Origin of the sequence: Streptococcus sp. 2022WUSS135 (assembly GCF_044427045.1) — a bacterium.
Classification (GTDB): Bacteria; Bacillota; Bacilli; order Lactobacillales; family Streptococcaceae; genus Streptococcus; species Streptococcus hashimotonensis.
Genome location: NZ_JAOTGL010000001.1, coordinates 172,756 through 229,085 on the forward strand (window position 1 = coordinate 172,756; position 56,330 = coordinate 229,085).

Here is a 56,330-nt window from a genome sequence, read left to right on the forward strand (position 1 = left end):
CGCATTTGTTGACCAATGCAGATGGAACGCCATTTGACTATCCATACTACATTCATGATTCTTACGATTCATCTGATGCAGTCAACAAGTTTGACTGGACCAAAGCGACAGATGAGGCGCTCTATCCAGAGAATACCCGTACTCAGGCCTTTACAAAAGGATTGATTGCCTTGCGCAAATCTACAGATGCCTTCCGTTTGGGAACAAAAGAAGAAGTTGAACAGAAAGTTAGCTTGATTTCAATTCCAGGTCAAAATGGTATTGCCAAAAATGATGTGGTCATTGCCTATCAAACCATTGCAAGCAATGGGGACCACTATGCTGTCTTTGTCAACGCAGACAGCAAGGAGCGCAGTTTTGTTCTTTCTGATAGTTACAAAGAATTGCTGAAGGGTCAAGTGCTGGTCGATGGTAAGCGGGCTGGAATAGCAGCGCTGACTGATTTGGTAGGTGTGACATTGACAGATGATGCAGTTGTACTTGCACCTTTGACTGCAACGGTGATTCGTTTGCCTTACATCACTACGGCAGTTCCAGATACAGCGCCTACTGCTGAAGAAAAACCAAGTCTAGACTTTACTACCAAGGAACGTACAGAAGAAAAAATTCTTCCTATTGTAGAGGAAATTCGCTATGATGCAAGTCTCTCTACCGATCAATCTCATGTCCTTCAAGAAGGCAAAACTGGTAAGAAAGTTCTGGTTTATCAGGATGTCTTGATTGATGGTAAGGTAGTTGCTACTAATTTGTTATCAGAAACAGTTGTTGATAGTGAAACACGTATTGTTGTGAAAGGCAGTATGGAGGCTAAGAAAGAGGCTGAAAAACCGAGTCTTTCTACTACTGCTCAAGCATCTGGACAAGCGACAAGTGCTGCAAGCAAGGTGAGTCTGCCGATTACGGGTGACCGACAAAGCGATTTGGCACTTCTAGGTCTCGGACTTGCTGGACTTGGATTGACAGTTGCTGCGCAAGGAAGAAAGAAAAAATCGGAAGAATAATAATATTTGGCTCTCCAGTGGAGCACTACTCAAAACCTTGTGAATCTCTTATAAATACAAGGGTTGAGAGTATCACTTCCCTCTAGAAGAGGTTGGTTTTAAACCAACCTCTTCTTTCATGTTTTTTTGAAGTTCTTCTAATTTTTTAGGTAAAATAACGTCTATTTATTGATTATTGGAATAAATGGGCTGGTGAACGATAGGGAGAAATTCTGATTAAATCAGCCATTAAAGTTCGGAAATAGTCCAATAGTGAACACAAGCCTGTGTTTTATTTGGTCTTTTTGTTTCCGCTTACATAAATTATAATTAAACCATAAAAATCATTTCAAAAAGGAGAATGAAAAATGGATTTCCTTCAAACCCCATTAAACTGGTTCTCACAGAATATCCTGCAGAATCCAGCCTTCTTCGTAGGTCTTTTAGTATTGGTGGGCTATGCTCTCCTAAAGAAAAAACCTCATGATGTTTTTGCAGGGTTTATCAAAGCGACAGTTGGCTATATGATTTTGAACGTAGCAGCCGGTGGTTTAGTAACAACCTTTCGTCCGATTTTGGCGGCTTTGAACTATAAGTTCCAAATTGATGCGGCAGTTATTGACCCTTACTTCGGTCTTGCAGCAGCAAATGGGAAAATTGCTGAGGAGTTCCCTGATTTCGTATCAGCAGCCACTACAGCACTATTGATTGGTTTCGGTGTCAACATCCTCTTGGTGGCACTACGTAAGGTTACCAAAGTACGTACTCTGTTCATCACTGGACACATCATGGTACAACAAGCAGCAACAGTCTCATTGATGGTGCTCTTCCTCATCCCAGCTCTTCGTAACCAATTCGGTACAGCAGCGATTGGTATCATCTGTGGTATTTACTGGGCAGTCAGCTCAAATATGACAGTTGAACCAACCCAACGATTGACAGGTGGCGGTGGATTTGCCATCGGTCATCAACAACAATTCGCTATCTGGTTTGTCGATAAGATTGCACCAAAACTTGGTAAAAAAGAAGAAAATTTGGATAACTTGAAGTTGCCTAGCTTCCTCAACATCTTCCACGATACAGTTGTTGCTTCAGCAACCTTGATGCTTGTGTTCTTCGGTGTGATTTTGTTCATCTTGGGTCCAGAAATCATGGCAAATCCAGAAGTTATCACTTCAGGTGCTCCATACAACCCAGCTAAACAAGATTTCTTCATGTATGTTTTACAAACAGCCTTCACCTTCTCAGTATATCTTTTCATTTTGATGCAAGGCGTCCGCATGTTCGTAGCAGAATTGACGAATGCCTTCCAAGGTATCTCAAGCAAATTGCTTCCAGGTTCATTCCCAGCGGTGGACGTTGCAGCTTCTTACGGCTTTGGTTCATCTAACGCAGTTCTTTCAGGTTTTGCCTTCGGTTTAATCGGTCAGTTGATTACAATCGTTCTCTTGATTGTCTTCAAGAGTCCAATCCTCATCATCACTGGTTTCGTACCTGTATTCTTTGATAACGCAGCGATTGCAGTGTACGCTGATAAACGTGGTGGTTGGAAAGCCGCAGCCATCCTTTCCTTCATCTCAGGTATCCTTCAAGTTGCTCTTGGTGCAGTCTGCGTTGGCTTGCTTGAATTGAGCGGTGGTTACCACGGAAACATTGACTTTGAAGTGCCATGGTTACCATTTGGACTTGCATTTAAGTACCTCGGTATTGCTGGTTATGTTCTTGTCTGCCTCTTCTTATTGGCTATTCCGCAACTTCAATTTGCGAAAGCAAAAGATAAGGAAGCATACTATCGTGGCGAGGCACAAGCAGAATAGTATCCTTGGTCTGTAAAATCAGAACATAATGTATTAAAAATAAAATAGGAGTGAAATTATGGTTAAAGTTTTAACAGCCTGTGGAAATGGCATGGGCTCATCTATGGTCATCAAGATGAAGGTAGAAAACGCCCTTCGTCAACTCGGCGTAACAGATTTTCAATCAGCTTCCTGCTCAGTTGGTGAAGCAAAAGGTTTGGCGGCAGGATATGATATTGTCGTAGCCTCTAACCACTTGATTTCTGAGTTGGAAGGTCGCACGAAAGGTCACTTGGTTGGTCTTGACAACCTCATGGACGACAACGAAATCAAAACAAAATTACAAGCAGTGCTATAAATAGCCGTTAGGGGTAGGGAGTTTCCCTCCCCCTTTCATATAGCGTGTAGAAGGGAAAAACTATGAATTTACAAAAATCATTTACAGAAAATAATTCCATTCGCTTGGGATTGACAGCGGAAACCTGGCAGGAGGCTGTTCACAAGGCTGTTGAACCGCTGATTGACAGTGGTGCTGCGACAGAAGAATACTATGATGCCATCATTGCATCGACAGAAGAATATGGTCCCTACTATGTGCTCATGCCTGGTATGGCTATGCCTCACGCCCAAGCAGGTGTTGGCGTCTTGAAGGATTCCTTTGCTTTGATTACCTTGACAAAACCAGTCGTCTTCTCAGATGGGAAAGAAGTGTCTGTTCTGCTCACTCTTGCAGCTACCGATCCAAAGATTCATACATCTGTAGCTATTCCACAAATTATTGCCCTCTTTGAATTGGAAAATTCCATTGAGCGTTTGATTGCTTGTCAAACTCCTGAGGAAGTCTTGGCAATGGTGGAAGAGTCCAAAACCAGTCCTTACCTAGAAGGTTTAGATTTAGAAAGTTAGGAGAAAAAACATGAAACATATTCCAAATTTACAAGTTGCCCTTGACCATTCAGACTTGCAGGGAGCGATTAAAGCAGCTGTCTCCGTTGGTCATGAAGTGGATGTTATCGAGGCGGGTACCGTTTGTTTGCTTCAAGTTGGTAGCGAGTTGGTAGAAGTGCTTCGCAGCCTCTTCCCAGACAAAATTATCGTTGCAGATACCAAGTGTGCGGATGCGGGTGGTACGGTTGCCAAAAACAATGCCGTTCGTGGTGCGGACTGGATGACTTGTATCTGTTCTGCAACTATTCCAACTATGGAAGCTGCTTTGAAGGCTATCAAGGAAGTACGTGGTGACAAGGGTGAAATCCAAATCGAACTCTATGGTGACTGGACTTATGAACAGGCTCAACTCTGGTTGGACGCAGGTATTTCTCAAGCGATTTACCACCAATCACGCGACGCCCTCCTTGCTGGCGAAACTTGGGGCGAAAAAGACCTCAATAAAGTGAAAAAATTGGTTGACATGGGCTTCCGTGTTTCTGTAACTGGTGGTTTGGACGTTGATACCCTTAAACTCTTTGAGGGAGTAGATGTCTTCACCTTTATCGCAGGTCGCGGTATTACAGAAGCGGCGGATCCAGCAGCTGCGGCGCGTGAATTTAAAGACGAAATCCGTCGTATCTGGGGGTAAGGCCTATGGCACGACCAATCGGAATATATGAAAAGGCAACGCCCAAACACTTCACATGGAAGGAACGTTTGGAGTTTGCCAAAGAATTAGGTTTCGACTTTGTGGAAATGTCGGTGGATGAGAGCGATGCACGTTTGGCTCGTTTGGAGTGGACCAAGGAAGAGCGTTTGGAGCTGGTCAAATCCATCTATGAAACAGGTGTCCGCATTCCGACTATTTGCTTCTCTGGTCACCGTCGCTACCCGCTAGGTTCCAATGATCCTGCTCTTGAAGCTAAGTCTTTGGAAACCATGAAACAGTGTATCGAACTGGCTCAGGACCTTGGCGTTCGTGTCATCCAGTTGGCTGGCTACGACGTTTACTATGAAGAAAAATCGCCTGAAACTAGAGAGCGTTTTATAAAAAATCTCCGTCAGGCTTGCGACTGGGCAGAACAGGCTCAGGTCATGTTGGCTATTGAGATTATGGATGATCCATTTATCAACTCCATTGAAAAATACCTAGCCGTTGAAAAAGAAATCGACTCGCCTTATCTCTTTGTCTATCCAGATACTGGAAATGTGTCTGCTTGGCACAATGACATTTACAGCGAATTTTACCTGGGACACCGTTCCATCGCAGCTCTTCACTTGAAAGATACCTATGCGGTAACCGAGAACTCCAAGGGGCAATTCCGTGATGTTCCATTCGGTCAGGGCTGTGTGGACTGGGACAATATGTTTGCAGTATTGAAAAAGACCAATTACCAAGGTCCATTCTTGATTGAGATGTGGTCTGAAAACTGCGAAACGGTTGAGGAAACACGAGCAGCTATCAAGGAGGCACAAGATTTCCTCTATCCATTGATTGAGAAAGCGGGGTTGAACTAATGCCAAAAGATTTACAGGAAATGCGTCAACGGGTTTATGAAGCCAACGTCGCCCTACCTGCTCATGGGCTCGTCAAATTTACCTGGGGCAACGTATCAGAAGTCTGCCGTGAACTTGGTCGCATCGTCATCAAGCCTTCTGGTGTGGACTATGAAAAATTGTCCCCAGCAAACATGGTCGTTACGGACTTGGATGGAAATGTAGTGGAAGGTGATCTTAATCCTTCATCTGATTTGGCGACCCACGTTGCCCTCTACAAGGCTTGGCCGAATGTCCATGCTGTTGTACATACCCATTCGACAGAAGCAGTGGGTTGGGCTCAGGCTGGTCGTGACATTCCATTCTATGGGACAACTCATGCGGACTATTTCTACGGTCCGGTACCGTGTGCCCGTTCTTTGACAGCTGAGGAAGTAAACTCTGCCTATGAAAAAGAAACAGGTGCAGTTATCATCGAGGAATTCGAGCGTCGTGGTATCGACCCAGTTGCCGTTCCAGGAATTGTTGTCCGCAATCATGGACCATTTACCTGGGGCAAGGATCCTGCTCAGGCAGTTTACCATAGCGTTGTCCTTGAGGAAGTGGCTCGGATGAACCGCTACACCGAACAAATCAATCCACGGGTGGAGCCAGCACCAAGCTATATCATGGACAAGCACTACCTCCGTAAACATGGTCCCAATGCCTACTATGGACAAAAGGGTGATGAACATTAAGTTCTTGTGTGAAAAAACAGTAGGGAAAAGTAGCAGACTCCCCAAAAAGGAGAACTGCTTTTTCCCTTTTGATGAGGAGAAAGATGAGGAAATTTTTACAGGATAGTCTGACAGAAACAGCCTACTATTTAGAATTGATTTTATCTGCCATACTTGGCTTAGCCCTTTTAGCCTTATCAACGCTTCTCTTTGCAGACCTGCTCAGCTCATTAGCTGGTGATATTCAAGCGGATACGTTTATTCAAAATTTTCTGAGTCGTGCAATGACCTTGGCGGTCGGAGTCGAATTTATCAAAATGCTTTGCAAACAGTCACCTAGCACCGTGATTGAGGTACTCCTGGTTGCCATTGCTCGCCAACTGATTGTAGAGCATGGTTCTAGTAGTGATTACTTGATTGGAATCATTTCGGTCGCCATCCTATTTGCAGTTAGAAAATACCTCTTCACTCAGTTTGATGATTCCAATAATATTATCATGCGTGCCAGCCAGAAAGTAAAAGTGGCTAATATCATCGCACGAGTAAAAATTCCAAGTGAAGGTAGCGAGACTTTGAGAGATTTTGTGACACGAAAACTCAATGAAGAGGAGAAAACCATTGCTATTGGTGCCTGTGTATATTTGAAAAATGTTGCCCTTCGGATAGATAACATGCACGGAGAACTGGTTACCCGAGTAGAAATTATTAAAAGCATCTATTAATTCTAACTAAAGATATTTATGCAACATAAAACAAGTAATAATCAGATGAATTTTAATAATTATTAGAATATCTAATATAATTATGTTAAGATAGTAACGGGACGGGGGAAAGAGGAGGAGAATCTTGTTATTAGATAAGAGTAGTTGCGCTCTACTGAGGTACCTGATTGGTCTGCAGGAACCTGAGACAATCATGGCTATTTCCAAGGGCTTGCAACAATCACGTCGAAAAATCTATTATCATCTAGAAAAAATCAATGATGCCCTACCAACAACTGTAGAGAGTATCGAAAGTTTACCTCGCATCGGTATTCGACTTACCGAAGCGCAAAAACTAGCCTGTCGAGATCTTCTCGATTCCATTGATTCGTACACCTATGTCATGAGCATGCCTGAGCGCATTCAGCTGATGTTGGTATATATCTGTATCACACCAGAAAGAGTGACCATTGAACGGCTAATGGAGTTGACAGAAGTCTCTCGTAATACGGTCTTAAATGATTTGAATGAAATTCGAACCCAGTTGGCTCAAGAACAATACAAGATGACCCTCTATGTATCTAAGAGTCAGGGCTATAGTCTGGTTTGTCACCCTTTAAATAAAATCCAATATGTCCACTCGCTTCTCTATACCATCTTCTTGGACGCCAATAAAGGTTTTTTGCAGGTTCTAGAAGATAAGTTATTTGAGTTGGTAGGGTGTCAGTTGCTCTTCTCCGAAGAAATGGCACAATTTTTACAGGGACAAGTATCGCAGCTAGAAAAGAAACTGGGCAAGAAAATCAATCGTTACGAGATCGAGTTTATGCTCAAAGTATTGCCTTTCTTGCTCCTTAGCTATCGCAATATGGAGCTGGATGACTTGGAAGAACGAGCCATTCTCAAAGAATTTGAACAAGTTCGAGAGCGTATCGAGTACCGAGTTGCTCAGGAATTGAAAGATGCCTTGTTGCAAACCTTTGATTTGAAATTGGATGAAATAGAAATCTCCTTGATTGCCATTCTACTTCTATCCTATCGAAAGGATAGCGATGTTCATGTATTCAGCCAAGATTTCATTGACTTGAAGCGTGTGGTAGAGCGATTTATTCATCATTTTGAGATACATTCACCATTTGAATTGGAAAATCCAGATGAATTAGCCAAACATCTCTTGGCACATTGCAAGGCTCTGTTGTTCAGAAAAACCTACGGCATCCTATCTAAAAATCCAATGGTCCAACAAATCCAAGATAAATACGGCACCCTGTTTGCTATGACACGGGTTTCTGGAAAGATTTTGGAGGAGGAGTGGCAGATTGAGTTATCCGATGGAGATATTGCCTATTTGACGATTCATCTAGGAGGTGCTATTCGACGTAGTGGGACGCGCAAGGCACAGACACAGATTGTCTATTTAATCTGTGATGAAGGGGTGTCAGTCCAACGCTTACTTTATAAACAATGCCAGCATCATTTGCCAGATAAGAAGATTGGCGCCGTCTTTACCACTGAACAATTCAAGAGTGTCGAAGACTTACTAGAGGTTGATTTCTTGATTACAACCAGCGATGGGTTGGAAACGGATTTCCCTTTGGTTCAGGTTCACCCCATTTTAGATTTTGATGATGTGCTAAACATGACTCATTTTGCAAAATATCGTAGTTTGGCAGATGAAAAACAAGTTTTTGCAGTAGAACTAGACAAGCTTTTGTCGGGATATATCGCAGACGGAAGGACCGCTCGAGAACTCAAACAACGGCTACAAAAACTGATTACCAATGAATTATTAACCAATTTATCCAGTCAAGATATTGAAACAGATCTGTATTAGGGTAAAGTCCAAGTGTGAACACAAGCCTGTGTTTTATTTGGTCTTTTTTTTGTTGCCTTTGGAGCATATACTAGAAGCATAGAAACGTACCTTATAGGAGGAATGGAAAATGGCTAAAGTTCAAGATATTACAAGAGAATCCTGGATTCTTTCAACCTTCCCAGAATGGGGAACTTGGCTCAATGAAGAAATTGAAGAAGAAGTAGTGCCAGAAGGCAACTTTGCTATGTGGTGGCTTGGAAACTGTGGTGTCTGGATTAAAACACCAGGTGGTGCGAACGTGGTCATGGACCTTTGGTCATCACGTGGAAAATCCACTAAAAAAGTGAAAGATATGGTTTGGGGACACCAGATGGCTAACATGGCAGGTGTGCGCAAATTGCAACCAAACTTGCGTGTGCAGCCAATGGTTATCGACCCATTTGCCATCAATGAATTGGACTATTACCTAGTATCGCACGTCCACAGTGACCACATGGACATCAGCACAGCCGCTGCCATCATCAACAATCCAAAGTTGGACCATGTCAAATTTGTAGGACCAGTTGAAAGTGGCGACATCTGGGAAAAATGGGGTGTGCCTGCTGACCGTATTATCCGCATCGCACCAGGTGATAGCTTTGAATTCAAAGACATCAAGGTCCACGCTGTAGAATCCTTCGACCGTACTTGCTTGGTGACACTTCCCATCGAAGGTTATGACGAAAATGGTGGTAAATTAGCAGGACTTCCTGTGACAGATGAACTCATGGCTCGCAAGGCAGTCAACTATGTCTTTGAAACACCTGGCGGAACCATCTACCACGGTGCAGACTCCCACTTCTCAAACTACTTTGCAAAACACGGTCGCGACTTCAACATCGACGTTGCTATCAACAACTACGGTGATAACCCAATCGGTATCCAAGACAAGATGACCTCAATCGACCTTCTCCGTATGGCAGAAAACTTGCGTGCTAAGGTAATCATCCCTGTTCACTATGACATCTGGTCTAACTTCATGGCGTCAACAGATGAAATCTTGCAGCTCTGGAAAATGCGTAAGGAACGCTTGCAATATGATTTCCATCCATTCATCTGGGAAGTTGGTGGCAAGTATACTTATCCGATGGACAAGGACCGTATTGAATATCACCACCCACGTGGCTTTGATGATTGCTTCTTAGAAGACTCAAATATTCAATTTAAGGCTTTGTTATAAGATTTAGAACTCTCTTGCTCCATAGAGACGAGGAGAGGTACTATAAACTCTGATAAAGTATGAAATGTGCGAATTACTACTGTTCACTCCAAGGGCGGGACGAAAGTCCTGCCTCTTTTCTACGGATAATTTGCTTCTTACTTCATTTCAAACAGACATAGAAAACGCTTTATGGTATAATAAATTCATGACTTTAAAAAAGGAGAAAAACATGTCAAATCTTTCAGTCAATGCGATTCGTTTCCTTGGTATTGATGCCATCGAAAAATCAAAATCAGGTCACCCAGGTGTCGTCATGGGTGCGGCTCCAATGGCTTATAGCCTTTTTACTAAAGAACTCCGTATCAATCCAGCTCAGCCAAACTGGGTGAACCGTGACCGCTTTATCTTATCAGCAGGTCATGGGTCAATGCTCCTCTACGGACTTCTTCATTTGTCAGGATTTGAAGATGTCACTATGGATGAAATCAAGAACTTCCGTCAATGGGGTTCAAAAACACCAGGTCACCCAGAATTTGGTCACACAGCAGGTGTAGATGCAACAACAGGTCCTCTTGGACAAGGTATCTCAACTGCGACAGGTTTTGCGCAAGCAGAGCGTTTCCTTGCAGCTAAGTACAACCGTGATGGTTTCCCAATCTTTGACCACTATACTTACGTAATCTGTGGTGATGGCGACTTGATGGAAGGTGTTTCTGCAGAAGCGGCTTCTTACGCAGGTCTTCAAAAATTAGAAAAACTCATCGTTCTTTACGATTCAAATGACATCAACTTGGATGGCGAAACAAAAGACTCCTTCACAGAAGATGTACGTGCCCGTTACAATGCTTATGGCTGGCATACAGACCTCGTAACAGACGGTACAGATGTAGATGCCATCTTTGCTGCTATTGAAAAGGCAAAAGCAGCTGGTAAGCCATCTCTTATCGAAATCAAGACTGTTATCGGTCATGGTTCACCAAACAAACAAGGTACAAATGCCGTTCACGGTGCTCCACTTGGTGCAGAAGAAACAGAAGCAACTCGTAAGGCGCTTGATTGGAACTATGGTCCATTTGAAATTCCAGCTGAAGTCTATGCAGACTTCAAGGCAAACGTAGCAGACCGCGGTGCAGCAGCCTACGATGCTTGGGTGAAATTAGTTGAAGACTACAAAGTAGCTCATCCAGAATTAGCAGCTGAAGTAACAGCTATCTTGGAAGGCCGTGACGTAGTTGAAATCAAGCCAGAAGACTTCCCAGTTTACGAAAATGGCTTCTCACAAGCAACTCGTAACTCATCACAAGATGCCCTCAACGCAGCGGCTAAAGTTTTGCCAACCTTCCTTGGAGGTTCAGCTGACTTGGCTCACTCAAACATGACCTATATCAAGGAAGATGGTTTGCAAGATTCAGTAAATCCACTCAACCGCAATATCCAGTTTGGTGTGCGTGAATTTGCTATGGGTACTATCCTGAACGGTATGGCAGCCCACGGTGGACTTCGTGTCTATGGTGGTACCTTCTTCGTCTTCTCAGACTATGTGAAAGCAGCAGTTCGTTTGTCAGCCCTTCAAGGTCTTCCTGTGACTTATGTCTTCACTCATGACTCAATCGCAGTCGGTGAAGATGGTCCAACTCACGAGCCGATTGAGCACTTGGCAGGACTTCGTGCTATGCCAAACCTCAACGTTTTCCGTCCAGCAGATGCGCGTGAAACACAGGCAGCTTGGTACTTGTCATTGACCAGCAAGTCTACACCATCAGCCCTTGTTCTCACTCGTCAAAACTTGACAGTTGAAGAAGGAACAGACTTTGACAAGGTTGCAAAAGGGGCTTATGTTGTATATGAAGCAGCAGGCTTTGATACTATCCTTCTTGCATCTGGTTCAGAAGTGAACTTGGCTGTTAAAGCTGCCAAAGAACTAGAAGCAGCAGGCACTAAGGTTCGTGTGGTTTCTGTGCCATCAACTGAACTCTTCGATGCCCAAGATGCTGCCTACAAGGAAGAAATCCTCCCAAATGCTATCCGTCGTCGCTTGGCAATTGAAATGGGTGCAACTCAAAGTTGGTACAAGTATGTCGGTCTTGACGGTAAAGTCCTTGGTATCGACACATTCGGTGCCTCAGCTCCAGCTCAAACAGTTATTGACAACTACGGCTTCACAGTAGAAAATGTTGTGAAATTAGTTGGTGAATTGTAATAGAAAATGTCAGAGACAGCCTTTCGAGGCTGTTTTTGAATTTTTTTAAAAATTTTCTTGACAACATAGACAATAAATGATATATTAACATTTGTAAATATCAATATTGCTCCCCCTACCTTCTCGAATGAGGAGGTATTTTTATATTTTTAAGTTAGAGGTATTTTTATATTTTTAAGTTAATAGAGGGGCAGAGTTTTGAAAGAAATGTGTGACAAGGAAGAAGTAGTGTTAGATTAGTTTTGATAGCAGAGAAATAAAGAAGTGATTTTGAACTGTTATCAGGGCTGTGCTATAATAGATTTATGAACTATACACATGAAGAAAAAGAGTATTTTATGACTCAAGCATTGCAGGAAGCTAGAAAATCGCTAGAAAAGGATGAGATTCCAATTGGTTGTGTGATTGTCAAGGATGGTCAGATTATTGGCAGAGGGCATAATGCGCGTGAGGAACTCAATCAGGCAATCATGCACGCTGAGATTATGGCAATCCAAGAGGCTAACAATGTTGAGGGGAATTGGCGCTTGCTTGATTCGACCCTTTTTGTGACGATTGAACCTTGTGTGATGTGTAGCGGAGCTATTGGCCTAGCACGCATTCCGCAGGTCATCTATGGAGCAACCAACAAAAAGTTTGGAGCTGCAGGGAGCCTCTATGACATTCTGACAGATGAGCGGCTCAACCATCGTGTCAAGGTAGAAACAGGTATTTTAGAAGCGGAATGTGCCAATATCATGCAAGATTTTTTTAGACAACGCAGAGAAAGTCAGAAGGCTGCTAAACTTATCATGAAAGCCCAAGAGGACCATGCAGACAATCCATCTTGTTAGGTCCCCACTTGCACTCTGACCAAATTGTGTTATAATAATAAACGGAGCAACATTCGTGCGTGAAGCGGGTCAGGGGAGGAATCCAGCAGCCCTAAGCGAGGTCGAGTGTGTGCTCTTTTTGCGTATAATCTAAAAATCCTTTGAAATCAAGCTTTCAGAGGTTTTTCTTATCTTATTTTTAGAAATGAGGGGCAAGATAGGGGCAACTTAAGAAAACTTTTTGGATGCTCTGCTATTCTACTGAGGAATAAGGAGGAAAGCCTATGTTTTTATTTGCCTTTCCAGGTATGGGAAAAACAACACTTGCTAAGAAATATACAGATGTTGTGGACTTAGAAATGTCCGACATTAAGTACGATAATAGCAGTGTTCGTCATTTAACGAAAGAGGAGCGAAAATCCATCAAACGTCCACTGAAGGATAAACGCTATAAAACAATCTATGTCAATAAGGCCTACACTCTTCATAGACAAGGGAAGACAGTCCTAGTAGCGCTGAATTTTCTGATGAGAATGTTGCTGGCCATGTCTATACGCGGTGGTGTGCCATTTCATATCTATATTCCCCACCCTTCTCTCAAAGAAGAATACCGCCAACGTTATATTTCAAGAGGCAACAACAACCGGTTCATCTTTGAAGTCATGTTCATTTGGTATCCTGCCCTCATTCCGCTTTACCTACTATCTAAGATTTTCCCGAAATGGATTACAGTAACCCAGTCGGGAGAGACTTTGGAGGATTATTACAAACGCGAAAATTTCGTTAGATTTTCACAAAAATTAAGATTTATACAACATATTTCATGAAAATAAATGAAAATTGATAAATTTCTTGAAAAAAATATGATAAAGCGTTATCATATTATGGTACATAAATGGAGGAAAAACATGACACATATTACATTTGATTATTCAAAAGTCTTGGGCCAATTCGTTGGAGCTCAGGAAGTAGAATACATGCAACCACAAGTTACCCTTGCAGACCAAATGCTCCGTCAAGGAACAGGTCCTGGTAACGACTTTATTGGCTGGTTGGATTTGCCAGAAAACTACGACAAAGAAGAGTTTGCTCGTATCAAGGAAGCAGCAGCTAAAATCCAAAATGAAAGTGAAGTTTTGGTGGTTATCGGTATCGGTGGTTCTTACCTTGGTGCTAAAGCAGCTATTGATTTCTTGAGCAATGCCTTTGTAAACTTGCAAACACGTGAAGAGCGCAAAGCTCCGCAAATCCTTTACGCTGGAAACTCAATCTCATCAAGCTACCTTGCAGACCTGGTAGACTACGTGGCAGACAAGGATTTCTCAGTTAACGTGATTTCTAAATCAGGTACAACAACTGAGCCTGCCATTGCTTTCCGCGTCTTCAAAGAATTGCTTGTGAAGAAATACGGTCAAGAAGAAGCTAACAAGCGTATCTATGCGACAACTGACAAGGCAAAAGGTGCTGTTAAGGTTGAAGCGGACGCAAATGGTTGGGAAACCTTTGTTGTTCCAGATGACGTCGGTGGCCGTTTCTCAGTCTTGACTGCAGTTGGTCTTTTGCCAATCGCGGCAGCTGGTGCGGATATTGATGCCCTTATGGAAGGTGCAAATGCTGCTCGCAAGACCTATACATCTGATAAAATTGCTGAAAATGAAGCATACCAATATGCAGCTGTTCGCAACATCCTTTACAGAAAAGGCTATGTAACAGAAATCTTGGCTAACTACGAGCCATCACTGCAATACTTCAGCGAGTGGTGGAAACAATTGGCAGGTGAGTCAGAAGGTAAGGACCAAAAAGGTATCAACCCAACATCTGCTAACTTCTCAACAGACTTGCACTCTCTTGGACAATTCATCCAAGAAGGAAACCGCAACATCTTTGAGACAGTGGTTCGTGTTGACAAACCAAGAAAAAATATCTTGATTCCTGACATGGCAGAGGACCTTGACGGTCTTGGCTACTTGCAAGGTAAGGACGTTGACTTTGTAAACAAAAAAGCAACGGACGGCGTACTTCTTGCCCACACAGATGGTGGCGTACCAAACATGTTTGTGACCCTTCCACAACAAGATGAGTTCACACTTGGTTACACCTTCTACTTCTTCGAGTTGGCGATTGCTATCTCTGGTTACCTCAATGCGATTAACCCATTTGACCAACCAGGTGTAGAAGCCTACAAGAAAAATATGTTCGCTCTTCTTGGTAAGCCAGGATTTGAAGAACTCGGTGCAGAATTGAACGCACGTTTGTAAGAAAACCAAACTGATCGGAAACGGTCAGTTTTTCTTTGCTTATTAAATATGGTAGAATAGAGTCTATGAAAAGAGAGTTTTTTGTAGTTGGAGATGTTCATGGTAAATTTGAACTGCTACTCGATATTTTGAAGAAATGGGATGAAGAGCGACAACAGCTGATTTTTCTTGGGGATTTAATTGACCGTGGAGAAAATTCAAAGGCTTGTCTAGAGTTGGTTTGGCAATTAGTCCGAGAAAAAGGTTCGATCTGTCTGACTGGGAATCATGAACGAATGTTTTTGGCTTGGCTGCGTGACCCCTTGGATCGCTACGATCACTATCGTCGAAATGGTGGAGATACGACTATCAATTCCTTACTGGGGCGTCCCTTGGATGCACCGGTAGATGGCCTGGTGGATGCCAATGCAGTGATGGAACAATATGAGGACCTGATTGATTTTGTCAAATCTTGCCCCTATCATATGGAGACCGAACACTATATTTTTGTTCATGCAGGAGTTGATTTGACCTTACCAGATTGGCGTGAAACCAATAATCATGATAAGGTTTGGTTACGCACCCCTTTCCATGAGGCTGAAAATACCACAGGAAAAATAATTGTCTTTGGACATACACCTGTGTATAACCTCTTTCAAACTCAACTTCGCATTAGTCAAATCTGGACCAGTCCAGATGGGAAAATGGGAATTGACGGAGGAGCTGTTTACGGCGGAGTTCTCCATGGTCTAGTCTTGAATCAACAGGGATTGGTTAGAGATTATGCAGTGGGCTGTATGGAGTCGACCCAGTAGCTTACTGTAAAAATTTACAAAATTGCATGGTAATACATACTAGGGATATTAACAATTTTTAGGAGATGAATATGCTAATTTGTTCGGTATAAAATTTCTAGTCAATCTGGCAGATTACTATTGCAAGCTTATTAAGCTTTATCCGAGTGTTTAGTCAGGAATGGTATGAAATATCCCATCAAAACCTAGCGATTCTTATAATGATTCTGCATTTGAGAGGGCTACTGGCTGTATATTCTAAAAAGATAAATTGTTTTCTAGATATACTTGACTTTCATACTTAAAAATAATATTATCTAGTAGTAATAAACAAAAGGAGTTTTATAATGAAAAAGAAATGGTTGCTGATTTTCTCAGCTCTTCTAACAGTTACTACTTTGGTGGCTTGCTCTAATAGTAAGGAAGAAACAACGTCAAAAAGCTCTTCAACGGAACAAACATCCACAACGAAATCCTCTACTAAAGAGTCTACATCTGAATCCTCGACTGTTACTTTAAAAGAGTCAACAGTGACTTATCTGGCAGATGCAGAGATTGATGCGATTCAGACTATCGGAGAATATAAAACATCATTGAACTCATTGATGGACTCTTATGTTGCTGACTTTGATGGGCTAATTGTTCAGTTACCAGAAGAAGCACAGACTACTTTAAAACCATATCGTGAGCAAATTGTAACGATGCTTGAACAACAAAAATCAGCACTGGATTCACAATTTGCGACATTAGGGGATGACTCGACAGTGATTCCAGAAGAAGCACGAGCTACTGTTTTGGATAGTTTAAAAACAGTTCGTGATCAACTAAAACAAACGATGACAACTGTGCATGAACAGGCACAAACATTATTAAATGAATAACAGAGAAAGATTTGGCTCCTGCTCAATGTTATTAGGTTAGTTAACTTAATAACATTGGGAACTGAGGGCCTCTTTTTCATTTTTTTGCATTTCTTCCCAAATTTTCAGAAAATTTTGATATAATAGTAAAAATATTATTTTTAGATTGGAAAATATTATGACTGCACAAAAAATGACTGCACAAGAAATCATTGCCTTTATTGGTAATGCTGTGAAAAAAACGACTGTTAAGGTGACCTTTGAAGGTGAATTGGCTGGGCCTGTTCCTGCTGAAGTGACAAAGCTTGGCAATGTCCTCTTCGGTGACTGGAAAGACGTCGAGCCCCTTTTGGCAAACTTGACTGAAAATGTAGACTACGTGGTTGAGCAAGACGGCCGCAATTCGGCTGTGCCTTTGCTGGACAAGCGTAATATCAATGCCCGTATTGAGCCAGGTGCCATTATCCGCGATCAAGTGACAATCGGTGATAATGCCGTTATCATGATGGGTGCAGTAATCAACATCGGTGCAGAAATCGGTCCAGGTACCATGATTGACATGGGTGCTATTCTCGGTGGCCGTGCAACGGTTGGTAAGAACAGCCACATCGGTGCAGGTGCGGTCCTTGCTGGTGTCATCGAGCCAGCTTCTGCAGAGCCAGTTCGTGTTGGTGACAATGTTTTGGTCGGTGCCAATGCTGTTGTCATCGAAGGCGTGCAAATCGGTAGTGGCTCTGTTGTCGCAGCGGGTGCCATTGTGACCCAAGATGTGCCTGAAAACGTTGTGGTTGCAGGTGTACCAGCCCGCATCATCAAGGAAATCGATGAGCAAACCCAACAAAAAACAGCCTTGGAAGAGGCATTACGGACACTCTAAGAGGTAGTTATGCTAGATTTAATTGCAACACGGCGGGCCCTCCACCAGATTCCAGAGTTGGGTATGGAGGAGTTCAAGACACATGCCTTTCTTATGGAAACTATTGAGAACTTGCTGGAAGATTGCTCTTTTGCCCAAGTCCGTACATGGAAGACAGGTATCCTGGTCTATCTGACAGGTTCTGCTCCTGAAAAGACCATTGGCTGGCGGGCAGATATTGACGGCCTGCCTATTGTGGAGGAAACGGGCCTGGACTTCAAGTCCCTCCACCCAGACCGTATGCACGCCTGCGGACATGATTTCCACATGACCATTGCCTTGGGGCTTTTGGAGAAAATGGCAGAGCAGCAACCAAGGAATAATCTTCTCTTCTTGTTTCAGCCTGCGGAGGAAAATCTAGCAGGTGGTATGCTCCTATATGAAGCGGGGGCTTTTGGAGATTGGTTACCAGATGAATTTTATGGGCTTCATGTCCGACCAGACCTCAAAGTCGGTCAAATGGCCACCAACCGTACGACCCTCTTTGCTGGGACCTGTGAAGTCAAGATACGGTTTACAGGAAAGGGTGGCCACGCAGCATTTCCCCATACCGCCAATGACGCCTTGGTGGCAGCCAGCTACTTTGTGACCCAGGTTCAGTCAGTGGTGAGTCGAAATGTCGACCCAATCGAGGGAGCAGTGGTGACCTTCGGTTCCATGCATGCTGGCACGACAAACAATGTCATTGCTGAAACAGCCTTTCTGCACGGGACCATTCGGGCCTTGACTCAGAACATGAGCCTCTTGGTGCAAAAACGGGTGCGGGAAGTGGCAGAAGGAATCGCCCTGTCCTTTGGAGTGGACTTGGAGATTGAGCTTAATCCTAGCGGTTATCTGCCTGTGGAGAACAATCCCCAGCTGGCGGATGAACTGATGACTTATTTTGAACAGGTCGAGGGCGTGGAGATGATTGACTGCTCACCTGCCATGACGGGTGAGGACTTTGGCTACCTGCTCAACAAGGTTCCAGGTGTTATGTTCTGGCTGGGTGTGGATACGCCTTATCCACTTCACAATCCTCGTCTCAGCCCCAAAGAGGAAGTGCTTCCCTTTGCTGTGGATAAGTTGAGCGATTTTTTGGAAACGAAAGCAAACTAGACTGGAATTCCCAGTCTTTTTCTGAAAGGAAAGGATTTCCTGTGGATAAAAAAGAAATTCGGCAAGAGGTCTTGCAGAGATTGAAAGCCCTGACTAGTAGCCAGCGAGCAAGATGGAGTCAGCAGCTAACGGAGCGCCTCCTTGCTTCTGAGGCCTATCAAGGCACAAAGTCGCTTGGGACCTACCTTTCCATGCCCCATGAGTTTGACACTTCTTACCTGATTGAGCAGGCTCAAAAGGATGGCAAGCAGATTTTCATCCCTAAGACCTATTCACAAGGTCGTATGGATTTTGTAGAATATAATCCTGATGATTTGGTGAAATCTAGGTTTGGAGTTTGGGAACCTGGTACTTATTCACAACCTGTGGATAAGTCTGTGGTTAAGTTGATCCATGTTCCTGGTTTAGCTTGGCATCAAGCGGGTTTCCGAGTGGGCTATGGAGGTGGTTTTTATGATCGCTACCTAGCAGATTATCAGGGGGAGACGGTATCGACCTTGGCAGACTTTCAAGTCTATGATTTTGAACCAGATGTATTTGATATTCCAGTAAAGGAGATGTTGATTTTTGAAGAACTTTTTTGATAAGCGCTACCCTGTGACCAATGGCTTGTTGGCAGTCACGGCTCTTGTTTTTCTTTTGATACAAGTATTTCGATTTGGGCAGACCACTACAGCCTATACGATTTTTGAATTTGGTGGTATGTACGGGGAAGTAGTGCGTTATGATCCGACTCAGTTGTGGCGCTTGGTTTCGCCTATTTTTGTCCACATTGGTTGGGAGCATTTTCTATTCAATGGTATTACTTTACTTGGTTTAGGGTATCAATTAGAAGGGCTTTTTGGGTCCCGGAGGTTCTTTCTTCTCTATCTATTATCTGGTATTATGGGCAATCTTTTTGTTCTCTTCTTTACACCAGATGTAGTTGGTGCAGGTGCCTCAACCTCGCTGTTTGGTCTTTTTGCCGCTATGGCACTGTTGAGGAAATTTAGTCGCAGCCCTTATCTACAGGTTCTTGGTCAACGTTATATGGTCCTTTTGGGATTGAACTTGGTCTTGGGACTTTTTAATCCAACCATTAGCATGGCAGGACATATTGGAGGAGCTATTGGAGGATGCTTGGTCGTGATTTTCCTTCCACCTCTTGTGGAAAAGGATCTCTTTACAGGAAAACAGATTTTTTACAGTTTCATTGGATATTTGGGCTTGATTGTTTTTCTACTAGGGGTATTCTATTTGATGTAATAAAAAAAACTAGCGATTGCTAGTTTTTCTTTGTATCTAATTTTTTACCAAGATCGATTAAGTATTGTTTCAAATCATCTTTTACTTGAGGGTGTTGGAGGGCGTAGTCGATAGAAGTTTTCATGAAACCGAACTTATCCCCAACATCGTAACGGTTGCCTTTGAATTCGCGAGCGAAAACACGTTGCGTTTTGTTCAGAGTATCAATGGCATCTGTCAATTGAATCTCGTTCCCGGCACCTGGTTTTTGGTTTTCTAAGATCTCAAAGATTTCAGGAGTGAGTAAGTAGCGTCCGATAATAGCAAGGTCAGAAGGAGCATCTTCTGGTTTTGGTTTTTCCACAAAGGTTTCCACACTATAGAGACCGTTGACACCTTCACCTTGTGGAGCGATAACACCGTATGCAGAAACTTCTTCATGAGGAACAGGCATAACAGCAATGGTTGAAGCATGTGTTTTTTCATAGTCGTTCATGAGTTGCTTGGTCAATGGGACAGCTTTTGTATCTGTGATGTCCATCAAGTCATCGCCGAGCATGACAACAAAAGGCTCGTTCCCGACAAATGCTTTAGCTTGAAGAACGGCATCACCAAGTCCACGTGGATGGCTTTGACGAATGAAGTGTAGTCGAATACCTGTTGTCTCATCAACCAGTTTCAACAAATCATTCTTGCCTTTTTCTTTGAGGTTGTATTCCAATTCAAAGTTTGAATCAAAGTGATCTTCGATAGAACGTTTTGACTTACCAGTGACCACCAAAATATCTTCAATACCTGAACGGAGGGCTTCTTCAACGATAAATTGGATGGTTGGCTTGTCAACGATTGGCAACATTTCCTTGGCAAGAGCCTTAGTAGCAGGCAAGAAACGTGTTCCCAAACCTGCAGCTGGGATAACAGCTTTCCTAACTTTTTTCATAAGTATGTAATCCTTTATAATTTATTTTTTTGTGTTTAATAAGAATCAATGCCATTCATTTTCATGGCGGAATTCACCCGTCATGATTTCTTTGATGGCATCTTCAATACCTGCACCTTGGTAGATGACCTTGTAGATGGCTTGGGTAATAGGCATGTAAACATCTAATTCTTGAGCCAACTCATAGGCTGCCTTAGTTGTTGAAATACCTTCAATCACCATTCCCATATTGTGTTCTACATCTTCGAGTTTTTCACCGCGACCGAGCTGATCTCCAGCTCTCCAGTTGCGGGAGTGGACAGATGTACCGGTAACAATCAAGTCACCAACACCAGAAAGACCGCTGTAAGTCAGAGGATTTGCGCCCATAGCAACGCCTAGACGTGTGATTTCTGTCAAACCGCGAGCGATAATAGCTGCCTTGGCATTATCACCATAACCAAGACCGTGTAAAGCGCCAGCGCCGACAGCAATAATATTTTTAAGGGCACCTGCTGTTTCTACACCGATGACATCATTATTTGTATAAAGTCGGAAGTAGTGGTTGCTGAAAAGATTTTGGACGTAGCTGGCTGTTTCCAAGTCTTTTGAAGCTGCAGAAATCAAGGTCAAATCACGGACGATAGTCTCTTCTGCATGACTTGGCCCTGAAACCACGACGATTTCAGAACGGAGTTCAGCAGGAATTTCTTCCTCCAGTACCTCAGACAAGCGCTTGTGACTATCAGGCTCTAAGCCTTTTGAAGCGTGCATGACAACTACCTTGTGTTTGAGAGCTTGTGCGACTTGCTTGGCAACTAGGCGTGTTACCTTGGTTGGCACAACGAAAAGAACCGCGTCAACACCGTCCAAGGCTTCAGTCAAATCCTTATATCCTTTGATGTTTTCATCTAGGATAACATCCTTGAAATAGCGCTTATTTGTATGTTCTTTATTGATTTCGTCGATTTGTTCGGGGACATTTCCCCAAATACGGACAGTATGACCGTTGTCGTTGAGAACTTGTCCTAGGGCGGTGCCCCATGAACCGGGTCCCAAGATGGCAATGGTTTGTTTGGTCATAAAAAATCCTTTCTAGTTGGTGTAATTTAGATATATTATACCATAATTGATACATAAAATCTTATATAAGTTATACAGTATATATATTATAGTTTTCGAGTAAGTAATGGTGATGAAACAACAAAATATTTTCAGAAAAGAGCAAACGGAATAATTGACAATAGTTCCTAAGAGAACTATAATAGTTCTCATGGTAATTATTTTCGTAGAAAGGAGCTATTATGGGACATACTATTGCAGATTTTCGGAATCTATTAAATCAGATTGAACAAATCAGTGAAACCATTGCAAAGGAATATGATGTGGAGCACCTAGCTGGACCACAGGGATGGGCCCTGCGTTTCATAGCAGAACGGTCTGAAGTTGAAACCTTTGTCAAAGACATTGAAGCGGAGTTAAAGATTTCCAAATCCGTTGCCAGCAATCTAGTTAAGCGAATGGAGAAAAATGACTTTATTCGGGTTTTACCTTCTCAGTTTGACAGACGCTACAAGCAGTTGGTCTTGACAGAGAAAGGTCGGAGCAAGATTTGTCACCTAAAATCCTTCCATGAGGAGATGCACCATTCTCTCTTTCGAGGTATTCAAAAGGAAGAATTTGATTTGATCAGACAGGTGGTCGATCAATTAAAAGAAAATATTAGAAATTATAAGGAGAAAAAACATGTTTAAAGAAGCCATTTTACGTTACAAATGGTATGCCTTGGCATCGGTCTTGTTGACGTCTATTGTCGTAGCAACGACCTTGATGCAACCTAGTTATTTACAGGATGTATTGACTGCTGTCTTGGCCAATGATAAGGAAGAAATTGTCCGTGTCGGTAAGTTCCTCTTGCTGATTGCGGGAATTGGTCTCTTGGCTGGTCTGACAAATACAATCATGGCAGCTAAGATTTCTCAGGGAGTGTCTGCGGATATTCGTGAGAAGACCTTTCGGAAAATTCAGAGCTTTTCTTATGCCAATGTAGAGGAATTTAACGCAGGGAATTTGGTGGTTCGTATGACCAACGACGTCAACCAAATTCAGAACCTTGTCATGATGCTCTTTACAATCTTGATGCGGGTACCTCTGCTCTTTGTTGGTGCCTTTATCATGGCAGTGCGCACTTTGCCAGAACTTTGGTGGATTATCGTGCTCATGGTCATCATCATCATGGGAATCATGGCAGTCGTGATGGGCTTGATGGGACCGCGCTTTGGTAAATTCCAGTCTCTGATGGACAGGATGAACAGCATTGCAAAGGAAAACCTGCGTGGGATCCGTGTGGTCAAGTCCTTTGTACAGGAGAAGAATCAATACGCTAAATTTAAAGAAGTATCCAATGAGCTTTTGGATCTCAACCTCTTTATTGGTTATGGTTTTTCTATCTTGCAACCTTTGATGATGTTTATCTCCTACATGGCGATTTTTGTGTCGCTTTATCTCGTTTCAGGGATGTTAGACACTAATATCGAAGCAGTTGGGGGCTTTACTTCCTTTATGAGTTACCTCATGCAAATCATGTTTGCCATTATCATGACTAGCTTTATGGGGATGCAGGCTTCACGTGCTGCTATTTCCATTAAACGTTTGAGTGAGGTTTTAGATACAGAGCCAGCGATGACCTTTAAAGATGGTGCAAAAGAGGACTTGGATGGTCGGATTGTCTTTGACAATGTTAGCTTCACCTATCCGCATGATACCGAGCCGACCTTGAAAAATATCTCCTTTGAGATTGAGTCTGGTCAGATGGTCGGTGTGGTCGGTGCAACGGGTGCGGGTAAATCAACACTAGCCCAGCTCATTCCGCGTTTGTTTGATCCACAGGAAGGGACTGTGTCAATTGGCGGTCGTGATTTGAAAGACATCAGTCAGGAAACCTTGAGAGATACAGTGTCTATCGTTTTGCAAAAAGCTATTCTCTTTTCAGGGACCATTGCGGACAATTTGCGTCAAGGTGCACCTGGTGCAGATTTGGAACGTTTGGAGCGGGCCGCAGGTATTGCCCAAGCCAAAGAATTTATCGACCGCTTGGATGATACCTATGAGAGCCAAGTAGAAGAACGTGGAAATAACTTCTCAGGTGGTCAGAAACAGCGGATGTCCATTGCGCGTGGGGTGATTAGTGATCCTAAAGTCTTGGTGCTAGATGATTCGACCTCAGCCCTGGATGCCAAATCAGAGAAGTTGGTACAAGAAGCCCTCAACCATGATTTGAAGGGGACAACGACGGTCATCGTTGCTCAGAAGATTTCTTCTGTTGTCAAAGCTGATAAGATTTTGGTTCTTGATGAAGGTCGCTTGATTGGTCAAGGAACACACGCAGAATTGGTAGCGACAAATGACGTCTACCGAGAAATTTACGAAACACAGAAAGGGAAGGAAGAATAGATGAAAACACTTAGATTTTTCTGGTTTTATTTTAAACGCTATAAGCTGTCCTTTGCTGTGATTTTTCTAGCCATTGTGACGGCGACTTATTTGCAGGTTAAGACGCCTGTTTTCCTGGGTAATGCTATTGCAGAGATGGGGAAAATTGGTCAGGCTTATTTTGCTGCAGAGCAGATGGGGCAGTCAGGTTTCAAGCCTGATATGACTGACTTTAATGGGGTTATGCTCAATCTCTTGTTGGCTTATGTGGCAACTGTGGTATCAACCTTGATTTATACTCTGCTCTTTACACGCATCGTTGCTCATTCAACCAACCGCATGCGAAAAGGTTTGTTTGGTAAGTTGGAACGCTTGACAGTTGCCTTCTTTGACAGCCACAAGGATGGAGATATTCTTTCTCGTTTTACCAGTGATTTGGATAATATCCAAAATGCTTTTAACCAGTCCTTGACTCAGGTAGTGACCAATATCGCTCTTTACATCGGTATGGTTATTATGATGTTCCGTCAGGATACTCGCTTGGCTTTGGTAACTGTTGCATCTACGCCAGTTGCCTTGATTGCCCTAGTAATTATCATTCGCCTGTCACGGAAATATACTGATAAGCAACAGGCTGCGGTGTCTAAACTCAATGCCTACATGGATGAGAAGATTTCAGGACAAAAAGCGATTATTGTACAGGGTGTGCAGGAAGAGACTATTGATGGTTTCTTGGAGCTCAATGAAGAAGTTCGTCGCACAACTTTCAAGGGACGTTTGTTTGGTGGGATTCTCTTTCCATTTATGAACGGAATGAGCTTGGTTAATACTGCCATTGTTATCTTTGCAGGATCCAGCATTGTCCTAAATGATAGCTCGCTGGAAACAGCTGCCGCACTTGGTCTGGTCGTGACCTTTGTTCAGTATTCGCAACAGTATTACCAGCCAATCATGCAGATTGCATCTAGCTGGGCAGAATTGCAGTTGGCTTTCACAGGTGCTCATCGTATTCAGGAAATGTTTGATGAGCCTGAGGAAGTTCGTCCTCAAAACGCTCCGCTATTTACCGAATTAAAAGAAGGTGTTGAAATCAAGGACATCGACTTTGGCTACCTGCCAGGTCAGAAGGTCTTGGACAAGGTGTCCATTTCAGCTCCTAAGGGAAAAATGGTGGCGGTCGTTGGTCCGACGGGATCTGGTAAGACTACTATTATGAACTTGATCAACCGCTTCTACGATGTCAATGGTGGTAGCGTGGCCTTTGACGGTCGCAATATTCGGGAATATGATTTGGATAGTTTGCGGGATAAGGTCGGTATTGTCTTGCAGGAGTCGGTACTCTTCTCGGGTACTATTGCGGACAATATCCGCTTTGGTGATGAGAGTATTTCGCAAGAAATGGTGGAAACCGCAGCTCGTGCCACCCATATCCACGACTTTATCATGAGCTTGCCAGAGGGCTATGAAACCTTTGTGACCGATGATGAGAATGTCTTCTCGACAGGTCAGAAACAGCTGATTTCCATTGCCCGTACGCTCTTGACAGATCCACAGGTCTTGATTTTGGACGAAGCAACGTCTAACGTTGATACCGTAACGGAAGCCAAAATCCAAAAGGCCATGGAGGCCATTATCGCAGGACGGACCAGCTTCGTCATTGCCCACCGCCTCAAAACCATTCTCAATGCGGATGAAATCATCGTCCTCAAAGACGGAAAAGTCATCGAGCAAGGCAATCACAGCCAGCTCCTTAAACTCAATGGCTTCTACGCCGAACTCTATCACAATCAGTTTGTGTTTGAATAGGGAAGATAGAAAAAGGTCTGAAACCAGATGAGCTGGTTTTCAGACCTTTTCTTGTTGTATCTAACTGTTGGAGAAATTGTTCTTGAATATGATAACCTCGGCAGAGTCAATACCGTATTCGGGTCTGGCCATAGACGACTTGTTTCTAGGTGTGGAAGTCACTTGTGAATGCAGGTTCTTAGCGGAAAGCTTATTCGCAAAGGGTGTAGAAACTATCTAAATCATAAACGAACAATCCGCTGACACTTATCGGCAATATATGGATCGTGTGTGACGATAATTACTGTTTTTCCACTATTATTCATTTCTATGAGAAATTGCAGGATTAAGTCCCTATTTTCCTGATCTAATGATCCCGTTGGCTCATCTGCCAAGATAAGATTGCTTGGTTTTAGTAGAGCACGAGCGATAGCAATTCGCTGTTGTTCTCCTCCAGACAGCTCGGAAATTTTTTGTTTTAGCGTGTTTGCTAGTCCGATTTTTTCTAGTATATTTTTTATAGACTCTTCCTTTTCCTTTTTTGATAATCTGGTATATTTTAATGCCATCAGGAGATTATACTCGACGCTTTCGTTCTCAATTAGAGCAAAATTTTGGAATAGATAGGAAATTTGTTCCCGAATTATTTTTTGAGATGTCCTAGTGTTTACAGGTACGTTTGAATGACCAAATAGGAGGTAATTTCCTTCGTATTCACCGTCAAGCAAGCCAATGATGTTTAGTAATGTTGTTTTTCCGCTACCACTTTTTCCAACAATTGCGACTAGTTCACCTTGTTCAATGTTGAGGGAAAAATCATGTAGGATATGTTTTTGACCAATCTTTTTAAAGATATGTTCTAAATGAATCATAGGTTCTCTCCTTTCAAGTATTGTACAAGATTTTTTTGCTCCATGCGCAGTGATGTAAATAGGAAAATACCCCCATCAGCAATGGCAAATAGTAAAAAAAGTGCAAGAGGAAATAGTGACTTACCAGCTATCAAAATAACTGGAAGAGGTAGCAAATATAGTAGAGTTAGTCCGATTAGAATAGGTTTGTAGCGGTCAAAAAGTGACCATCCTAAAAATTTCATAGTGATGATATGAGATTTTCTCCAAAGAAACATACTTTTTACAATAAAATAGGAAACAACAATGCTCAGTAAGCAGATAATCGCAAACAGGGTGACGAAGTTACGACTAGCGTCTCGGAAACTATCTACACGTCCTTGTTGAATAGATTTTATTGATGAGAATTTGAAATAGCTATCATCAGGCAATTTCTGAAGAATTTGTTCGATTTTTTGTTGATGTTGAGGGGAATTTGCAATTTTAATTGGGCTACTTAGTCCAGTATTTGATAGATGTGCTTTATCTTCCCACGACATATCATTGTCATTGACCAGGCTAATCATTGGATTAGTGAAATTGTTGGATAAGGTTTCATTGTATGGGAAGAATGTCCAGTCGCCGTCATAATAAATGTATTCAACATCTACCTCGCTGACTGTTTTTGCCACTTGTTCTTCATATTTCAGTGACAGAAAACCAATCAATTTTGCTAGATTTTTGTTAGACTCTTCATTCTCTTTCATTGATGCTGGAAAGAGTACAGTCAATTGTTTACTTGTATGTGGAATCGGAAATCCTATACTTTCTAGATAGGTTTTGTTGGCGTATAGAACAGGGATGTCTTTAGCCAATGTTGAATGTTCAAATTCTTTAAGATGTGAGAAATTGCCAGGGTTTATGATACTAGAACGAATATAGTAAGTTGGAAGATTTTCTGTCAAATTCTTATATAAGGAGTAATAATATTGATGAGCTTTGTCGGAACCAGACAGGCTATCTTGCCAGAGTTGATTTCCTGATTTTACGGTTTCGAGTGTTAGGAAATCTCCCTGTTTTTCCCATTGTTCTTGATAGTTCAATTCTTGGTGTTCCTCATAAATGCTATTTCCGATACCAATCATCAATATAGTGATAAGAAGTGTGAGACAGCATTTGAAGAAATTATTGATATAGAATCCTGTTTTGAAGGAAACAAATCCTTTTATGATAGATGCGGCGTTAATGCGTTGGATAATTGTGATGACTAAAATGTTGATGAGTAGATAGACTTGAAGGAGGATAAAATGCGCTAACAGCATCATAGCTGTAAAACCTTGAGGCATGTAGTCAAAAAACAGAAATGGTAAACTATTTAGAATGATACTACCGATTCCCATAATTAGTATATTTTGTTTTACATAGCGATAGAAAATCTCTAAGTTACTGTATCCAAGTATTTTTTCAACGCCGATATGTTTGATATCTAAAATTGGTTGGTAAACAGAAGTTAATGAAAGGAGTAAAAATGCGATACAGCAGATGAGTGCTACTAGTAGCAAGTCTCTGTTTATTAATTCTACTGCTGTTTCAAAGGTTGGAGTCAATAGTGTAGAAGAATCAATATTGAAAAAATGACTTAATTCCTGTACGATTTCAGTGTCGTTTATGGATTTTGTTGATGTGACGGTATACTGACCATTTAGTGTATGGGATGTATCTTGAAAATAGTTTTTTAAAGTGATGAGCCGTATCGTCTTGGCCTGCAAAAATGTTGGGATATGCCCTAGTTTGTCGGAGGATTGTATATTTGTATAAGATCCACTTCCGTCTTCGTTAAAAGTAAGTTGCTGGATTCCAAAATCTTTATAAGGAAATGTCTCATGAGAAAAAACACCTGCTTTTATTACCTCGGTGTTGCTATCTGTTTTGACAATTGAAACGTTGTATTTATCAGCAATTTTTTCAAAAAAATGCAGTAAATCCTGTGAAGGAACGGCACTATCGCGTAAATAAAATTGAAATGAATAGCCAGTCGTTCCTAATTCACGTATGCGATTGATTTCCTTTGTATAGTGTAGATTTACAACGATAAAACTGACACAACACAGAAGTAGAATCATACAGAAATGGTTTAGCCTTTTCATCTGAACACCTCCTTATAAACGTTTTCCGACCAGCACACCAATAGAGCTGGTCGGAAACTAACTATCTTTTTGAATTTGACTATCAGTCATTTAGCAATTGATGAGTAACAGTTGTTCCCGATTACCCTACTATCAAACATTTCTGAGCATGGTAATCGTTTTTCTCTTAATTTCATGGTCTGTGGAAAACTAATTTTAGTGCATATCAAAAACCATAGAAATATTCCATGCCAGTTGGTGGGATTTTGGTAATAGATGCTTTTGCCCAAATACCTGCGCCTTGGCGTTGACGGTTTTCATGTTGCCCATTTTTTACAGTAGCGGTATGAGAACGTGTTGGATGATGGTAGTTGGAATACCCGTAGGTTCCTGTCCATCCAACTCCATAATGCCATTCGCCACCATCGACAAAATCTGCAAAGGCGACTGTGGATACCATTAAACTACAAGCAATTCCCAAGGCAAAACCTAATTTAGCAAACTTTTTCATGATAATTTTCCTTCCTAAGTGTATTTTTATTTTTAAGATTAGCTTTCCCACCCCCTCCACTCAACATATAGTTTCCAGTCTTTTTCCTCCTTTCCAGAGTGGTGAGATGGTGGTATCTTATTTATTTGTTGATAATTGGTATAATCAGATTCCATCCACCCCCTAAAAGTTGAGGCGTTAGTAAGATGGCTGAGTAAGTTAAAAGTAAAAGATAGTTTTTCCAAGTTTTCATAAGAGGACCTCCTATCATTTTGTTTGTTTTTATTTACTATTATGGTATCATGTAGTAAATGTGATTGATGAAAACGTAAACATTTCTCACAGTTTTAGGAGGTTATGATGAGGTGGGATTTTGGAACAGTCTTAAAAGAGATTCGCAAATCAAAAGGGCTTAGCCAGCAGGAAGTTTGTGGGAAGGCTTTGTCACGGACAACCCTATCAAAAATTGAAAACAACAAAGAATACCCGACCATTGCTCACTTTTCCCATATTCTTCGTCAGTTGGATATGACCTTTGCAGAGTTTGACTATATCTGCCATGCCTATCAGCCTTCGGAGCGTTCTTCTATCATCCATCGCTTTGAAAATCTGAGAGGACAATTTTTTTCTGAATCAGACTGTCAGGATTTTTTGTACCAAGTAGAGCAGTATTTGAAGAGGCAAGAAGATATACGGGTTCAGCGGATAGAACAGCAACTACGCTTAATCTTATCTATTTATCAAACAGGAGATAGGGAGCGTACCAGACAGTTGGGACAAGCACTCTGGAAGGAATTGGAGAAGTCAGATACTTGGTATTTAGCTGATTTTCGTAAGTTGGGGTTGGTACTTCCTATCATTCCTGTATCTCATTTGAAAGGCTTTGTGGATAAAATCTTGCTTTCCTTGGACAAGTATAAGGACTTCAGAGATGTACAGGTTAGTCAGTTTGCTTTTCTCTATAATCTATCGACCGTTTTGCTGAAAAATGGGGAGTATCAACTTTGTGTTTCAGTAATGGAGAGAGTTTACACCATGGCTCAGGAAAGTATGCGGATTGATTATGTAGGCATGGCCAATGTCCGTATGGGCATCTTTCAGCAGGATAGAGGGATGGTGGACCAGGGGCTTGCTATTCTTCGAGCCGCAGACTTGCTAGAGATGGTTGAACAGTTGGAGCAAGAAGTCGAGGAGTATTGGGAGATTTTTGGCTCGGAAGAGGTTTGAACTGCTTGAGCTAGTTTATATTTGTAGCACCTGTTTATCAGGTGTTTTTTGTTGAAAATCGCAGGCTTTGATGAATTAGTGTATAATAGACCTATGATTGGAATACGAGTTTACTTCCCTCGCAGTGTCTATTTTCGCAAGGTTGACCAAAACTTGTGGCTACGTGCAGCTCGCTTTGATGACGAGTATGCCTTTCCCTTAACAACACTTTTTGCATTTGTGACGAAAAATGCGAATGAATACAATGAATAAAAAGAAGAAAATGATGTAAGGAGTTCTTATGAAAGTTCGTGGATTCGAACTGGTCAGCCAGTTTACTGATGAAAATTTATTGCCAAAACGTGAGACAGCCCACGCAGCAGGTTACGACCTAAAGGCTGCGGAGAGGGTCAGTTTGGAGCCAGGTGAGATTAAGCTGGTGCCAACGGGTGTCAAGGCCTATATGCAGTCCAACGAGGTCCTCTATCTCTATGACCGTTCGTCCAACCCTCGCAAGAAGGGGCTGGTCCTGATTAACTCAGTTGGGGTTATCGACGGCGACTACTACGGCAATCCAGCCAATGAAGGTCATATCTTTGCCCAGATGCGAAACATCACAGAGGAAACTGTCGTGGTGGAAGCCGGCGAGCGGATCGTACAGGCTGTTTTTGCACCCTTCCTCTTGGCTGATGGTGACCAGGCCGACGGCGTCCGGACGGGCGGATTTGGCTCGACGGGGAAATAGACTACTATGCAGATTCTCTTTGTGCGGCATTCCGAGCCTGACTATAGTATGTTTGACCAGCATGAAAATCCTCGGCTGTACGCAGGTTTTGGACGGGATCTGGCTCCCCTGACTGAAAAGGGAAGGGCTTTGGCCCAGGAAGTTGCCAGCAGTCCTGTTTTTGCTCAGGCTCAGGTGGTTATCACTTCAAGTGTCACGCGGGCCTTGGAGACTGCAACTCACATTGCTCATGCCCAGCAACTACCTCTTCTGGTCGAGCCCTTTTTTCATGAGTGGCGACCAGACCTACTGGGACAAAATGCCAGTCAAGATGAGGCTATCTTAGCTCATCGATTATTTTTGGAAAATAGCGGAGCGGTGCCTGAGTCTTCTCCTGTTCGTTATGAGACTGCTGCGGAGATGAAAGAGCGATTTTTACAGGCCCTTGAAAAATACAAAGCCTATGACCGAATCGTTATCGTCTGTCACGGTATGCTGATACGCCAGTTTGTCCCTAAAGAAACTATAGCCTACTGCGAAATCCTAGAATATACTATATAGGAGGAAATCATCATCGCTAAGAAAAAAACAACCTTTGTCTGTCAATCCTGCGAGTACCACTCGCCCAAGTATCTGGGCCGTTGCCCCAACTGTGGCTCCTGGTCTAGCTTTGTCGAGGAAGTGGAAGTCGCTGAAGTTAAGAATGAGCGGGTCAGCCTGACAGGTGAGAAGACCCGACCCATGAAGCTCAATGAAGTTTCCTCTATTCAAGTGGTTCGCACCAAGACTAACATGGAGGAGTTCAACCGTGTCCTCGGAGGTGGTGTGGTGCCAGGCAGTCTGGTCCTGATCGGAGGCGATCCAGGGATTGGGAAATCCACCCTGCTCTTACAGGTATCTACCCAGCTTTCGACCATTGGCACCGTCCTCTATGTGTCGGGGGAAGAGTCTGCCCAGCAGATTAAGTTGCGAGCGGAGCGTCTGGGGGACATCGACAGCGAGTTCTATCTCTATGCGGAGACCAATATGCAGAGCATTCGGACCGAGATTGAGAAGATAAAACCAGATTTCCTGATTATCGACTCTATCCAGACAATTATGAGCCCTGACATCTCCAGCGTGCAAGGCTCTGTCAGTCAGGTCCGTGAAGTGACCAATGAACTCATGCAGATTGCCAAGACCAACAACATCGCAACATTCATCGTCGGCCACATGACCAAGGAAGGAACCCTGGCTGGACCGCGGACCTTGGAGCACATGGTGGACACAGTTCTCTATTTTGAGGGCGAGCGGCAGCACACCTTCCGTATCTTGCGGGCGGTCAAAAACCGCTTTGGCTCCACCAACGAAATCGGCATTTTTGAAATGCAGTCGCAGGGTTTGGTCGAAGTCCTCAATCCTAGCGAGGTCTTTCTGGAAGAGCGTCTGGACGGGGCGACTGGCTCTGCCATTGTCGTGACCATGGAGGGCACCCGCCCTATCCTTGCCGAAGTGCAGGCCCTGGTGACTCCGACCATGTTTGGCAATGCCAAGCGGACCACGACAGGCTTGGATTTCAATCGTGCCAGCTTGATTATGGCGGTTTTGGAAAAACGGGCAGGCCTGCTCCTCCAAAACCAAGATGCCTACCTCAAATCAGCAGGTGGTGTCAAACTGGATGAGCCAGCTATTGACCTAGCGGTCGCAGTTGCCCTTGCCTCCAGTTACAAGGATAAGCCTACCAACCCACAAGAGTGCTTTATAGGCGAGATAGGCCTGACAGGTGAAATCCGCCGCGTCAATCGGATTGAACAACGGCTTAACGAAGCCGCTAAATTGGGCTTTACCAAGGTCTATGCCCCCAAAAATTCTCTGACAGGTATCAAGGTGCCCAAGGAAATCACGGTTATCGGTGTGACCGCCATTGGCGAAGTCTTGCAGAAAGTATTCAACTGATGAAATCTTCGGGAGTGACAGCTAGTCGCTCCTCTTTTTGCGACAAATAGTCGGGAATGTGATAAGCTAGGTCTAACCTATTTCTGAAAATTTCAGAAATTCTCATCAGACAAGGAGGTCCTATGTCTTATTTTCAAAACTTTATGAAGGCCAACAAGGCCTATGTTGACCTGCATGGTGATTACCATTTGCCTCTTCGTCCAAAGACAAAGGTGGCTATCGTGACCTGTATGGACTCACGGCTTCACGTGGCGCAGGCCTTGGGCTTGGCTCTGGGTGATGCTCATATCCTGCGGAATGCGGGTGGGCGCGTGACGGAGGACATGATTCGCTCGCTAGTCATTTCCCAGCAGCAGCTCGGCACAAGGGAAATCGTGGTACTCCACCATACAGACTGCGGTGCACAGACCTTTACCAATGAGGATTTTGCGGCCCAACTCAAGCGGGATTTGCAGGTTAATGTCAGCGGTCAGGACTTCCTACCTTTTACCGATGTTGAGGAAAGCGTGCGGGAGGACATTGCTCTCTTGAAACAATCTCCGCTCATACCTGACGACGTTGAAATTTTTGGTGCGGTTTATGATGTGGATACGGGGCGTATGACAGAAGTTATATAGGAATGCTCAGGAAATTCGGTTTTTCCTGTAAATTTTATCTGAATGGCCGAGAAATCCTTGACAAGTTTTTTTGAATGAGATAAAATTGTATTATCACAACAGAACAAATAAAGAGATAAATGATACTTGGTTTATTTTAGCTTGTTCTTGGTTTATTATGGCTATCCTGTGGTTAACAGGACCTTTCGTAAAAAATAGGAGTCAACTATGTCAGACAATCGGATGAAATATACTATCGATAGTAATATGCAGTTTCCTTTGGTGGAAATCGCCTTGGAAGCTGGTGAATCAGCTTATATTCAACAAGGGAGCATGGTCTATCATACGCCGAGTGTAACCTTGAATACTAAGCTCAATGCGCGTGGTGGTTCAGGTTTTGGTAAATTGATGGGGGCCATCGGTCGGTCAATGGTATCAGGCGAATCTATGTTTATCACGCAAGCCATTTCCAATAGTGACGATGGAAAAATTGCACTTGCACCTTCAACGCCAGGTCAGGTTATTGCCTTGGAACTTGGTGCAGAGCAATATCGACTAAATGATGGTGCCTTCCTTGCCCTTGATGGTTCTGCTCAATATAAAATGGAACGCCAGAGTGTTGGAAAAGCTTTCTTTGGTGGTCAGGGTGGACTCTTTGTGATGACGACAGAGGGGCGCGGAACACTTTTGGCGAATGCATTTGGTTCTATTAAGAAGCTAACTTTGGATGGTGGAAGTATCACCATTGACAATGCTCATGTGGTTGCTTGGAGTCGTGATTTGGACTACAATATCCATATGGAAAATGGTTTCCTCCAATCTATCGGTACAGGTGAAGGAATCGTTAATACCTTTACTGGTTATGGAGAAATCTATGTACAGAGTTTGAACATTGAGACCTTTGCTCAGGTCATTGGCAATCATATTGTCGGTGCAGGTGGCGATGGTGGTGGTGGAAGCACATCATTGCTGGATGCGATTTTTTAAGAAGAAAAACTCTGCAATTTTCAAAATCATATAATAAAAATAAGGTCCCTCGCGTAATGCAAGGGACTTTTCTTAGTTTATTTCTACCACTTACCTGTCTAATTTTGCCACTTACTGAAATGCCCTTGTAATTGGATGTCGAACTGGTATAATAGAGCTATCAAAAAGGAGGGAGCTATGAAAGTTAGGATTGAATTTGATGACAGCTTAGATCAGGTTGAAGTTGTTATCCGAACCAGTCAGCTGGGACCAGAGATTGAACAGATTCAGCAAGCTTTGCAACAAGTTAGTCGTCCCTCGCTTGTTTTTTACAAGGGGAGCAGCGAGTATTTTCTTTCATTGGGTGACATACTTTTCTTTGAAACGGACGGAACCAAGATTTTTGCTCATACAGGCGATGATGCCTACGAGGTTAAGATGAAACTCTATGAACTTGAGGAGTATTTGCCTATCTACTTTTGTCGGGTAGCTAAGTCAACCATTGTCAATAGCAAGGTAGTTTATTCGCTAGATAAGTCCTTCTCAGGCACCAGTCGGATTTCCTTCTATAAGACTCACAAGGAAGTTCACGTGTCGCGACATTATTACCATTTATTAAAAGAGAAATTACAGGAAATGAGGTAGGAAGATGAAAAGAAATGGTTTGGGAATAGCTTTACTGATCTTGGCAGGCTTGGTCTTGTTTCAAGACTACTTGCCGGCTGTGGAATTTCCTCTCTGGAAATTGGTACTGGTAGTCGGTTGGAGTTATCTCTTTTTTAAAGCAATGATAAAAAAACAGCTAGTTACAAGCTTTGTCTGGGGAACCTTGGTCTTTATTGTGCTAAACAGTCATTTTAATTGGTTGGAAATTGATATCTGGACCTTGATTTTAGGTGTGATACTGGCTTGTACAGGGGTGAAGCTGTTAATAAAACCTAGAAGGAGTAAGAATATGGTCGATACAAAAAGTTTTGTCACAGGAGTGATTGGCGATAAGGGGCGTGATACAGCTTTTGGTTCCTCGACTCGTTATATCCATGAGGAGAATTTTATTCATGACAGTGTGGATGTAGCCTTTGGATCTAGTACGGTCTATTTTGATCAGGCAGTAATTCTGGGTGATCAGGCAGATTTTCATATCGATGCGGCATTTTCAAATATCACACTCTACCTGCCTGTTGACTGGCAAGCGGTAGTAGAGTTGGATAGCGCCATGTCAACAACTAACAATTATGCATCTGAGCCAAAAGAAAAGGTTCTCTTGGTGACGGGTGATATGGCATTTTCTACATTAAATATTTACTCTATGTAAAAGAATAATCACAGAGGAAAGTCTATCCAGGCTCCTCTGTAAGATAAAATGTCTGAATATTCTGGAAATCAAACAAAGAAAGGGATTATCATGAAAAGGATTTTGAAAAATGCTACCTACCTATGGGTACTGACTGCGGATATGCTGTCCAATTTTGGCGATGTGGTCTATTATCTGGCCCTGATGAACTATGTTTTGCTGGTGCCCAACAGCCGTCTAGCGCTGGCGATTGTGACCTTCTCAGAAATCTTTCCTAGCTTTATGGGCCTCTTCACAGGCTATCTGGCAGACAAGACGGTCAACAAAATCAGTACTATCAAGTTGACCCTTCTCTTCCGTGTCCTTCTCTACCTCATCCTCGGATTCTGCATGGGATTTGAGCCAGCCCTCTGGATTGTCGTGGTGGCTGCAACTTTCAATGTCTTTGCAGACTTCGCTGGCTTCTATGAAAACGGCCTCTATACACCTCTGGGATTGCGCGTAGCGCCCAAGGAAGAGCGGGAGCAGTACTCGGCTTTTCGCCAGACCGTTACCAGTATCCTCAACATCGCCTTTCAGGCCCTCTCTGCCCTCTTGGTCGGCCTCCTCTCCTACCAAAATCTCGCCTTTCTCAACGCCGGCACCTTTTTAGCCGCTCTTCTCATCATGCAGTTGCTGACGCCAGCCTTTCGCAAACTCCTGACGGAGCAGCTTTTGAAAATAGCAGAGCAGCCAAGCCAGCCCGAGCAGGCAACCAAGGGACCGGGCATTCTAGCTTCTTTCAAGCAAGCAATCGTGGAGCTTCGCAAGATTCCCGAGTTCCGCCTGGTCCTGATTACCAGCCCCATTATCAATGCCTGCGGAGCGATTCTCTATCCTATTCTGGTCCTGCTGATTAGCGAAGACCCAAATCTTGTCTTTCTCAATGTTGAAACCACCCTTGCCCTGACCATTCTGATCTTCTTTGTCGGTAATATCTTGGGCTCGACCTTGGTCTTTACCCTTTTCAAAAAGACCAGCATGGTGACGCTGGAAGTGGCCGCTACTTTCTCTCTACTTGGAGTGTTTGTCGGAATGTTGCTACATCAACTGCCAATTATTTTCTTCTTCCTTACTACAATGGGAATTAGCTCTGGAGCTAGTGGACCTAAGTTTAACGCTAAGTTTGTCAATTCTATGCCAGAGGAGCAGTTGGCGACCATTGGCGGAGCGGTATCGACCTATTTTATGCTAGGTCAAGCTTTTACTCGACTGCTGGTATCAGGTCTAGTCTTGGTATTGACTGTCAATCAGATTAGCGGATTTTTCCTAGCGGCAACTGGCTTGTTGGTCCTCTATGTCCTCTACTGGCTGGCACGTAATCAAAAAACACCTCAAAATCAGAAATAAAAAAGGAATTATCGCTACTAAATACTTGACAAATCGCTTGTTATACTACATATAACAAGGCTTGACTTACCAGCCAAGCCTTTCCTAATGGAAAAGGAGATATTATGTCATTAAATCTTTTTGAAGTTGTGAGGTATGAAGGAGAAGAGACTCGAAATATTCTTGCGTGGCGACACCCTAATAAAAATATGAAGCCAGGAACAACCTTAATTGTTAATCCAGGTCAACGAGCAGTCTTCTTCTCAAATGGACGGGCAGTTGCATCTTACGAAGAAGGGAAACATAAGATTGAGGGAAATAATACCCAGGGACTAGCAAAACTCAAGTCGTTTGTTAGTGACGGTGTGTCACCAGATTCATCTTTCCTATGGTTTGTTAACATGTATGATTTACAGCCGATTGGCTGGGGGACTCCTTCGCCGATACTAGTTCGCGATCCAGAAAGTCAAATTCCTGTTGAGTTAAAAACACATGGAAATTTTATACCAAGAATCATAGACTTGGAAACCTTTATTTTAGAATTTATGCCGAGTTATCCAGATGTTATTACGGCAGAAGTATTTCAGAAGCGTTTCAGACAGGCGGCTATTGGGACGATTACATCTGGTATTTCCCGAGTTATTGCGAATAGTCGAATTGCTACAATTGATATTGAAATGCATAGCCATGATATTGCTCAAGGGTTATCAGAGCTTTTAAGCAATCGTTTTGCTAAATATGGAATTTCTGTACAAGAATTTAATATTGAAGCCTTGAAAGTAAACCAAGATAGTGAGGGGTACAAGGAAGTGTTTCGATTCCATAAACAAGTTCTTAGTGCAAAAGGGGAGCGTAGCACTCGGGAGATTGAGGGATACAGTTATCAAGAAGAGCGCCAATTTGATGTTCTAGAAAAAGCGGCACAAAATGAAGGTTCCGCAGGGAACCTTATGGGGGCTGGCATGGGAGTTTCCATGGGGCTCGGAATGGGAGCAAATTTTGGAACACTTATGGGAAATTTGGGACAGGGAGCTCATTCTGCTCAACAGCCTCAGATACCGATACAAACAGAAAAAATGATAAATTCTGAAAACAGCCCTACAGTTAGTTTAGCGAAATTCTGTGGTCAATGTGGGACGGCTTTTACCGACGGAGCTAAATTTTGTAGTAACTGTGGACAATCACGCTAGGAGGAAATATGAGTAAAAATATTTGGATATATGTGACAGGAGTGCTGGTCATGATTACAACGGTGGCTTTAGGACTTTTGATTCCTCACAAGGAAATTGGACTTTATTTTATTGCATTGGGGTTATTGGTTTTATCGGAATTTTTATTTTTTCTACAACTAATAGTTAAACGACGCTTTACTGACTGGTTGCCCATCAATGTTGTAACCGTAATCTGGGTTATTTTTCAAAGTATTATGCTTTTTATCTCCAACTATATCTCTGTCAGAGTTTTTTGGATTGTTGAAGTTATTGTTATTGGTGGTGTAGCTATTATTGGTAGTTTGACAGCAACTGATAGTCACTATCGAAGGGTTCGAAGAGAAATTATTGCAGATAATAGTGAGGATGTCTTTACCCCAAAACAAGGAGACTACTGATGTATCAATTATTTCGTTTTTTGAGTTTAGTCTTCATGGGACTAGCTAATGCTATTTTGGTCCTCCTCCTCCTTATTCATGCTTTTCCTGATACTATTCTTGATTCTAACTTCAGTGTTGGTACGATAATATTCTCTTTTTCGGGTTTCACGTTAGCAGCCTTTGTTTACTATAGTTGCGGTGTTTTAGAGAATATTAAGCTGAAGGCTAACGCATTGGATGAGATATACCAAGGGAAAGTACGTTACAAAGACTACTTGAGAGAAAAAAAGGAACAGTCACATGCTTAAAGTGTTAAAATCAATCTGGGATGCACTTCGAAGTTGGTTACTTTTTAGTGGAATGATGATCTATTGTATAGTCGCAACAATATTTTCACAAGATATGCGACTTGATACTATTTCTTTAGTATTTAACTTTATTGTGACCTTTTTGGTCATATTTGGGATTCCCTTACTCGCAATGCGTCTCTTTAAGCTATCATCAGATGGTGTGTTGGCATGCTTTCCATTATTAGCTCTTTTTTTGCTTTTGATTGGTTCTCCCAATCCGGTTTATATAATCGGTGCAATGGTAGTATTGTTGATTAAACCACGAGGTCGGACAGTTGTAGAAAATATTGTCAAATTCTTTTCGACGGATAACCTGAAATATCTATCAATGTCTCTGATGATACCCTTGATAATCCTATTTTGCTTAGTCGTTTCAGCAGAGGGTAGTCAAATGACATTGCCAAATATTGTCAAAACTTTGATTGTACGAGTGGCAGTTCTTTATATTGTAATTATACTAATCAGTTGTGTATTAACTTATCGAAAATCTCGATTAGAAGAACGCGTTAAAACACAAGCACAGATAAGGGAACTTTTTGAACTCTTTGAACACTATCAGATTACAGAAGAGACCTATCTTGTTATTTGTGAATCTTGCAGTGCAGAAAATTTTTTAGAATTAGGACAAGGACAATCGTGTAGCCACTGTGGTGCTTGGCTTGCCAGAAAGGAGCCCTAGATGCGACGCTATCGATTAGAGATAACAAAATTTGGATTCCCTATCATTTTTATCATTTGGCTAGGCTCTACAATTTTTCTCTGGCAGATGATTTTAGATTTTTTTAGAAGAAAAAAGGAGGCTGGAATTTCAGTACCTGCCTTAGTGAGTACTGCTTTGATTATTGTGACGGTAGCCTTTATTGTCTTTTTCACACTATCTTTCTATATCTTACTTCGCCCGCCTCGGACAAGACGTCAGGGAAGAAGTTTGAAAGAGGTTTTGGCATATGAAAGTCGGAAAGAAGATGTTGTAGAAAGTCAAGGGCAATCACTTATCAGGAAGACTACCTATCGCCTGGAGGCCAAGAGAGTCTATTGTCCGGCGTGTGGAAAGCCTGCTGAGGGCTTGTTTGATACCATTATCACTTGTGTAAGTTGTGGACATAGCTATCGTATAGAATAGTAGTACAAAGCCCTCGTTTATCCATTGTTTATTTTCGATTAAATGATAGCTAAAACTCAAAAGCATGAAAAACACCTCAAAATCAGTCTATCTAGGCTGATTTTTCTGTTATCTGAGGGTGTTCTATGCTATAATGTTCTTGATTGAAATTTTACAGGAGAGAATCATGACTAAACCAATTCGTGTGCGTTACGCACCAAGTCCAACGGGACTTTTGCATATCGGAAATGCCCGTACAGCATTGTTCAACTATCTTTTTGCCCGTCATCACGGCGGTACTTTCCTTATTCGTATCGAAGACACGGACCGCAAGCGCCATGTGGAAGATGGCGAGCGTTCTCAGCTTGAAAACCTGCGTTGGTTGGGTATTGACTGGGATGAGAGTCCAGAAACTCATGAGCAATACCGTCAATCAGAGCGTTTGGATATTTACCAAAAATACGTTGATCAACTTTTGGCAGAAGGAAAGGCCTACAAGTCTTACGTGACAGAGGAAGAGTTGGCGGCAGAGCGTGAGCGTCAGGAAGCTGCGGGCGAAACACCTCGCTACATCAACGAATACCTGGGTATGTCTGAAGATGAAAAAACAGCCTACATTGCAGAGCGTGAGGCGGCTGGCATTGTCCCAACGGTTCGCTTAGCTGTCAACGAAACAGGTATCTACAAATGGAATGACATGGTTAAGGGCGAAATCGAGTTCGAAGGTGGCAACATCGGTGGCGACTGGGTTATCCAAAAACGTGACGGCTATCCAACCTATAACTTTGCCGTGGTGATTGATGATCATTTGATGGAAATCTCGCACGTTATCCGTGGGGACGACCACATTGCCAATACACCGAAGCAATTGATGGTCTATGAAGCACTTGGTTGGGAAGCACCAGAATTTGGTCACATGACTTTGATTATCAACTCTGAGACTGGTAAAAAACTGTCCAAACGTGATACCAACACCCTTCAGTTTATCGAAGATTACCGTCGTAAAGGGTACATGCCTGAAGCTGTTTTCAACTTTATCGGTCTCTTGGGTTGGAACCCTGGTGGTGAAGAGGAAATCTTCTCCCGTGAGCAATTTATCCAACTCTTCGATGAAAATCGTCTCAGCAAGTCACCAGCAGCATTTGACCAGAAGAAAATGGACTGGATGAGCAATGAGTATATCAAAAATGCTGATCTGGAAACTATTTTCAACCTTGCTAAGCCATTCTTGGAAGAAGCGGGTCGCTTGACAGACAAGGCAGAAAAATTGGTGGAACTTTACAAGCCACAAATGTCATCTGCGGATGAAATTGTTGATTTGACAGACCTTTTCTTCTCTGATTTCCCAGAATTGACAGACGAGGAAAAAGAAGTCATGGCAGGCGAAACAGTTCCGACTGTTCTCAATGCCCTCAAGGAAAAATTGGAGGCCATGACGGACGAAGATTTCCAACCAGATAATATCTTCCCACAAATCAAGGCTGTTCAAAAAGAAACAGGCATCAAGGGCAAAAACCTCTTCATGCCAATCCGTATCGCCGTTTCAGGCGAAATGCACGGACCAGAGTTGCCAAATACCATTTACCTACTCGGCCGTGAAAAATCCATCCAGCATATTGATAATATGTTGAAGAGTTTGTAAGATAAATAATCCCCGCTGTCCTGTGACGGCGGGGATTTTGTTATAACTGATAACTATAACACTTGCATTAAAAACGGTATAACGATTTTCTGAAAAACTGTGTTATCATAAATAAATCATTACTATTTAGGAGAGTTTATGGAAAATCATAATTTTGAAAATCAAGGCACCTTTAACCGTGAAATGAACAGCCGTCATTTGCAGATGTTGTCCATCGGTGGGGTAATTGGCACAGGTTTGTTCCTGAGTTCGGGTTATACCATTGCACAGGCTGGACCATTTGGAGCTATTGCAGCTTATCTTTTTGGAGCTGTTATGGTTTATTTGGTCATGTTCTCTCTAGGGGAGCTTTCCGTAGCCATGCCAGTAACAGGATCCTTCCATACCTATGCTACTAAGTTTATCAGTCCTGGTACTGGTTTTATGGTGGCCTGGATGTATTGGTTGTGCTGGGTAGTCGCTCTGGCTTCTCAGTTTGTAGGAACAGCTCAACTCATGCAACGTTGGTTTCCTAGTGTGCCAATTTGGATTTTTGCAACGATTTTCGCGGTCGTTGTCTTTGGTTTGAACACGCTGTCTGTCGGCTGGTTTGCTCGAGCAGAGGACGCCCTTTCTTCTGTCAAAGTCTATGCCATTATGGCATTCATCATTTTAGGAACCTTGGCGATTTTTGGCGTCTTGCCTTTTGAGGGAACCAATGCTACACCTCTCTTTAATAACATTACAGCCCAAGGTTTGCTTCCTAACGGTTTGGTTGGTTTTATTTCGGTCATGCTATCCGTTAACTATGCCTTTTCAGGTGTGGAAATGATTGGAATTGCTGCAGGGGAGACAGATAATCCTAAGAAAGCCGTGCCGCAAGCTATTAAATCGACCATCGGTCTCTTGGTTATCTTCTTTGTTTTGACCATCGTTGTCTTAGCAGCCTTACTGCCTATGTCGGAAGCAGGTGTGACAGAAGCACCATTCGTTCTAGTATTGGATAAAATAGGTTTTCCGTACGCTGCTGACATTATGAACTTCATCATCTTGACGGCTATTTTATCTGCGTCCACTTCAGGTCTCTACGCTTCAAGCCGTATGCTTTGGTCTTTGGCCAATGAGGGCATGATTAGCAAGGAATTGGTAAAAATCAACAAGCACGGTGTTCCAATGCGTGGGATGATTTTGTCCATGGTTGGTGTTGTGATTGCTTTGATTGCGTCAATTTATGCAGAAGATACTATTTTCTTAGCCTTGGTTTCTATCGCTGGTTTTGCGGTTGTTATTGCTTGGTTGGCCATCCCGCTTGCACAAATCGGCTTCCGACGTGAATTTTTGAAGAATCATAGTGTAGACGAATTGGAATACAAGACACCATTTTCACCAACTTTGCCTTGGATTACAGTTGTTTTGCTGGTTATTTCTATCATCGGAATCGGTTGGGATCCTTCTCAGCGTGCCGGTCTATACTTTGGTGTGCCCTTTATGATTGGTTGCTATGCGTATCATTACATTCGCTTTAAAAGGTGGTAAGGAGAAACTCGTATGGGTCGTTTTAAGGAACTATTAGAAAATCAAGAGTTTGTCATTTTACATGGTGCTCTGGGAACGGAATTGGAATTTCGAGGTCATGATGTATCAGGTAAGCTTTGGTCTGCCAAGTATCTGTTGGAGAATCCCCAGCTAATCAAGGACATTCACAAGGACTATATTCGTGCTGGAGCAGATTTGGTCACGACATCAACCTATCAGGCGACTTTTGAAGGTTTGGCGGAAGCTGGTTTGTCACAGGCTGAGGCTGAAAAGCTGATTCGTCTGACAGTTGATTTGGCTAAGGAGGCTCGAGACGAGGTTTGGGCTGACTTGTCGGAGGCTGAAAAAGGACAACGAACCTATCCCCTTATTTCAGGTGACGTTGGTCCATACGCGGCCTATCTAGCCAATGGTTCAGAGTACACAGGTGATTATGGCAATATTAGTTTGGAAGAGTTGAAGACTTTCCACCGTCGTCGGATAGAGCTCCTCTTAGAACAGGGAGCTGAACTCTTAGCATTGGAGACCATTCCCAATTTTCTTGAAGCACAGGCTTTGGTAGAGTTGCTGGCTGAGGATTTTCCAGAGGTAGAGGCCTATATTAGCTTCACTTCACAGGAGGGGCAGTCGATTTCTGATGGGACGGCTATTGAGAAAATAGCAGAGCTGGTCAACAGCAGCGAGCAGATTTTGGCGGTTGGTCTAAACTGTACAGCACCGTCTCTTTACCCAGCCTTTCTCAGACAGTTGAGAGAGAAAACGGATAAACCATTTGTCACCTATCCAAATTCGGGTGAGGTCTATGATGGAGCCACTCAAACCTGGAGGGAAGAAGCTGACCATAGCCACAGCCTTTTGGACAATACTCTTGCTTGGCATAAGCTAGGAGCTAAAGTGGTTGGAGGTTGTTGCCGAACCCGACCAGCTGATATTGAAAGTCTTGTCGCAGGATTGAAATAAATGAATCCCCGCTGTTCTGTGACGGCGGGGATTTGTTTCTTATTCGGACTTAGCTTTCCAAAAACAACCTCTCCACATAATCCTTCTGCCTTGGAATGACTAGCTCTGTTTCCAGGAAATTTTTCAGTTTTTCTTGTGGGACCCAGATGTAGTGGCTGGTTTCTTCGGCTTGGAGTTGGATGGCAGATTTGTCACAGTCGGTTTCAGCCCAGTAGCAGTGGAAGATACACTGGTCGTCATGGGCAACAAAGTGTGTATGGTGGCGGAGCTGGTTAGCTGTCAGTTCAATGCCTGTCTCTTCGCGGACTTCGCGTAAAATGGCCTGCTCTGCTATTTCCCCAAATAAAGCCGAGCCTCCTGCCGTCGCTTCATAATAGTCAGGGTAGGAGGGCTTGGTGCTGTCGCGTTTCATAAAGAGGGTGCTACCGTCGTGGTGGCGGACGATGCACTCGACGACTAGGTGGTAGAGACCATCGGGAATAGCTTCTCCGCGTGTGAGGGTGTGGTCGGTCAAGTGACCGTCGGCTGTGTAGGCGTTCCAGATTTCCATGTTTTGCTCCTTTTCTATCCTTCTATTATAGCATAGGCAGTTTTCTTGCGCACTTGTACGGACAAATCTGTGATATAATAGGCTGACGAAGGAAAAGGAGAGTTTTATGCAAACCATAATCCCACATCTCTGGTACGATACAGAGGCAAAAGAAGCTGCAGAGTTCTATGTGGACCTTTTCGGCGGCAAGATTGACTGGACCTATACCATTACGGATACGCCTTCTGGCGATGCTGGCTTGGTTCAGTTCCAACTGGGTGACATGACCCTGGCAGCGATTAGTGCAGGGCCGTATTTTAAGCTCAACGAGTCTATGTCGCTCATGGTAAATGTAGCTAGTAAGGATGACGTAAGCCGTCTTTATGAGGCGCTATCAGACGGTGGTCGTGTGCTTATGCCATTGGCAGAATATCCCTTCAGCCCTTACTATGTCTGGCTGGAAGACCGCTTTGGTCTGTCTTGGCAACTGTCCTATGCACCGGACTTGGACAAGCCCTACCAGTTTGACATCTGCCTGCTCTTCTCGCAGGACCAGGTCGGTTTAGCCCAGCCCATGTTGGACTACTACAAGGATAAGCTGCCTCAAGCTCGTCTTGGTCGCTTGTCTTACTATGGCGAAGGTGAAGCTGCAGTGGCTGCTGCCAAGTTGAATTATGCGGAGCTATTCATCGGAGATCAAAAAATCATCGCTATGGACCACGGTTACGGTGGCGAGGCTTCTTTCAACGAAGCCTTCTCGCTCATGGTTTATGTGGACAGTCAGGAAGAAGCGGAGAGCTGGTATGAGAAGGTATCGGCAGTTCCAGAAGCGGAGATTTGCGGTTGGGCCAAGGATCAATTTGGGATTTCCTGGCAAATTGTGCCGCGGATTTTGATGGAGGCATACGATACAGTAAGTCCAGAAAAGGTCAAGGCTGTGAATGCGACTGTGATGACCATGAAGCGTTTGGACATTGCGGCTATTCAAGCATTGCTAAACTAGCAGATGATAACGGAGACTGTTCTGCAGTTTCCGTTTTTTGGTTGAGGAAAGGTTGATTTACAGGAATTTTGATATAATGGAAAAAAGTGTACGAAAGGAATGTGTATGAAAGCAACAGAACGACGTAAGAAAATCCTATCCCTTTTACGAGAAAGCCTCGATCCCCTTGCAGCTAATTATCTGGCGAAAGAATTTGGAGTGAGTCGGCAAGTAATTGTTGGAGATGTAGCCTTGCTTCGTGCGGAGGGAGAAGCTGTCTTGGCAACTCCGAGAGGGTACTTGCTCCAATCTTCTTTGCCATCTACTGAAGGAGCCTACATTCGAAAGATAGCTTGTCAACATGGTCCAGAAGAGGTAGAAAAAGAATTGACAATCTTGCTAGAGGGTGGAGCTCAAATATTAGATGTTGAAATTGAGCATCCCATTTACGGCTTATTATCAGGCAAGCTGAATATTGCAAGTTTAGAAGATAGGGATCATTTTTTGGATGCCTTGGGTCAATACCAAGGTGTGTTACTGAGTAATTTAACAGAAGGAGTTCATACACATACAGTCTCTTTCCCATCTGTGCAAGCCTATAATGAGCTTTCAGCAGCTTTAAAACATGCAGGTATTTTACTAGAAAATCAATAAACCTTACAGGTGTCTTGACACCTGTAAGGTTTTGCTTTATAATCAAACCAATAGAAAGAGAGGTGCCTAATGTCCCAATTAACACGATCATCTAAAAATTCAGTTAAGCAGCTATCAATTAGTGCAATTTTAACCGCATTTGCCATTTTAATACCTTTAATGATGCCGATTAAAATCATTATTGGCCCAGCATCCTATACACTTGCTAGTCACATTCCTTTGTTTATAGCCATGTTTATTTCACCAGCTACTGCTATTTTTGTTGCTTTAGGTTCTAGTTTAGGCTTTTTCCTCGCAGGTTTTCCAATCGTTATTGTATTTCGGGCGCTTACGCATCTGTTCTTCCTTACCTTAGGTGCGGTCTTGGTCAAGCGTTTTCCGATTCTTATGGACTCTAAGCGCTTTTTACTATTAGGGATTGGGCTTAATCTCCTGCATGGTCTAGGAGAATATATTGTGGTGATGGTACTTACGTCGGGGCAACAAACTTCTGCTACCTACTGGATAACGATGCTTGGCTTGGTGGGTGTTGGTTCGGCTATTCATGGATTGCTTGATTTTAGTTTAGCTTATTATTTCTGGAAAATGTTAAAAGAACGGAAAATTTATCAACCATAATCAGTTATGATGAGGAATATATTTTAGAAGCTGGAGAATATTCTCTAGCTTTTTTTGGAAATTTTTCTGGAAATGTACGATATTTATTCATTTTTTTAGAAAATTTGCATAAATATGTTGCAAAAAGTATAAATATACACTATAATAGTCACTAAGTTTTATTTGCTAATATATATAGAAATGAGAAAGTTTATGACAAAAGAAAAATTAATTTTGGCCTATTCTGGTGGACTTGATACTTCAGTTGCGATTGCTTGGTTGAAAAAAGACTATGATGTGATTGCGGTTTGTATGGATGTTGGAGAGGGCAAGGATCTCGACTTTATTCATGATAAGGCCTTATCAATCGGTGCTATTGAGTCCCATGTATTGGATGTAAAAGAAGAATTCGCCCAAGAATATGTCCTACCAGCCCTACAAGCCCATGCCTACTATGAGCAAAAATATCCGCTGGTATCGGCTCTCAGCCGTCCCTTGATTTCTAAAAAGTTGGTGGAAATGGCTCATAAGACAGGAGCAACCACTATCGCTCACGGCTGTACTGGTAAGGGCAATGACCAGGTGCGGTTTGAGGTAGCCATTGCAGCCCTGGATCCAAGCTTGAAAGTCGTGGCTCCTGTCCGTGAATGGAAGTGGGCGCGTGAAGAGGAAATTATCTTCGCCAAGGAAAATGGTGTACCAGTCCCAGCTGACCTGGACAGTCCTTACTCAGTCGACCAAAACCTTTGGGGTCGTGCCAATGAGTGTGGTGTCTTGGAAAATCCATGGAATGAAGCGCCAGAAGATGCTTTTGGCATCACTACTTCTCCAGAAAATGCACCAGATACTCCTGAGTATGTCGATATTGAGTTTAAAGCAGGGATTCCTGTTGCTGTAAATGGTGAAGAGTTAAGTCTAGCCAATCTCATTCAAAAACTCAATGTCATTGCTGGTAAGCATGGTGTGGGTCGGATTGACCACGTGGAAAATCGTTTAGTCGGAATCAAGTCACGTGAAATTTATGAGTGTCCAGGTGCTATTACCCTTCTGACAGCCCACAAGGAAATTGAAGATTTGACCCTGGTGCGGGAAGTATCGCATTTCAAACCGATTGTTTCAAATGAACTCTCTAACTTGATTTACAATGGTTTGTGGTTCAATCCTGCAACAGATGCCTTGAAGGCCTATCTTGCTCAGACCCAGGCAGTTGTTAATGGCACCGCAAAAGTGAAATTGTATAAGGGATCAGCCAAAGTAGTTGCTCGGAAATCTCCAAATTCCCTTTATGATGAAGATTTGGCAACCTATACCAGTGCAGATACTTTTGACCAAGATGCAGCAGTTGGTTTCATCAAGCTTTGGGGATTACCAACCAAAGTCAATGCGGAAATTCATAAAAAGAGCTAGAAAGTAGGAGCTTATGGAAGCAAAGAAATTATGGGGAGGTTGCTTTGAAGCCAGTCTTGAGGAATGGGTTGAAGAATTCGGAGCCTCCATTCGCTTTGACCAAAAATTGGCCAAGTATGATATTCAAGGTTCACTGGCGCATGTACAGATGCTTGGAGCCACAGGGATTATCAAGCTTGAAGAAGCCCAGGCTATTCAAACTGGTCTGGAAGAATTGTTAGCAGAATATGAAACTGGCAAGTTAGTGTTTGATGTTCGTAACGAAGACATTCACATGAATATCGAAAGTCTATTGACGGAGAAAATTGGTCCAGTTGCAGGCAAACTCCACACAGCTCGTTCTCGTAACGATCAAGTAGCGACCGATATGCACCTCTATCTGAAGGATACCCTCTTTCAAGTTGTAGACAAATTGACCAACCTACGTCAGATTTTAGTAGACCTTGCGCAAGAGCATGTAGAAACCATCATGCCAGGCTATACCCACTTGCAACATGCCCAGCCTATTAGTTTTGCTCAGCACTTGTTGGCCTATTACAACATGTTCAGCCGAGACAGTGAGCGCTTTGCATTCAACATGCAGCATACAAATGTATCCCCACTTGGTGCGGCGGCCTTGGCAGGGACGACCTTTCCGATTGACCGTCAGATGACCTCTGATTTGATGGGATTTGCCAAGCCTTATAGTAATTCTCTCGATGCTGTGTCTGACCGTGATTTTATCCTGGAATTTCTGTCGAATGCCAGTATCCTCATGATGCACATGTCCCGTCTCTGTGAAGAAATCATCAACTGGTGTTCACATGAATACCAATTTGTCACCCTATCCGATACCTTTTCAACAGGTTCTTCCATCATGCCTCAGAAGAAAAATCCAGATATGGCTGAGCTGATTCGGGGGAAAACAGGTAGAGTATATGGGAACTTAGTTGGCCTACTGACAGTCATGAAATCCCTGCCTTTAACCTATAATAAGGACTTGCAGGAAGACAAGGAAGGCATGTTTGATACGGCAGAAACGATTTTAGTATCTATCGATATTTTGGCAGGGATGTTGCAATCTATGACAGTCCATAAGGAAAGGATGGCTCAATCGACAGAGAAGGACTTTTCAAATGCTACAGAGTTGGCTGATTATTTGGCTAGTAAAGGTCTGCCCTTCCGCCAAGCGCATGAGATTGTTGGAAAACTGGTCTTGGAGTGTAGCAAGGCAGGACACTATCTCCAGGATGTATCATTTGAGACCTATCAGGCTATTTCTCCTCTTATTCAAGCAGATATTTATGATGCCTTGTCCTCCAAAGTTGCTGTCAGTCGTAGAAATTCCCTTGGTGGGACAGGTTTTGAATCGATTGCAGACCAGTTGAAAAGTGCCAAAGAGGAAATTCAGAACGCAAAAAGCCTATAAACGGTATGTTTATTGGCTTTTTTGAATTTTGTGGTATAATAGAAGTAATTTTGAAAGATGGAGTGGCAGTTTGAAAAAAAGCTATCGTGTCAAGCGTGAACGAGATTTTAATGACATTTTTACAAAAGGAAACAATGTCGCCAATCGGAGGTTTGTTGTCTATCGATTAACTAAAGAGCAAAAGCATTTCCGAGTAGGTTTATCTGTCAGCAAAAAATTGGGAAACGCTGTCATGCGAAATAAGATTAAGCGCAGGATTCGTCACATCTTAATTGAATGCCAACATCAACTGGTAGCAGATGACTTTGTTATCATTGCTCGCAAAGGTGTAGAGGAAATGTCCTATCAAGAAATGAAGCAAAACCTCATCCATGTTTTGAAACTAGCTAAACTATACCAGGAAGGTGTTGTGATTGAAAAAGAAAGTTAAATGGGCAGGTCTACTGGTAGTATCTCTAATTGTTTTAACAGCCTGCGGAACAGGGCCAGTGACCAGTCAATCTACAGATGCGTGGGATAGATTAATTTACTGGTTTGCCAGCATTATTCAGTTCCTATCTATCAACGGTCAAATTGGAATCGGTATTATACTTTTTACCATTTTAATTCGAACCCTTCTGTTGCCTTTGTTCCAAATACAGATGAATTCCTCACGGAAGATGCAGGAGCTTCAACCTCAGCTGAAAAAGTTGCAAGCGGAGTATCCAGGAACGGATATGGAAAGTCGCCAGCAGCTCTATGAAGCAACGCAAGCTCTTTACAAAGAGAATGGCGTCAGCATGAGAGCGTCCATGATTCCGCTCTTTATTCAAATGCCAATCCTTTTGGCCCTCTTTCAAGCTCTGACACGTGTTGAAGCCTTGAAAGTAGGTCACTTCCTTTGGTTAAATCTTGGGGAGCCGGATCCGTTCTTTATTTTGCCGATTCTGGCTGCAGTGTTTACATTCCTCAGCTCATGGTTGACCAATAAATCAGCAATTGAGAAGAATATGGCTATGACAATTATGACCTATGTCATGCCCGTGATAATCTTTTTCTTTGCTGTGGCAGCTGCTAGTGGGGTGGCTTTGTATTGGACAGTGTCAAATGCCTATCAGGTTGCTCAAACCTTGGTATTCAATAATCCGTTTAAAATAATAGCAGAGCGTCAAGCGAAAATTGATGCGGAAAAAGAGCGTCGGGCAAAAATCCGACGGGCACAGAAAAAAGCACAGAAAAAGAAATAGGAAAACTAGGAGAGAGAAGATGAAATTTACAGGAGCAAGTGTTGAAGAGGCCATCCAAAATGGCTTGGTAGAGCTGAATATTCCTCGAAAAAAAGCACATATTACTGTGGTTGCACGTGAGAAAAAAGGTTTCCTTGGTTTCGGTAAAAAGCCAGCGATTGTGGATATTGATGTTATCAATGAAACAACGGTTGTTAAGGCTAATCAGAAAGCAGTTCGTGGCGTTCCAAGTGAAATTAACGACCTCAATGAACCAGTAAAAAGTGTTTCAGAGGCTACGATTGACCTAGGAAAAGTTGTTGCAGCGGTGAAAGAATTTGAAAAGTCTGGTCAAACGCTTGATGATGATATTAAAGCGCAGATCTTGAAAAATGAAAAAGAAGCGACAACGATTTTGGAAGAAACAGGTCGGATTGAAATTCTTTCAGAAGATTTACTAACTACTATAGATGCAACAACATCTGCTAAGGAAGACGTAAATCAAGAAGTCGTCTCAGAAAATCAAGCAGATAATTTTGCTGATTTAGATATTAAGATTGAGCCTCAGTATGATATTGAACAAGTTGTTTCAGAAGTGACAGCTTATGTACAAGAAATTCTGGATGATATGGATGTTGAGGCGCGTATTGATACAAGTCATAATCGCCGTACAATCAATATTCAAGTGGATACCAATGAACCAGGTCGTGTTATCGGTTATCACGGAAAAGTCTTAAAGGCTTTGCAACTTTTGGCTCAGAACTTCTTATACAACCGTTATGAGCGTAATTTCTATATTACAATCAATGTGAATGATTATGTAGAACACCGCGCAGAGGTTCTTCAAGGCTACGCACAAAAATTGGCAGAACGTGTTTTGGCAGAGCAGGAAGCCTACCATACAGATCCGATGTCAAGTAGCGAACGTAAAATTATCCACCGCATTATCTCTAAAATGGACGGTTTGACAAGCTATTCAGAAGGTAGCGAGCCGAACCGATATGTCGTTGTAGATATTGAAGGGAATCATGATTAAAAAGAGGCTAGTCCTCTTTTTTCAATGATTTTCTGATTCTTTCCTAAAAGTATGGCAGAATAGCTTGACAAACGAACAGAATTTATATAAAATAGTTTGGTATGTTTAGTAACTGATCAAAACTAGCCGGCTAAACGAATACAAGAATCTAAGAGGAGGTATTCATCGTGAAACGTACTTTTCAACCAAGTAAAATCCGTCGCGCGCGTAAACACGGTTTCCGTAGCCGTATGGCAACTAAAAACGGCCGTCGCGTGTTAGCTGCTCGTCGCCGTAAGGGACGTAAAGTTCTTACAGTAGCATAAGAAGATGAAAAGAGAAGCCAGCAGAAACTCGAGTCTGCTGGTTTTTTTCTTCTCATAAGAATCTTCTGAAATATGTTACAATAGTAGGAAAGAAAGTGATGGAACGATGATACAAATTTTTGACACCCATACCCACCTCAACGTAGAGCAGTTTGACGGTCGGGTCCAAGAAGAATTAGACTTTGCCAAGGAAATGGGGGTCACCCTCCACAATGTGGTCGGTTTTGACCGAGCAACCATTGACAAGGCTATGGAACTGGCTGACCAGCATCCTGAAATTTATCTGACACTGGGCTGGCATCCGACAGAGGCTGGCACCTATGACGAAGAAGTAGAAAGTTACTTGCTTGAGGCACTCAAACATCCCAAGGTCATTGCCCTGGGGGAGATTGGGCTGGACTACTACTGGATGACGGCGGATAAGGATACTCAGGCTCGTGTTTTCAAGCGACAGATGGAGTTGGCCAAGCAGTTGGATTTGCCCTTTGTGGTTCATACTCGCGATGCTTTGGAAGATACTTACCAGATCATCAAGGAAGTCGGCGTCGGTCCGCGTGGAGGCATCATGCATTCCTTCTCTGGTACGCTAGAGGAGGCTCAGGCCTTCATGGACTTGGGTATGCACATCTCCTTCTCGGGAGTGGTGACCTTCAAGAAAGCCGTCGAACTTCAGGAAGCGGCGCACGCATTGCCCCTAGAAAAAATCCTAGTCGAGACGGATGCGCCCTACCTGGCCCCAGTTCCTAAGCGTGGTCGGGAAAATCGCACCGGCTACACCAGATATGTGGTGGATATGCTGGCCCAGCTTCGCAACCAGTCGGTCGAAGCAGTGGCGAAAGCGACCTACGAGAATGCAAGGAGCCTGTTCAGAATTGACTCAGAAAATTAAGATACAAGAAGTCCTCGTTGTTGAGGGAAAAGACGATACAGCCAACCTAAAACGATTTTACGAGGTGGACACCTACGAAACCAGAGGCTCTGCCATATCAGACGATGACTTGGAACGCATCGAGAAACTCCATGACCTGCGTGGCGTCATTGTCTTTACTGACCCAGACTACAATGGGGAGCGGATTCGGAAGATGATTATGCAGGCCATTCCCACGGTCAAACACGCCTTCTTACAGCGGGACGAGGCCAGGCCACAGTCCAAAACAAAAGGGCGGTCCTTGGGCATTGAGCACGCCAGCTTTGAGGACTTGGAAAAAGCCCTCGCAGGCGTGCGTGGTTACTATGATGATGAAAATAACTTTGACATCACCAAGTCAGACCTGATGCGCCTAGGCTTGCTTATGGGCGGAGACAGTCGCAAGCGGAGGGAGTATCTGGGAGAAAAGCTCCGCATCGGCTATTGCAACGGCAAGCAACTGCTCAAACGCTTGGAATTGTTTGGGATAAGTCTGGCGGAAGTTGAGGAGGCCATGGAGAGCTATCATGGATAGGGTCTACGCTGTTAAGTGCTTGGTCAAAAACGAGTTTGAACCTTCTTATGAAAATTATTCATCTTATGAAGAAGTGACCTACTTGCTGCCGGCTAATGTCCTTGTTTGGGAGGATGAGCAGGTTGATAAGAACAAACTAGCAGACTATTTGCATGGTCTAGTTGAAGATGGCTATGTCAATGCGGATGGTATTTGGAAGCAGAGCCGTTTGTTTCATATTGTCGGTGTGCAAGAAATGGACGACAGGGTAGAGTTTGATGGCCCAGCCGTGGAAGTCTATCGCTGGTTTTACAATTTTGAACGTCCAGTTACTGAGGAAGAATTTTTGAATCTCTATTATTTTGATGATTTGGGGAGATAAACAATCTAGAGCGGAAATGTTACTATTTCTGCTTTTTTGAAGATTGCTACTGATATCTATTCGTGTTACAATATAGACAACTAGGAGGTAGACTAGATTGCTAACTATAAAGAAAGATGCCCAAGTAAATTTTAAAACCGACTCTAGACTTTTAGAGAAAGCCAAGGAAGTATTTGCTATGAACCAGCTGGATTTGACTGCTGGTTTTAACCTCTTCTTGCAAAATATTGCTGTAAAAAATGAGTTGCCCATTCTGACTGAAGAAGAGTTGGAAAGAGAAGAGTTGTTTTTACAGTTACAGAAGGAAATTCAGGAAAATCAGCAGGCGATTGAGGCAGGTCATGGGATCAGCCTAGAAAGTGTCAAAGAGAAGTATGGAATTTGAGTCATATTCAGTGATGCTTGCTCCTGCAGTGGAGAAGGAATTGGCAGCTATTTATGCCTATTTCTCGGAACAGTTCTCAGAAGAAATTGCTAAAAGACGAATTGGGATGATTGTCGAAGCATTGGAGAGTTTGCAAATTTTTCCTGAACGTGGTTTTAACGCCGATAACCGTTTTGGTAAGCAGATAGACCCGCCACATCTAACCCGAGGCTATGTCATTGGAAAAGACTACATTGCCCTCTATCGCGTGGTGAAAAATGAAGTTCAAGTGGGTCACCTTTTTGCAACCAAGAGTGATTATGTCAAGTTGTTGAAGTGAGAGAATATGAGCAGGATAGAACAAGTCATCCTAACCAATATGTGTATGATTACAGACGGTCAGCAGGTATTGGTCCAGGATAGGAAGTCAAAAAAATGGCCTGGAATTACATTCCCTGGTGGCCATGTCGAGCCAAATGAGTCAATTGTTTCCTCCGTCATTCGTGAGGTCAAAGAAGAAACAGGTTTGACAGTATCCAATCTCGAACTCTGTGGCATTCAAAACTGGACAGACCCTATTGACGACTATCGTTATCTAGTATTTTACTACAAAACCAGCCATTTTTCAGGTTCTATCCAATCTTCAGATGAGGGCGAGGTCTTCTGGATTGACCGTGAGGATTTGAAGAATATTCCGTTGGCAGACGGTTTTGAATCCATATTGGAAATCTTTGAACAGCCACAGCTGACGGAGAATTTTTACTGGTTTGAAGATGACAAGTGGAGGGTAGAGAATAAGTGAGTTTAGAAAAGCAAACTGCAGATTGACTTGACAATTTCTCTTAAAAAGCCTACAATAAAAACAGAAAGGTCATCAAGTTTTCGCCTGATGACCCGTAGGACCGTTTTAAAGACGGGACGGATTTGTAGATAACAGAAAAACCGCTACTTACAGACCTGTCAAAGTTGGAAGTGCGGTTTTACTGTTTATTTTTTTCGTTGAAATGTTAAAATAGCCAGTAAAAGAATGCCGAAGTTTATCATTAGCTCAATTGCTTCGTAAACTGACATCGACGGTCACCTTTCTAAGGAGTTGTGCCATGGCCTCACCTCCTGAATCAGATTTCCATCCCGCCTTCGGAACTTCCCTACACTAGATTAATTCGGAAAACAACAAGCATTTTGTTCCGCTTTTTTAAAATAAAAGGCAAAAAACGAGAAACACACATAAGAATCGCTAAAGAGTTGTACAATAAGTTTGACAACTCTTTTTTTCTATGCTATAGTGAGGCTAGAAATGATGAGAGGTATTGCTTATGGAAGCTATTGTGTATTCCCATTTTCGAAATCACTTAAAGGACTATATGAAAAAGGTCAATGACGAGTTTGAGCCTTTGGTCGTGGTTAATAAAAATCCAGAGGAAGATATTG

Annotated in this window: 64 protein-coding genes and 1 other RNA gene (2 of these 65 only partly in view); 58 read left to right on the forward strand and 7 right to left on the reverse strand. The window is 42.9% G+C overall.

Annotated features, from left to right (window positions below):
- From ODU45_RS00825 to ODU45_RS00925, 21 genes are all read left to right on the forward strand, one after another.
- Positions 1-1,001: the end of a pullulanase gene (locus ODU45_RS00825; RefSeq protein WP_398580571.1), read on the forward strand. The gene continues 5,305 nt to the left of window position 1, outside the view; 1,001 of the gene's 6,306 nt are visible here — the last part of the coding sequence; the start codon falls outside the window, past its left edge; its stop codon occupies positions 999-1,001.
- Positions 1,002-1,348: 347 nt separating this feature from the next.
- Positions 1,349-2,797 carry a PTS ascorbate transporter subunit IIC gene (locus ODU45_RS00830; RefSeq protein WP_398580572.1) on the forward strand — a complete coding sequence of 483 codons (1,449 nt, stop codon included), beginning with the start codon at positions 1,349-1,351 and terminating at the stop codon, positions 2,795-2,797.
- A 58-nt stretch (positions 2,798-2,855) separates the two neighbouring features.
- Positions 2,856-3,134, forward strand: coding sequence for a PTS sugar transporter subunit IIB (locus ODU45_RS00835; protein ID WP_009910950.1), 279 nt, complete (start codon positions 2,856-2,858; stop codon positions 3,132-3,134).
- A gap of 62 nt (positions 3,135-3,196) precedes the next feature.
- Complete coding sequence (locus ODU45_RS00840; protein ID WP_004194423.1) at positions 3,197-3,682, forward strand: PTS sugar transporter subunit IIA; 486 nt, start codon at positions 3,197-3,199, stop codon at positions 3,680-3,682.
- 10 nt (positions 3,683-3,692) lie between these two features.
- Entirely contained in the window at positions 3,693-4,355 is a 663-nt protein-coding gene (locus tag ODU45_RS00845) for a 3-keto-L-gulonate-6-phosphate decarboxylase UlaD (protein ID WP_002939878.1), read from the forward strand.
- Between the two features lie 5 nt (positions 4,356-4,360).
- Positions 4,361-5,224 carry an L-ribulose-5-phosphate 3-epimerase gene (locus ODU45_RS00850; RefSeq protein WP_398580573.1) on the forward strand — a complete coding sequence of 288 codons (864 nt, stop codon included), beginning with the start codon at positions 4,361-4,363 and terminating at the stop codon, positions 5,222-5,224.
- On the forward strand, positions 5,224-5,940 hold the full coding sequence (locus tag ODU45_RS00855; protein WP_398580574.1) for an L-ribulose-5-phosphate 4-epimerase: 717 nt from the start codon (positions 5,224-5,226) through the stop codon (positions 5,938-5,940). The genes ODU45_RS00850 and ODU45_RS00855 overlap by 1 nt, the downstream gene beginning before the upstream one ends.
- Positions 5,941-6,023: 83 nt before the next feature.
- On the forward strand, positions 6,024-6,641 hold the full coding sequence (locus ODU45_RS00860) for a hypothetical protein (protein WP_398580575.1): 618 nt from the start codon (positions 6,024-6,026) through the stop codon (positions 6,639-6,641).
- A 124-nt stretch (positions 6,642-6,765) separates the two neighbouring features.
- The gene (locus ODU45_RS00865; protein ID WP_029170952.1) at positions 6,766-8,454 is read left to right on the forward strand and encodes a transcription antiterminator; all 1,689 of its coding nucleotides are present in this window, start codon (positions 6,766-6,768) and stop codon (positions 8,452-8,454) included.
- Between the two features lie 109 nt (positions 8,455-8,563).
- Positions 8,564-9,655, forward strand: coding sequence for an L-ascorbate 6-phosphate lactonase (ulaG, locus tag ODU45_RS00870; protein WP_002938500.1), 1,092 nt, complete (start codon positions 8,564-8,566; stop codon positions 9,653-9,655).
- 211 nt (positions 9,656-9,866) lie between these two features.
- Positions 9,867-11,837 (forward strand): transketolase, encoded by a 1,971-nt coding sequence (tkt, locus tag ODU45_RS00875; RefSeq protein ID WP_024395431.1) that lies wholly within the window; start codon positions 9,867-9,869, stop codon positions 11,835-11,837.
- A gap of 305 nt (positions 11,838-12,142) precedes the next feature.
- Positions 12,143-12,670 (forward strand): tRNA adenosine(34) deaminase TadA, encoded by a 528-nt coding sequence (tadA, locus tag ODU45_RS00880; RefSeq protein WP_015647505.1) that lies wholly within the window; start codon positions 12,143-12,145, stop codon positions 12,668-12,670.
- A gap of 36 nt (positions 12,671-12,706) precedes the next feature.
- Positions 12,707-12,796, forward strand: an RNA gene (gene ffs / locus ODU45_RS00885) — signal recognition particle sRNA small type.
- A gap of 137 nt (positions 12,797-12,933) precedes the next feature.
- Complete coding sequence (locus ODU45_RS00890; RefSeq protein WP_105249389.1) at positions 12,934-13,476, forward strand: hypothetical protein; 543 nt, start codon at positions 12,934-12,936, stop codon at positions 13,474-13,476.
- A gap of 81 nt (positions 13,477-13,557) precedes the next feature.
- Positions 13,558-14,907, forward strand: a complete 1,350-nt coding sequence (locus ODU45_RS00895) for a glucose-6-phosphate isomerase (RefSeq protein WP_024411974.1) — start codon at positions 13,558-13,560, stop codon at positions 14,905-14,907.
- 65 nt (positions 14,908-14,972) lie between these two features.
- On the forward strand, positions 14,973-15,701 hold the full coding sequence (locus ODU45_RS00900) for a metallophosphoesterase (RefSeq protein WP_398580576.1): 729 nt from the start codon (positions 14,973-14,975) through the stop codon (positions 15,699-15,701).
- Between the two features lie 326 nt (positions 15,702-16,027).
- Positions 16,028-16,561, forward strand: a complete 534-nt coding sequence (locus ODU45_RS00905; protein WP_024399695.1) for a hypothetical protein — start codon at positions 16,028-16,030, stop codon at positions 16,559-16,561.
- Positions 16,562-16,718: 157 nt separating this feature from the next.
- Positions 16,719-17,417, forward strand: a complete 699-nt coding sequence (gene dapD, locus ODU45_RS00910) for a 2,3,4,5-tetrahydropyridine-2,6-dicarboxylate N-acetyltransferase (RefSeq protein WP_105178778.1) — start codon at positions 16,719-16,721, stop codon at positions 17,415-17,417.
- Between the two features lie 9 nt (positions 17,418-17,426).
- Complete coding sequence (locus tag ODU45_RS00915) at positions 17,427-18,554, forward strand: N-acetyldiaminopimelate deacetylase (protein ID WP_136671654.1); 1,128 nt, start codon at positions 17,427-17,429, stop codon at positions 18,552-18,554.
- A 41-nt stretch (positions 18,555-18,595) separates the two neighbouring features.
- On the forward strand, positions 18,596-19,138 hold the full coding sequence (locus ODU45_RS00920) for a 5-formyltetrahydrofolate cyclo-ligase (RefSeq protein ID WP_105138836.1): 543 nt from the start codon (positions 18,596-18,598) through the stop codon (positions 19,136-19,138).
- Entirely contained in the window at positions 19,122-19,799 is a 678-nt protein-coding gene (locus ODU45_RS00925) for a rhomboid family intramembrane serine protease (protein WP_105178776.1), read from the forward strand. The genes ODU45_RS00920 and ODU45_RS00925 overlap by 17 nt, the downstream gene beginning before the upstream one ends.
- 19 nt (positions 19,800-19,818) lie before the next feature.
- Here the strand turns inward: ODU45_RS00925 and galU are convergent, their stop codons facing one another.
- Positions 19,819-20,718 (reverse strand): UTP--glucose-1-phosphate uridylyltransferase GalU, encoded by a 900-nt coding sequence (galU, locus tag ODU45_RS00930; protein WP_004298345.1) that lies wholly within the window; start codon positions 20,716-20,718, stop codon positions 19,819-19,821.
- Between the two features lie 45 nt (positions 20,719-20,763).
- Complete coding sequence (locus tag ODU45_RS00935; RefSeq protein WP_105257635.1) at positions 20,764-21,780, reverse strand: NAD(P)H-dependent glycerol-3-phosphate dehydrogenase; 1,017 nt, start codon at positions 21,778-21,780, stop codon at positions 20,764-20,766.
- A gap of 221 nt (positions 21,781-22,001) precedes the next feature.
- On the opposite strand from ODU45_RS00935, the gene ODU45_RS00940 reads away from it, so the two are divergent.
- Genes ODU45_RS00940 through ODU45_RS00950 form a run of 3 tightly spaced genes read left to right on the forward strand, consistent with a single transcriptional unit; the run spans position 22,002 to position 25,935 of the window.
- A complete protein-coding gene (locus tag ODU45_RS00940) occupies positions 22,002-22,451 on the forward strand; it encodes a MarR family winged helix-turn-helix transcriptional regulator (protein WP_024399878.1) in 450 nt (149 codons plus the stop codon).
- Entirely contained in the window at positions 22,444-24,150 is a 1,707-nt protein-coding gene (locus ODU45_RS00945; RefSeq protein ID WP_105119787.1) for an ABC transporter ATP-binding protein, read from the forward strand. Before ODU45_RS00940 ends, ODU45_RS00945 begins: the two co-directional genes overlap by 8 nt.
- Positions 24,151-25,935 (forward strand): ABC transporter ATP-binding protein, encoded by a 1,785-nt coding sequence (locus ODU45_RS00950; protein WP_398580577.1) that lies wholly within the window; start codon positions 24,151-24,153, stop codon positions 25,933-25,935.
- 221 nt (positions 25,936-26,156) lie between these two features.
- Here the strand turns inward: ODU45_RS00950 and ODU45_RS00955 are convergent, their stop codons facing one another.
- From ODU45_RS00955 to ODU45_RS00965, 3 genes are all read right to left on the reverse strand, one after another.
- Complete coding sequence (locus ODU45_RS00955) at positions 26,157-26,786, reverse strand: ABC transporter ATP-binding protein (protein ID WP_014638747.1); 630 nt, start codon at positions 26,784-26,786, stop codon at positions 26,157-26,159.
- Entirely contained in the window at positions 26,783-28,891 is a 2,109-nt protein-coding gene (locus ODU45_RS00960) for an amino acid ABC transporter permease (protein WP_398580578.1), read from the reverse strand. Before ODU45_RS00960 ends, ODU45_RS00955 begins: the two co-directional genes overlap by 4 nt.
- A gap of 205 nt (positions 28,892-29,096) precedes the next feature.
- Entirely contained in the window at positions 29,097-29,381 is a 285-nt protein-coding gene (locus tag ODU45_RS00965) for a lactococcin 972 family bacteriocin (RefSeq protein ID WP_024384175.1), read from the reverse strand.
- A 336-nt stretch (positions 29,382-29,717) separates the two neighbouring features.
- Here ODU45_RS00965 and ODU45_RS00970 point away from each other — a divergent pair, with 336 nt between their 5' ends.
- The 18 genes from ODU45_RS00970 (at position 29,718) to mmuM (ending at position 44,609) form a co-directional block, all read left to right on the forward strand.
- Positions 29,718-30,587, forward strand: a complete 870-nt coding sequence (locus ODU45_RS00970) for a helix-turn-helix domain-containing protein (RefSeq protein ID WP_228381826.1) — start codon at positions 29,718-29,720, stop codon at positions 30,585-30,587.
- Positions 30,588-30,680: 93 nt separating this feature from the next.
- The gene (locus ODU45_RS00975) at positions 30,681-30,839 is read left to right on the forward strand and encodes a hypothetical protein (RefSeq protein ID WP_172026986.1); all 159 of its coding nucleotides are present in this window, start codon (positions 30,681-30,683) and stop codon (positions 30,837-30,839) included.
- Positions 30,840-30,867: 28 nt separating this feature from the next.
- Positions 30,868-31,311: a dUTP diphosphatase gene (locus ODU45_RS00980; protein WP_014638741.1), complete on the forward strand. Its 444-nt coding sequence runs from the start codon at positions 30,868-30,870 to the stop codon at positions 31,309-31,311.
- Positions 31,312-31,317: 6 nt separating this feature from the next.
- Positions 31,318-31,851, forward strand: a complete 534-nt coding sequence (locus ODU45_RS00985; protein ID WP_105257641.1) for a histidine phosphatase family protein — start codon at positions 31,318-31,320, stop codon at positions 31,849-31,851.
- A gap of 6 nt (positions 31,852-31,857) precedes the next feature.
- Entirely contained in the window at positions 31,858-33,225 is a 1,368-nt protein-coding gene (gene radA / locus ODU45_RS00990; protein WP_136671648.1) for a DNA repair protein RadA, read from the forward strand.
- Between the two features lie 122 nt (positions 33,226-33,347).
- Entirely contained in the window at positions 33,348-33,842 is a 495-nt protein-coding gene (locus tag ODU45_RS00995; protein ID WP_205014615.1) for a carbonic anhydrase, read from the forward strand.
- Positions 33,843-34,049: 207 nt separating this feature from the next.
- Positions 34,050-34,808, forward strand: coding sequence for a TIGR00266 family protein (locus ODU45_RS01000; RefSeq protein WP_013730631.1), 759 nt, complete (start codon positions 34,050-34,052; stop codon positions 34,806-34,808).
- A 177-nt stretch (positions 34,809-34,985) separates the two neighbouring features.
- Complete coding sequence (locus tag ODU45_RS01005) at positions 34,986-35,432, forward strand: LytTR family DNA-binding domain-containing protein (protein ID WP_024407334.1); 447 nt, start codon at positions 34,986-34,988, stop codon at positions 35,430-35,432.
- 4 nt (positions 35,433-35,436) lie between these two features.
- A complete protein-coding gene (locus ODU45_RS01010; protein ID WP_105257644.1) occupies positions 35,437-36,102 on the forward strand; it encodes a hypothetical protein in 666 nt (221 codons plus the stop codon).
- Between the two features lie 90 nt (positions 36,103-36,192).
- Entirely contained in the window at positions 36,193-37,470 is a 1,278-nt protein-coding gene (locus ODU45_RS01015; RefSeq protein ID WP_105257653.1) for an MFS transporter, read from the forward strand.
- A 104-nt stretch (positions 37,471-37,574) separates the two neighbouring features.
- A complete protein-coding gene (locus ODU45_RS01020; protein WP_398580579.1) occupies positions 37,575-38,639 on the forward strand; it encodes an SPFH domain-containing protein in 1,065 nt (354 codons plus the stop codon).
- Positions 38,640-38,647: 8 nt separating this feature from the next.
- Positions 38,648-39,058, forward strand: coding sequence for a hypothetical protein (locus ODU45_RS01025; RefSeq protein ID WP_024408030.1), 411 nt, complete (start codon positions 38,648-38,650; stop codon positions 39,056-39,058).
- Positions 39,058-39,348, forward strand: a complete 291-nt coding sequence (locus ODU45_RS01030; protein ID WP_024411708.1) for a hypothetical protein — start codon at positions 39,058-39,060, stop codon at positions 39,346-39,348. Before ODU45_RS01025 ends, ODU45_RS01030 begins: the two co-directional genes overlap by 1 nt.
- Complete coding sequence (locus ODU45_RS01035; protein ID WP_099832822.1) at positions 39,341-40,069, forward strand: hypothetical protein; 729 nt, start codon at positions 39,341-39,343, stop codon at positions 40,067-40,069. Before ODU45_RS01030 ends, ODU45_RS01035 begins: the two co-directional genes overlap by 8 nt.
- Positions 40,070-40,513, forward strand: a complete 444-nt coding sequence (locus tag ODU45_RS01040) for a hypothetical protein (RefSeq protein WP_099832823.1) — start codon at positions 40,070-40,072, stop codon at positions 40,511-40,513.
- A gap of 166 nt (positions 40,514-40,679) precedes the next feature.
- Positions 40,680-42,134, forward strand: a complete 1,455-nt coding sequence (gene gltX, locus ODU45_RS01045; RefSeq protein ID WP_024399866.1) for a glutamate--tRNA ligase — start codon at positions 40,680-40,682, stop codon at positions 42,132-42,134.
- 138 nt (positions 42,135-42,272) lie between these two features.
- Complete coding sequence (locus ODU45_RS01050; protein WP_398580580.1) at positions 42,273-43,649, forward strand: amino acid permease; 1,377 nt, start codon at positions 42,273-42,275, stop codon at positions 43,647-43,649.
- A gap of 12 nt (positions 43,650-43,661) precedes the next feature.
- Positions 43,662-44,609, forward strand: coding sequence for a homocysteine S-methyltransferase (gene mmuM, locus ODU45_RS01055; RefSeq protein ID WP_398580581.1), 948 nt, complete (start codon positions 43,662-43,664; stop codon positions 44,607-44,609).
- A gap of 49 nt (positions 44,610-44,658) precedes the next feature.
- Here the strand turns inward: mmuM and ODU45_RS01060 are convergent, their stop codons facing one another.
- Positions 44,659-45,159 carry an NUDIX domain-containing protein gene (locus ODU45_RS01060; RefSeq protein WP_398580582.1) on the reverse strand — a complete coding sequence of 167 codons (501 nt, stop codon included), beginning with the start codon at positions 45,157-45,159 and terminating at the stop codon, positions 44,659-44,661.
- Between the two features lie 106 nt (positions 45,160-45,265).
- Here ODU45_RS01060 and ODU45_RS01065 point away from each other — a divergent pair, with 106 nt between their 5' ends.
- From ODU45_RS01065 to ODU45_RS01135, 15 genes are all read left to right on the forward strand, one after another.
- On the forward strand, positions 45,266-46,141 hold the full coding sequence (locus tag ODU45_RS01065) for a VOC family protein (protein WP_398580583.1): 876 nt from the start codon (positions 45,266-45,268) through the stop codon (positions 46,139-46,141).
- Positions 46,142-46,246: 105 nt separating this feature from the next.
- Complete coding sequence (locus ODU45_RS01070) at positions 46,247-46,774, forward strand: transcription repressor NadR (protein WP_014638731.1); 528 nt, start codon at positions 46,247-46,249, stop codon at positions 46,772-46,774.
- Positions 46,775-46,843: 69 nt separating this feature from the next.
- Positions 46,844-47,392, forward strand: coding sequence for a hypothetical protein (locus ODU45_RS01075; RefSeq protein ID WP_398580584.1), 549 nt, complete (start codon positions 46,844-46,846; stop codon positions 47,390-47,392).
- A 192-nt stretch (positions 47,393-47,584) separates the two neighbouring features.
- A complete protein-coding gene (locus ODU45_RS01080; RefSeq protein WP_024407325.1) occupies positions 47,585-48,778 on the forward strand; it encodes an argininosuccinate synthase in 1,194 nt (397 codons plus the stop codon).
- Between the two features lie 13 nt (positions 48,779-48,791).
- Positions 48,792-50,186: an argininosuccinate lyase gene (gene argH / locus ODU45_RS01085; protein ID WP_398580585.1), complete on the forward strand. Its 1,395-nt coding sequence runs from the start codon at positions 48,792-48,794 to the stop codon at positions 50,184-50,186.
- 70 nt (positions 50,187-50,256) lie between these two features.
- Positions 50,257-50,616 (forward strand): ribonuclease P protein component, encoded by a 360-nt coding sequence (gene rnpA / locus ODU45_RS01090; protein WP_398580586.1) that lies wholly within the window; start codon positions 50,257-50,259, stop codon positions 50,614-50,616.
- Positions 50,600-51,412 carry a YidC/Oxa1 family membrane protein insertase gene (locus tag ODU45_RS01095; RefSeq protein WP_044761410.1) on the forward strand — a complete coding sequence of 271 codons (813 nt, stop codon included), beginning with the start codon at positions 50,600-50,602 and terminating at the stop codon, positions 51,410-51,412. Before rnpA ends, ODU45_RS01095 begins: the two co-directional genes overlap by 17 nt.
- A gap of 19 nt (positions 51,413-51,431) precedes the next feature.
- Entirely contained in the window at positions 51,432-52,427 is a 996-nt protein-coding gene (gene jag, locus ODU45_RS01100; RefSeq protein WP_202845878.1) for an RNA-binding cell elongation regulator Jag/EloR, read from the forward strand.
- A 167-nt stretch (positions 52,428-52,594) separates the two neighbouring features.
- Positions 52,595-52,732: a 50S ribosomal protein L34 gene (gene rpmH, locus ODU45_RS01105; RefSeq protein ID WP_002939016.1), complete on the forward strand. Its 138-nt coding sequence runs from the start codon at positions 52,595-52,597 to the stop codon at positions 52,730-52,732.
- Between the two features lie 106 nt (positions 52,733-52,838).
- Complete coding sequence (locus ODU45_RS01110) at positions 52,839-53,621, forward strand: TatD family hydrolase (RefSeq protein WP_398580587.1); 783 nt, start codon at positions 52,839-52,841, stop codon at positions 53,619-53,621.
- On the forward strand, positions 53,605-54,174 hold the full coding sequence (rnmV, locus tag ODU45_RS01115) for a ribonuclease M5 (RefSeq protein WP_398580588.1): 570 nt from the start codon (positions 53,605-53,607) through the stop codon (positions 54,172-54,174). The genes ODU45_RS01110 and rnmV overlap by 17 nt, the downstream gene beginning before the upstream one ends.
- Positions 54,167-54,535, forward strand: coding sequence for a hypothetical protein (locus tag ODU45_RS01120; protein WP_398580589.1), 369 nt, complete (start codon positions 54,167-54,169; stop codon positions 54,533-54,535). The genes rnmV and ODU45_RS01120 overlap by 8 nt, the downstream gene beginning before the upstream one ends.
- A gap of 97 nt (positions 54,536-54,632) precedes the next feature.
- Positions 54,633-54,920, forward strand: coding sequence for a toxin-antitoxin system antitoxin subunit (locus ODU45_RS01125; protein ID WP_105249269.1), 288 nt, complete (start codon positions 54,633-54,635; stop codon positions 54,918-54,920).
- Positions 54,910-55,239, forward strand: a complete 330-nt coding sequence (locus ODU45_RS01130) for a type II toxin-antitoxin system RelE/ParE family toxin (protein ID WP_105249268.1) — start codon at positions 54,910-54,912, stop codon at positions 55,237-55,239. Before ODU45_RS01125 ends, ODU45_RS01130 begins: the two co-directional genes overlap by 11 nt.
- A 6-nt stretch (positions 55,240-55,245) precedes the next feature.
- Positions 55,246-55,701 carry an 8-oxo-dGTP diphosphatase gene (locus ODU45_RS01135; RefSeq protein WP_398580590.1) on the forward strand — a complete coding sequence of 152 codons (456 nt, stop codon included), beginning with the start codon at positions 55,246-55,248 and terminating at the stop codon, positions 55,699-55,701.
- 185 nt (positions 55,702-55,886) lie between these two features.
- On the opposite strand, the gene ODU45_RS01140 is transcribed toward ODU45_RS01135, so the two are convergent.
- The gene (locus tag ODU45_RS01140) at positions 55,887-55,970 is read right to left on the reverse strand and encodes a putative holin-like toxin (RefSeq protein WP_221739394.1); all 84 of its coding nucleotides are present in this window, start codon (positions 55,968-55,970) and stop codon (positions 55,887-55,889) included.
- A gap of 245 nt (positions 55,971-56,215) precedes the next feature.
- Between ODU45_RS01140 and ODU45_RS01145 the strand changes: the two genes are divergently transcribed.
- Positions 56,216-56,330: the beginning of a type II toxin-antitoxin system Phd/YefM family antitoxin gene (locus ODU45_RS01145; protein ID WP_044763722.1), read on the forward strand. The gene runs 146 nt beyond the window's last position; the window shows 115 of its 261 coding nt (coding positions 1-115); the start codon lies at positions 56,216-56,218; its stop codon lies beyond the right edge, outside the window.

What these genes read in the sequence shown, in the direction of transcription:
- ODU45_RS01050 (WP_398580580.1), top strand. Translation starts at nt 42,273, where the DNA reads ATGGAAAATCATAATTTTGAAAATCAAGGCACCTTTAACCGTGAAATG.
- ODU45_RS01130 (WP_105249268.1), top strand. Translation starts at nt 54,910, where the DNA reads ATGGAATTTGAGTCATATTCAGTGATGCTTGCTCCTGCAGTGGAGAAG.
- ODU45_RS00860 (WP_398580575.1), top strand. Translation starts at nt 6,024, where the DNA reads ATGAGGAAATTTTTACAGGATAGTCTGACAGAAACAGCCTACTATTTA.
- ODU45_RS01075 (WP_398580584.1), top strand. Translation starts at nt 46,844, where the DNA reads ATGTCCCAATTAACACGATCATCTAAAAATTCAGTTAAGCAGCTATCA.
- ODU45_RS00975 (WP_172026986.1), top strand. Translation starts at nt 30,681, where the DNA reads ATGATTGGAATACGAGTTTACTTCCCTCGCAGTGTCTATTTTCGCAAG.
- ODU45_RS00850 (WP_398580573.1), top strand. Translation starts at nt 4,361, where the DNA reads ATGGCACGACCAATCGGAATATATGAAAAGGCAACGCCCAAACACTTC.
- ODU45_RS01015 (WP_105257653.1), top strand. Translation starts at nt 36,193, where the DNA reads ATGAAAAGGATTTTGAAAAATGCTACCTACCTATGGGTACTGACTGCG.
- ODU45_RS00905 (WP_024399695.1), top strand. Translation starts at nt 16,028, where the DNA reads ATGAAAAAGAAATGGTTGCTGATTTTCTCAGCTCTTCTAACAGTTACT.
- ODU45_RS00935 (WP_105257635.1), bottom strand. Translation starts at nt 21,780, where the DNA reads ATGACCAAACAAACCATTGCCATCTTGGGACCCGGTTCATGGGGCACC.
- ODU45_RS01020 (WP_398580579.1), top strand. Translation starts at nt 37,575, where the DNA reads ATGTCATTAAATCTTTTTGAAGTTGTGAGGTATGAAGGAGAAGAGACT.
- ODU45_RS01065 (WP_398580583.1), top strand. Translation starts at nt 45,266, where the DNA reads ATGCAAACCATAATCCCACATCTCTGGTACGATACAGAGGCAAAAGAA.
- ODU45_RS00955 (WP_014638747.1), bottom strand. Translation starts at nt 26,786, where the DNA reads ATGATTCATTTAGAACATATCTTTAAAAAGATTGGTCAAAAACATATC.
- ODU45_RS00890 (WP_105249389.1), top strand. Translation starts at nt 12,934, where the DNA reads ATGTTTTTATTTGCCTTTCCAGGTATGGGAAAAACAACACTTGCTAAG.
- tadA (WP_015647505.1), top strand. Translation starts at nt 12,143, where the DNA reads ATGAACTATACACATGAAGAAAAAGAGTATTTTATGACTCAAGCATTG.
- dapD (WP_105178778.1), top strand. Translation starts at nt 16,719, where the DNA reads ATGACTGCACAAAAAATGACTGCACAAGAAATCATTGCCTTTATTGGT.
- ODU45_RS01070 (WP_014638731.1), top strand. Translation starts at nt 46,247, where the DNA reads ATGAAAGCAACAGAACGACGTAAGAAAATCCTATCCCTTTTACGAGAA.
- ODU45_RS00835 (WP_009910950.1), top strand. Translation starts at nt 2,856, where the DNA reads ATGGTTAAAGTTTTAACAGCCTGTGGAAATGGCATGGGCTCATCTATG.
- ODU45_RS00950 (WP_398580577.1), top strand. Translation starts at nt 24,151, where the DNA reads ATGAAAACACTTAGATTTTTCTGGTTTTATTTTAAACGCTATAAGCTG.
- ODU45_RS00840 (WP_004194423.1), top strand. Translation starts at nt 3,197, where the DNA reads ATGAATTTACAAAAATCATTTACAGAAAATAATTCCATTCGCTTGGGA.
- ODU45_RS01080 (WP_024407325.1), top strand. Translation starts at nt 47,585, where the DNA reads ATGACAAAAGAAAAATTAATTTTGGCCTATTCTGGTGGACTTGATACT.
- ODU45_RS01060 (WP_398580582.1), bottom strand. Translation starts at nt 45,159, where the DNA reads ATGGAAATCTGGAACGCCTACACAGCCGACGGTCACTTGACCGACCAC.
- ODU45_RS00980 (WP_014638741.1), top strand. Translation starts at nt 30,868, where the DNA reads ATGAAAGTTCGTGGATTCGAACTGGTCAGCCAGTTTACTGATGAAAAT.
- mmuM (WP_398580581.1), top strand. Translation starts at nt 43,662, where the DNA reads ATGGGTCGTTTTAAGGAACTATTAGAAAATCAAGAGTTTGTCATTTTA.
- ODU45_RS00895 (WP_024411974.1), top strand. Translation starts at nt 13,558, where the DNA reads ATGACACATATTACATTTGATTATTCAAAAGTCTTGGGCCAATTCGTT.
- ODU45_RS00960 (WP_398580578.1), bottom strand. Translation starts at nt 28,891, where the DNA reads ATGAAAAGGCTAAACCATTTCTGTATGATTCTACTTCTGTGTTGTGTC.
- ODU45_RS00900 (WP_398580576.1), top strand. Translation starts at nt 14,973, where the DNA reads ATGAAAAGAGAGTTTTTTGTAGTTGGAGATGTTCATGGTAAATTTGAA.
- ODU45_RS01025 (WP_024408030.1), top strand. Translation starts at nt 38,648, where the DNA reads ATGAGTAAAAATATTTGGATATATGTGACAGGAGTGCTGGTCATGATT.
- ODU45_RS01110 (WP_398580587.1), top strand. Translation starts at nt 52,839, where the DNA reads ATGATACAAATTTTTGACACCCATACCCACCTCAACGTAGAGCAGTTT.
- ODU45_RS00830 (WP_398580572.1), top strand. Translation starts at nt 1,349, where the DNA reads ATGGATTTCCTTCAAACCCCATTAAACTGGTTCTCACAGAATATCCTG.
- ODU45_RS01120 (WP_398580589.1), top strand. Translation starts at nt 54,167, where the DNA reads ATGGATAGGGTCTACGCTGTTAAGTGCTTGGTCAAAAACGAGTTTGAA.
- ODU45_RS01000 (WP_013730631.1), top strand. Translation starts at nt 34,050, where the DNA reads ATGTCAGACAATCGGATGAAATATACTATCGATAGTAATATGCAGTTT.
- ODU45_RS00985 (WP_105257641.1), top strand. Translation starts at nt 31,318, where the DNA reads ATGCAGATTCTCTTTGTGCGGCATTCCGAGCCTGACTATAGTATGTTT.
- ODU45_RS01040 (WP_099832823.1), top strand. Translation starts at nt 40,070, where the DNA reads ATGCGACGCTATCGATTAGAGATAACAAAATTTGGATTCCCTATCATT.
- ODU45_RS00970 (WP_228381826.1), top strand. Translation starts at nt 29,718, where the DNA reads ATGATGAGGTGGGATTTTGGAACAGTCTTAAAAGAGATTCGCAAATCA.
- ODU45_RS00855 (WP_398580574.1), top strand. Translation starts at nt 5,224, where the DNA reads ATGCCAAAAGATTTACAGGAAATGCGTCAACGGGTTTATGAAGCCAAC.
- ODU45_RS00940 (WP_024399878.1), top strand. Translation starts at nt 22,002, where the DNA reads ATGGGACATACTATTGCAGATTTTCGGAATCTATTAAATCAGATTGAA.
- ODU45_RS01135 (WP_398580590.1), top strand. Translation starts at nt 55,246, where the DNA reads ATGAGCAGGATAGAACAAGTCATCCTAACCAATATGTGTATGATTACA.
- tkt (WP_024395431.1), top strand. Translation starts at nt 9,867, where the DNA reads ATGTCAAATCTTTCAGTCAATGCGATTCGTTTCCTTGGTATTGATGCC.
- ODU45_RS00915 (WP_136671654.1), top strand. Translation starts at nt 17,427, where the DNA reads ATGCTAGATTTAATTGCAACACGGCGGGCCCTCCACCAGATTCCAGAG.
- ulaG (WP_002938500.1), top strand. Translation starts at nt 8,564, where the DNA reads ATGGCTAAAGTTCAAGATATTACAAGAGAATCCTGGATTCTTTCAACC.
- argH (WP_398580585.1), top strand. Translation starts at nt 48,792, where the DNA reads ATGGAAGCAAAGAAATTATGGGGAGGTTGCTTTGAAGCCAGTCTTGAG.
- ODU45_RS01010 (WP_105257644.1), top strand. Translation starts at nt 35,437, where the DNA reads ATGAAAAGAAATGGTTTGGGAATAGCTTTACTGATCTTGGCAGGCTTG.
- ODU45_RS00845 (WP_002939878.1), top strand. Translation starts at nt 3,693, where the DNA reads ATGAAACATATTCCAAATTTACAAGTTGCCCTTGACCATTCAGACTTG.
- ODU45_RS00945 (WP_105119787.1), top strand. Translation starts at nt 22,444, where the DNA reads ATGTTTAAAGAAGCCATTTTACGTTACAAATGGTATGCCTTGGCATCG.
- ODU45_RS00965 (WP_024384175.1), bottom strand. Translation starts at nt 29,381, where the DNA reads ATGAAAAAGTTTGCTAAATTAGGTTTTGCCTTGGGAATTGCTTGTAGT.
- ODU45_RS01140 (WP_221739394.1), bottom strand. Translation starts at nt 55,970, where the DNA reads ATGTCAGTTTACGAAGCAATTGAGCTAATGATAAACTTCGGCATTCTT.
- ODU45_RS01005 (WP_024407334.1), top strand. Translation starts at nt 34,986, where the DNA reads ATGAAAGTTAGGATTGAATTTGATGACAGCTTAGATCAGGTTGAAGTT.
- ODU45_RS01035 (WP_099832822.1), top strand. Translation starts at nt 39,341, where the DNA reads ATGCTTAAAGTGTTAAAATCAATCTGGGATGCACTTCGAAGTTGGTTA.
- galU (WP_004298345.1), bottom strand. Translation starts at nt 20,718, where the DNA reads ATGAAAAAAGTTAGGAAAGCTGTTATCCCAGCTGCAGGTTTGGGAACA.
- ODU45_RS01030 (WP_024411708.1), top strand. Translation starts at nt 39,058, where the DNA reads ATGTATCAATTATTTCGTTTTTTGAGTTTAGTCTTCATGGGACTAGCT.
- ODU45_RS00995 (WP_205014615.1), top strand. Translation starts at nt 33,348, where the DNA reads ATGTCTTATTTTCAAAACTTTATGAAGGCCAACAAGGCCTATGTTGAC.
- jag (WP_202845878.1), top strand. Translation starts at nt 51,432, where the DNA reads ATGAAATTTACAGGAGCAAGTGTTGAAGAGGCCATCCAAAATGGCTTG.
- gltX (WP_024399866.1), top strand. Translation starts at nt 40,680, where the DNA reads ATGACTAAACCAATTCGTGTGCGTTACGCACCAAGTCCAACGGGACTT.